The sequence below is a fragment of the Shewanella hanedai genome (genome assembly GCF_007197645.1).
GTDB classification, from domain to species: domain Bacteria; phylum Pseudomonadota; class Gammaproteobacteria; order Enterobacterales; family Shewanellaceae; genus Shewanella; species Shewanella hanedai.
On record NZ_VKGK01000001.1, the window covers coordinates 403,700 to 461,370 of the forward strand.

General features: G+C 42.0%; 50 protein-coding genes and 2 pseudogenes (2 of these 52 running past the window's edge). 32 read left to right on the plus strand and 20 right to left on the minus strand.

Translation table 11 applies throughout. The features are described from left to right. From FN961_RS01585 to FN961_RS01600, 4 genes are all read left to right on the plus strand, one after another. Window positions 1-1,336, plus strand: partial view of a di-heme oxidoredictase family protein gene (locus tag FN961_RS01585; protein WP_229814593.1) — the 3' portion only. It extends 314 nt beyond the left edge of the window; the window shows 1,336 of its 1,650 coding nt (coding positions 315-1,650); its start codon lies off the left edge, out of view; it ends in the stop codon at window positions 1,334-1,336. Window positions 1,337-1,527: 191 nt separating this feature from the next. After that, window positions 1,528-2,049 carry a menaquinone-dependent protoporphyrinogen IX dehydrogenase gene (hemG, locus tag FN961_RS01590; protein ID WP_143562788.1) on the plus strand — a complete coding sequence of 174 codons (522 nt, stop codon included), beginning with the start codon at window positions 1,528-1,530 and terminating at the stop codon, window positions 2,047-2,049. Window positions 2,050-2,073: 24 nt separating this feature from the next. Next, window positions 2,074-2,610 (plus strand): cytochrome b/b6 domain-containing protein, encoded by a 537-nt coding sequence (locus tag FN961_RS01595; RefSeq protein ID WP_143562789.1) that lies wholly within the window; start codon window positions 2,074-2,076, stop codon window positions 2,608-2,610. 98 nt (window positions 2,611-2,708) lie between these two features. Next, window positions 2,709-3,725, plus strand: a complete 1,017-nt coding sequence (locus FN961_RS01600) for a glycosyltransferase (protein WP_143562790.1) — start codon at window positions 2,709-2,711, stop codon at window positions 3,723-3,725. Between the two features lie 29 nt (window positions 3,726-3,754). Here the strand turns inward: FN961_RS01600 and FN961_RS01605 are convergent, their stop codons facing one another. Then, entirely contained in the window at window positions 3,755-4,417 is a 663-nt protein-coding gene (locus FN961_RS01605; protein WP_143562791.1) for a thiol:disulfide interchange protein DsbA/DsbL, read from the minus strand. A gap of 196 nt (window positions 4,418-4,613) precedes the next feature. Continuing rightward, window positions 4,614-5,270 carry a DNA-J related domain-containing protein gene (locus tag FN961_RS01610; RefSeq protein WP_143562792.1) on the minus strand — a complete coding sequence of 219 codons (657 nt, stop codon included), beginning with the start codon at window positions 5,268-5,270 and terminating at the stop codon, window positions 4,614-4,616. Window positions 5,271-5,587: 317 nt separating this feature from the next. Between FN961_RS01610 and FN961_RS01615 the strand changes: the two genes are divergently transcribed. The 3 genes from FN961_RS01615 to FN961_RS01625 all read left to right on the plus strand — a co-directional run bounded on the left by FN961_RS01615 (window position 5,588) and on the right by FN961_RS01625 (window position 9,885). Continuing rightward, a complete protein-coding gene (locus tag FN961_RS01615) occupies window positions 5,588-7,240 on the plus strand; it encodes a CHASE domain-containing protein (protein WP_143562793.1) in 1,653 nt (550 codons plus the stop codon). A 185-nt stretch (window positions 7,241-7,425) separates the two neighbouring features. Then, complete coding sequence (locus FN961_RS01620) at window positions 7,426-8,256, plus strand: hypothetical protein (RefSeq protein ID WP_143562794.1); 831 nt, start codon at window positions 7,426-7,428, stop codon at window positions 8,254-8,256. Between the two features lie 51 nt (window positions 8,257-8,307). Continuing rightward, the gene (locus FN961_RS01625; RefSeq protein ID WP_143562795.1) at window positions 8,308-9,885 is read left to right on the plus strand and encodes a diguanylate cyclase domain-containing protein; all 1,578 of its coding nucleotides are present in this window, start codon (window positions 8,308-8,310) and stop codon (window positions 9,883-9,885) included. 31 nt (window positions 9,886-9,916) lie between these two features. On the opposite strand, the gene FN961_RS01630 is transcribed toward FN961_RS01625, so the two are convergent. Beyond that, entirely contained in the window at window positions 9,917-11,194 is a 1,278-nt protein-coding gene (locus FN961_RS01630) for a lipopolysaccharide biosynthesis protein (RefSeq protein WP_143562796.1), read from the minus strand. A gap of 331 nt (window positions 11,195-11,525) precedes the next feature. Between FN961_RS01630 and FN961_RS01635 the strand changes: the two genes are divergently transcribed. The 4 genes from FN961_RS01635 (at window position 11,526) to FN961_RS01650 (ending at window position 16,373) form a co-directional block, all read left to right on the plus strand. Next, complete coding sequence (locus FN961_RS01635; protein ID WP_229814594.1) at window positions 11,526-12,593, plus strand: endonuclease/exonuclease/phosphatase family protein; 1,068 nt, start codon at window positions 11,526-11,528, stop codon at window positions 12,591-12,593. Window positions 12,594-12,624: 31 nt separating this feature from the next. Beyond that, window positions 12,625-13,536, plus strand: coding sequence for a hypothetical protein (locus FN961_RS01640; RefSeq protein ID WP_143562797.1), 912 nt, complete (start codon window positions 12,625-12,627; stop codon window positions 13,534-13,536). Between the two features lie 391 nt (window positions 13,537-13,927). Further along, the gene (locus FN961_RS01645; RefSeq protein WP_143562798.1) at window positions 13,928-14,416 is read left to right on the plus strand and encodes a hypothetical protein; all 489 of its coding nucleotides are present in this window, start codon (window positions 13,928-13,930) and stop codon (window positions 14,414-14,416) included. Window positions 14,417-14,747: 331 nt separating this feature from the next. Beyond that, complete coding sequence (locus tag FN961_RS01650; RefSeq protein ID WP_143562799.1) at window positions 14,748-16,373, plus strand: methyl-accepting chemotaxis protein; 1,626 nt, start codon at window positions 14,748-14,750, stop codon at window positions 16,371-16,373. A gap of 123 nt (window positions 16,374-16,496) precedes the next feature. Here FN961_RS01650 and FN961_RS01655 read toward each other — a convergent pair whose 3' ends face one another. Together FN961_RS01655 and FN961_RS01660 are read right to left on the minus strand one after the other, a co-directional pair. Continuing rightward, on the minus strand, window positions 16,497-17,210 hold the full coding sequence (locus FN961_RS01655) for a substrate-binding periplasmic protein (protein ID WP_143562800.1): 714 nt from the start codon (window positions 17,208-17,210) through the stop codon (window positions 16,497-16,499). Between the two features lie 103 nt (window positions 17,211-17,313). After that, complete coding sequence (locus tag FN961_RS01660) at window positions 17,314-18,183, minus strand: SDR family NAD(P)-dependent oxidoreductase (protein WP_143562801.1); 870 nt, start codon at window positions 18,181-18,183, stop codon at window positions 17,314-17,316. Between the two features lie 337 nt (window positions 18,184-18,520). Between FN961_RS01660 and FN961_RS01665 the strand changes: the two genes are divergently transcribed. Beyond that, window positions 18,521-19,405, plus strand: coding sequence for a glutathione S-transferase C-terminal domain-containing protein (locus FN961_RS01665; protein ID WP_143562802.1), 885 nt, complete (start codon window positions 18,521-18,523; stop codon window positions 19,403-19,405). Here FN961_RS01665 and FN961_RS01670 read toward each other — a convergent pair. Beyond that, window positions 19,400-20,290 carry a LysR family transcriptional regulator gene (locus FN961_RS01670; RefSeq protein WP_143562803.1) on the minus strand — a complete coding sequence of 297 codons (891 nt, stop codon included), beginning with the start codon at window positions 20,288-20,290 and terminating at the stop codon, window positions 19,400-19,402. The genes FN961_RS01665 and FN961_RS01670 overlap by 6 nt on opposite strands. Before the next feature lie 158 nt (window positions 20,291-20,448). Here FN961_RS01670 and FN961_RS01675 point away from each other — a divergent pair, with 158 nt between their 5' ends. The 7 genes from FN961_RS01675 to FN961_RS01705 all read left to right on the plus strand — a co-directional run bounded on the left by FN961_RS01675 (window position 20,449) and on the right by FN961_RS01705 (window position 28,859). Then, window positions 20,449-20,838, plus strand: coding sequence for a RidA family protein (locus FN961_RS01675; protein WP_143562804.1), 390 nt, complete (start codon window positions 20,449-20,451; stop codon window positions 20,836-20,838). A gap of 40 nt (window positions 20,839-20,878) precedes the next feature. After that, on the plus strand, window positions 20,879-22,327 hold the full coding sequence (locus FN961_RS01680; RefSeq protein WP_373293337.1) for an aldehyde dehydrogenase family protein: 1,449 nt from the start codon (window positions 20,879-20,881) through the stop codon (window positions 22,325-22,327). Window positions 22,328-22,336: 9 nt separating this feature from the next. Continuing rightward, entirely contained in the window at window positions 22,337-23,320 is a 984-nt protein-coding gene (locus FN961_RS01685; RefSeq protein WP_143562806.1) for a membrane dipeptidase, read from the plus strand. 132 nt (window positions 23,321-23,452) lie between these two features. Continuing rightward, on the plus strand, window positions 23,453-25,009 hold the full coding sequence (locus FN961_RS01690; RefSeq protein WP_143562807.1) for a BCCT family transporter: 1,557 nt from the start codon (window positions 23,453-23,455) through the stop codon (window positions 25,007-25,009). Window positions 25,010-25,068: 59 nt separating this feature from the next. Further along, entirely contained in the window at window positions 25,069-26,808 is a 1,740-nt protein-coding gene (locus FN961_RS01695; RefSeq protein WP_229814595.1) for a hypothetical protein, read from the plus strand. After that, window positions 26,805-27,524, plus strand: a complete 720-nt coding sequence (locus tag FN961_RS01700; RefSeq protein ID WP_185972684.1) for a DUF3726 domain-containing protein — start codon at window positions 26,805-26,807, stop codon at window positions 27,522-27,524. Before FN961_RS01695 ends, FN961_RS01700 begins: the two co-directional genes overlap by 4 nt. Before the next feature lie 264 nt (window positions 27,525-27,788). Beyond that, a complete protein-coding gene (locus tag FN961_RS01705) occupies window positions 27,789-28,859 on the plus strand; it encodes a porin (protein ID WP_143562809.1) in 1,071 nt (356 codons plus the stop codon). Between the two features lie 167 nt (window positions 28,860-29,026). Here FN961_RS01705 and FN961_RS01710 read toward each other — a convergent pair whose 3' ends face one another. Then, on the minus strand, window positions 29,027-30,280 hold the full coding sequence (locus FN961_RS01710) for an MFS transporter (protein ID WP_143562810.1): 1,254 nt from the start codon (window positions 30,278-30,280) through the stop codon (window positions 29,027-29,029). A 106-nt stretch (window positions 30,281-30,386) separates the two neighbouring features. Between FN961_RS01710 and FN961_RS01715 the strand changes: the two genes are divergently transcribed. Then, window positions 30,387-31,172, plus strand: coding sequence for an AraC family transcriptional regulator (locus FN961_RS01715; protein WP_143562811.1), 786 nt, complete (start codon window positions 30,387-30,389; stop codon window positions 31,170-31,172). A gap of 84 nt (window positions 31,173-31,256) precedes the next feature. On the opposite strand, the gene FN961_RS25720 is transcribed toward FN961_RS01715, so the two are convergent. Both FN961_RS25720 and FN961_RS01725 read right to left on the minus strand, forming a co-directional pair. Next, a complete protein-coding gene (locus FN961_RS25720; protein ID WP_185972685.1) occupies window positions 31,257-31,394 on the minus strand; it encodes a hypothetical protein in 138 nt (45 codons plus the stop codon). Between the two features lie 155 nt (window positions 31,395-31,549). Beyond that, the gene (locus FN961_RS01725) at window positions 31,550-33,160 is read right to left on the minus strand and encodes an EAL domain-containing protein (RefSeq protein ID WP_143562812.1); all 1,611 of its coding nucleotides are present in this window, start codon (window positions 33,158-33,160) and stop codon (window positions 31,550-31,552) included. A gap of 460 nt (window positions 33,161-33,620) precedes the next feature. On the opposite strand from FN961_RS01725, the gene msrA reads away from it, so the two are divergent. The 6 genes from msrA to FN961_RS01755 all read left to right on the plus strand — a co-directional run bounded on the left by msrA (window position 33,621) and on the right by FN961_RS01755 (window position 39,692). Then, the gene (gene msrA, locus FN961_RS01730; protein WP_143562813.1) at window positions 33,621-34,124 is read left to right on the plus strand and encodes a peptide-methionine (S)-S-oxide reductase MsrA; all 504 of its coding nucleotides are present in this window, start codon (window positions 33,621-33,623) and stop codon (window positions 34,122-34,124) included. 37 nt (window positions 34,125-34,161) lie between these two features. Next, window positions 34,162-35,643, plus strand: a complete 1,482-nt coding sequence (locus FN961_RS01735; RefSeq protein ID WP_185972686.1) for a protein adenylyltransferase SelO — start codon at window positions 34,162-34,164, stop codon at window positions 35,641-35,643. Between the two features lie 173 nt (window positions 35,644-35,816). Beyond that, on the plus strand, window positions 35,817-36,164 hold the full coding sequence (locus tag FN961_RS01740; RefSeq protein ID WP_143562814.1) for a YciI family protein: 348 nt from the start codon (window positions 35,817-35,819) through the stop codon (window positions 36,162-36,164). 29 nt (window positions 36,165-36,193) lie between these two features. Further along, on the plus strand, window positions 36,194-37,450 hold the full coding sequence (locus FN961_RS01745; RefSeq protein WP_143562815.1) for an RNA polymerase sigma factor: 1,257 nt from the start codon (window positions 36,194-36,196) through the stop codon (window positions 37,448-37,450). 39 nt (window positions 37,451-37,489) lie between these two features. After that, on the plus strand, window positions 37,490-37,798 hold the full coding sequence (locus FN961_RS01750) for a hypothetical protein (protein WP_143562816.1): 309 nt from the start codon (window positions 37,490-37,492) through the stop codon (window positions 37,796-37,798). 136 nt (window positions 37,799-37,934) lie between these two features. Next, window positions 37,935-39,692, plus strand: a complete 1,758-nt coding sequence (locus FN961_RS01755; protein ID WP_143562817.1) for a pyridoxal-dependent decarboxylase — start codon at window positions 37,935-37,937, stop codon at window positions 39,690-39,692. Window positions 39,693-40,044: 352 nt separating this feature from the next. Here the strand turns inward: FN961_RS01755 and FN961_RS01765 are convergent, their stop codons facing one another. The 9 genes and pseudogenes from FN961_RS01765 to FN961_RS01795 form a co-directional block, all read right to left on the minus strand. Further along, window positions 40,045-41,019: a GGDEF domain-containing response regulator gene (locus FN961_RS01765; protein WP_143562818.1), complete on the minus strand. Its 975-nt coding sequence runs from the start codon at window positions 41,017-41,019 to the stop codon at window positions 40,045-40,047. 13 nt (window positions 41,020-41,032) lie between these two features. Beyond that, window positions 41,033-41,572, minus strand: a complete 540-nt coding sequence (locus tag FN961_RS26120) for an Hpt domain-containing protein (RefSeq protein ID WP_268241146.1) — start codon at window positions 41,570-41,572, stop codon at window positions 41,033-41,035. A gap of 195 nt (window positions 41,573-41,767) precedes the next feature. After that, a pseudogene (locus FN961_RS26125) lies at window positions 41,768-42,049 on the minus strand (response regulator); the annotation flags it as partial. A gap of 15 nt (window positions 42,050-42,064) precedes the next feature. After that, window positions 42,065-44,740, minus strand: coding sequence for an ATP-binding protein (locus tag FN961_RS01770; RefSeq protein ID WP_229814597.1), 2,676 nt, complete (start codon window positions 44,738-44,740; stop codon window positions 42,065-42,067). Window positions 44,741-45,033: 293 nt separating this feature from the next. Then, window positions 45,034-45,414: a DUF2541 family protein gene (locus FN961_RS01775; protein ID WP_229814598.1), complete on the minus strand. Its 381-nt coding sequence runs from the start codon at window positions 45,412-45,414 to the stop codon at window positions 45,034-45,036. 408 nt (window positions 45,415-45,822) lie between these two features. Beyond that, window positions 45,823-46,686 (minus strand): delta-class carbonic anhydrase, encoded by an 864-nt coding sequence (locus FN961_RS01780; RefSeq protein WP_143562820.1) that lies wholly within the window; start codon window positions 46,684-46,686, stop codon window positions 45,823-45,825. Window positions 46,687-47,228: 542 nt separating this feature from the next. Beyond that, a complete protein-coding gene (kch, locus tag FN961_RS01785) occupies window positions 47,229-48,437 on the minus strand; it encodes a voltage-gated potassium channel protein (RefSeq protein ID WP_229814599.1) in 1,209 nt (402 codons plus the stop codon). A 244-nt stretch (window positions 48,438-48,681) separates the two neighbouring features. Then, window positions 48,682-49,848, minus strand: coding sequence for a membrane dipeptidase (locus FN961_RS01790; protein ID WP_143562821.1), 1,167 nt, complete (start codon window positions 49,846-49,848; stop codon window positions 48,682-48,684). 100 nt (window positions 49,849-49,948) lie between these two features. Further along, window positions 49,949-50,053: pseudogene (locus FN961_RS01795) on the minus strand (SufE family protein); the annotation flags it as partial. A gap of 287 nt (window positions 50,054-50,340) precedes the next feature. On the opposite strand from FN961_RS01795, the gene FN961_RS26130 reads away from it, so the two are divergent. After that, entirely contained in the window at window positions 50,341-50,790 is a 450-nt protein-coding gene (locus FN961_RS26130; protein ID WP_143562822.1) for a type II secretion system protein, read from the plus strand. Window positions 50,791-50,861: 71 nt separating this feature from the next. On the opposite strand, the gene FN961_RS01805 is transcribed toward FN961_RS26130, so the two are convergent. Beyond that, window positions 50,862-51,041, minus strand: coding sequence for a hypothetical protein (locus FN961_RS01805; RefSeq protein ID WP_143562823.1), 180 nt, complete (start codon window positions 51,039-51,041; stop codon window positions 50,862-50,864). Between FN961_RS01805 and trxC the strand changes: the two genes are divergently transcribed. Both trxC and FN961_RS01815 read left to right on the plus strand, forming a co-directional pair. Continuing rightward, on the plus strand, window positions 51,034-51,456 hold the full coding sequence (gene trxC, locus FN961_RS01810; protein ID WP_143562857.1) for a thioredoxin TrxC: 423 nt from the start codon (window positions 51,034-51,036) through the stop codon (window positions 51,454-51,456). The genes FN961_RS01805 and trxC overlap by 8 nt on opposite strands. Window positions 51,457-51,579: 123 nt before the next feature. After that, window positions 51,580-53,823 (plus strand): peptidase U32 family protein, encoded by a 2,244-nt coding sequence (locus FN961_RS01815; protein ID WP_143562824.1) that lies wholly within the window; start codon window positions 51,580-51,582, stop codon window positions 53,821-53,823. 146 nt (window positions 53,824-53,969) lie between these two features. Here the strand turns inward: FN961_RS01815 and FN961_RS01820 are convergent, their stop codons facing one another. After that, window positions 53,970-54,470, minus strand: a complete 501-nt coding sequence (locus tag FN961_RS01820; protein WP_143562825.1) for an HPP family protein — start codon at window positions 54,468-54,470, stop codon at window positions 53,970-53,972. Window positions 54,471-54,685: 215 nt separating this feature from the next. Between FN961_RS01820 and FN961_RS01825 the strand changes: the two genes are divergently transcribed. The 3 genes from FN961_RS01825 to FN961_RS01835 all read left to right on the plus strand — a co-directional run. Beyond that, the gene (locus FN961_RS01825) at window positions 54,686-54,967 is read left to right on the plus strand and encodes a SemiSWEET transporter (protein ID WP_143562826.1); all 282 of its coding nucleotides are present in this window, start codon (window positions 54,686-54,688) and stop codon (window positions 54,965-54,967) included. A gap of 72 nt (window positions 54,968-55,039) precedes the next feature. Then, complete coding sequence (locus FN961_RS01830; RefSeq protein ID WP_143562827.1) at window positions 55,040-55,567, plus strand: hypothetical protein; 528 nt, start codon at window positions 55,040-55,042, stop codon at window positions 55,565-55,567. Between the two features lie 231 nt (window positions 55,568-55,798). Beyond that, a protein-coding gene (locus FN961_RS01835) for a methyl-accepting chemotaxis protein (RefSeq protein WP_143562828.1) crosses the window boundary here: on the plus strand, window positions 55,799-57,671 show its 5' portion. The gene runs 224 nt beyond the window's last position; the window shows 1,873 of its 2,097 coding nt (coding positions 1-1,873); the start codon lies at window positions 55,799-55,801; its stop codon lies beyond the right edge, outside the window.

Consider the following 57,671-nt stretch of genomic DNA (forward strand, 5'->3'; position numbering starts at 1 on the left):
TGAACATCCAGATCTCGATGGCTTAGGGCCAGTATTTAATAATGCGGATTGTAACTCTTGTCATCAGCGCGACGGTCGTAACTCAACACCAATTGTACCAGCAGATAAGGAGCGCATTAAACTGGGTTCTGAAGCTGGGCTGTTTTTGCGGATAAGTAAAGCTGCTGCACAGGCATGTACTAGCGGTAATGCGGCTAATGACTATTGTGCCCCACCGGCAGTGCCTAATTTTGGTGGTCAGCTATTTCATCGTGGCGTGCTCAAGGCACGTCCTGATTGGGAAGATAATCTATTTGGCGGTCAAGCGGATGTTTATCTGTCCTATGAAACCAAACAAGTTACTTACTCAGATGGCAACGTCGTCACGTTAAAGAAGCCTTTATTTGCTGTTGAGAATCCTTATGACGCGCCCGGCGAGACCTTAAATAGTGCCAACCTAACATCAGATCTGCTTCAAGATGACGTGCTGATGGGGTGGCGTAATGGCATGCCTGTATTTGGTTTGGGCTTGCTGGAAGCGATACCTGAAAAGGATATTCTTGCCTTAGTTGATGCCTCCGACTCAAATGGCGATGGTATCTCAGGTAAAGCTAATTTTGTTTTTGACGCAGTAAAAGCACAAGCGGGAGATAACGATCCTGTGTCGCTTGGGCGATTTGGTTGGAAAGCCAATACACCGAGTGTTCGTGTGCAATCGCTTGGTGCTCTACGTGGTGATATTGGCATCACTAATCCCTTGTTTCCTGATGAGAGCATTACCGGAACAGCGCTTCATGATAGCTACCTAACCCGAACGGGATTTACCGATACAGGTGAAGATGAAAATGGTGCGCCTGAAGCCAGTGCCGAATTTAGCGATTCTGTGGTTTTTTATGCAGAAACCTTAGCGGTACCAGCAAGGAGAAATGTCGATTCGCCTGACGTACGTGAAGGTGCACGTCTGTTTGAACAGGTCAATTGTACCGGTTGTCACAAGGCGAGCTTTGTGACCAAATCATCGGGTGAAATAGGTGGTGTGGCTATGAGCGATGCGCTTAAAGGGCAAACTATCTACCCGTTTACCGATATGCTACTGCATGACATGGGTGAGGGGCTTGCTGATGGTCGTCCCGATTTTCTTGCTGATGGTAACGAATGGCGAACTCGTCCTCTATGGGGAATAGGTTTGACCCAAACAGTTAATCCACAAGCGGGTTTTTTACATGACGGGCGAGCGGCGACTGTCGAAGAAGCGATTCTCTGGCACGGCGGAGAAGCAACGACTAGCCGAGATGGTTTTATGGCGTTAAGCATCGATGAGCGTAAGCAAGTTATTGCATTCTTGATGTCTCTGTAGCGTTATTCAAGATGATAAGACGCAGCGATTCAGTGTAAGTTGAATCGCTAGGTTTATTTTATTAAAACAATTTGTGATGGAGGTAAAGCTAACACTGATTTTGACAATAGTTGCCGTGATCTGTTTCAAGTAAATTCAGTGATATATACCTTATTATAGGTAGGTGTAAATTTACCTTGAGGTACCAGTCGGTGAGCAAAATCTTAATTATATATTCGAGTGTGCATGGACAAACTCGTAAGATCTGTGAGTGTTTACAGAAGCAGTTTATTGCCTTGGGAAACGAAGTGGTTATTAGTTGCTTAGCTGAGTGTCCAGATCTTGCCGACTTTGACAAAATTGTTCTTGGCGCCAGTATTCGACACGGTAAACATAATCCCAGTGTTTATGATTTTGTTACTCAACATCGCGCTATTTTAGACACTAAAATCACCAGCTTTTTTTCGGTGAATTTAGTGGCTCGTAAACCCGCAAAAAATACCCCTAAGACTAACCCTTACATGCTGGCCTTTATTGAAAAGAGTGAGTGGCAACCCAACTTGCTTCAGGTATTTGCTGGTAAGCTAAATTATCAAGGTTATGGTTTTGTGGACCGTAATGCTATTCGATTTATTATGTGGCTAACCAAGGGACCTACGGATGCTCTGACTAATATAGAGTACACCGATTGGGATAAAGTCGATATCTTTTCCCGTGAGTTTAGTGGGCTTTAAATCCAGTTTAATGGAGCGATCGCCATGGTAAGCATTACAGCACAAATACGAAAAATGTATGCTCGGTATAGCGAGTATCAACATCTACTGATCATACTTTTATCTCTTTACCTTATTTTGACCAGTAGTTGGATATTGATGGGGCGTAGCTTAAGAGCAAACGCTTCATTGTGGGATATGACTCATGTTTATCTTGGGTTGCTCACCACTCTACTGGCTTGCCTATTTTTGTTGGCGAACTGCATTCGGGGTAAATGGCAGCAGTATTTTCCTTGGTTACTGGGAGATATCACTCAATTAGTGAGAGACTGTAAAGGTGTGTTTAAGGGCAATCTCCCTGTCAGTGGTGGTCGTGGGCTTTTTAGTTGTGTCGAAGGCCTTGGCATGCTGCTTTTAGTGGGAGTCGGCTTAACGGGGTCCTTGTGGTTTGTCTTACAGGGCAGTTCAGATGCACTATTCTGGCGTAACTATCACATCATTTTTGCGAAAGGCTTTATTGGCTTTATTGCTATACACATCTTATTTGCTTGCCTGCATCTATTAGATTTCATTAGAAATTGATCTACACTCAGCTATACGGATAAGGTTTCTTAGTTGAGGTAACTTTGCGGCCAAGAGTGATCCATCTTGTCGATGATAACAAACTGGGTGGAGTCAACTTGGCTCTAAAGAGTTTGTGCGAGTCAAAATTAGCCAAAGATTTTGATTTTTCTATCCTCCAAGTCAATCTCAAGTTTTGGCTTCCTCAACGGTATGAGGCCGATATTCTGGTTATTCATGCCGCGGCTTCTTGGCGTAAGTTGCCAGGATTTATTCTGCTAAAACTGTTAAATATCGGCACACCTATTTTTTACCAAGAACACCATTATTGCGAAGGGTTCATTTTTCATGAAAGCCGCAGTCACTGGCGTTTTTTCTTAATGCTAAAACTTAGCTACTTCTTGATGGATAAAGTGTTGGCTGTCTCCATCGCTCAAGGGTGTTGGCTACTTGAAAATCAATTATTGAAGGAGAGAACGCTGGTTGTTTTAAAGCAGGGAAGGTCGGTCAATGCCATGCTCTCTTTGCCTAAAAAGCCACTCTCTTTACCATTGCAGCTAGGTGCATATGGTCGATTTCATAAACAGAAAGGTTTTGATCTTCTTATTCAGGCAATGTCTAAGTTGCCCGCTGACAAAGTGGAGTTAAGACTGGCTGGAAGTGGAGAGATGTTGCCACGGTTGGAGTCTATGGCTGCAGGGCTTGAGAATGTAACCTTGATAGGGGAAATTGAGAATGTGCCTTTGTTCTTATCCTCATGTGATGCCGTGGTGATCCCTTCACGCTGGGAACCTTTTGGTTTGATCTGCCAGGAGTCTATTGCGGCTGGTAAGGTGATAGTGACAAGCTCTGTTGATGGTTTGCTGGAGCAGGTCCAGGTGTTAGCGAAGACGAGAGGAAATGACGGGCATCTGGCGGTTATGCTTACGGATCTAACTTCGGCGAGTTTAGTTCAGACACTAGAGAGTTTGATTGTTCAAGCTGAGCAGAAGCTTGAAAAGTGTGGGGCAGATGTTAGTTTTTCAGACTTGAGCGATGAAGAGCGGGCTTTAGCTGCTAGGCGCTGGCCTCAGTTGTTGAATGACTGGCAGTCATTGCTTATTTCTGAACTGGAGAAAGGCAAAAGGCCCCAATAGGAGCCTTTTTGACTAGTTTGCATAAATGCTTATTTGTGCTCTAGCGCTAGGTAATTAATTAGGTCAATCAGTTGACCTAAAGAGCGGATTTCACCCATGTTGACAGCATATTTATCATTGACGATAAAGGCTGGAACACTTTGAATGCGAAACTCGCGTTGTTGTGCGCGCCATAATGCTATCTTGTTGTCGACCTTTTTACTGTCAGCAATGCTGTCGTACTGCTTAGCATCGATACCGTTAGCAGCGAAAACCTTTTTGATGTCATCACGGTTATTAAGTTCAGGCTTTTTATGAGGCGTGGTCTCGTTAGCATGGTCATGCCCATGAGCTCCCTCTTCACCTTGAATTGCAGCAAACATGGCGTGAGTTAACTTATCACCAGCGTTAAGCTCTTGGATAACCGCTAGAGAACGCATCACTTCAGTGCCGATTTCGCTGTTCATAAAGTCAACGTGCTTGCTATCAAACTTCACGTTTTTATTTAGGTTAGCTTTAATGTCACCTAGGTACTGAGTTTCCATATTGAAACAGTTATGGCAGTAAAAAGAGTAGAACTCAGTTAGTTTAGGTTGGGTACTCGCAGCTTTGTCAGATACTTGGGTAAAGTGCTTACCTTCAATAAATTGTGCGGCGAAGCTGCTCAATGGTGCGACGGCTAATGTTAACGCTAATGCAATATGTTTAATCAATCTATTGTCCTCAAAAGTGGCAGGCTGAAGATGGTTTTACTCTCTAGCTGTATCTGTCATGTAGACAAAAAAGCCAGCAATATGCCATACGGTGCCTAATAAATTCAGCATAAAAGCTTAAGCTTAATTATGACTGAATTTCACTATGGAAACAGCGTGAGGAGTGTGACTTAGGTTGGAGTTAGCTACATTTCTATCATTTCACGCGTAAAGTTTGCCATGCTTCACAAACTTGGCGAAATTGAGCCGCGTTACCATCGGGCCGGTCTGGGTGCCATTTTAAGGCGAGTTTTCGCCAGCGACGACGCACTTCTCTATCTGTGGCGTCTAAGTTGAGGTCAAACACCTTCAGTGCCTTATCTTTATGCATTAGGTTTGGGTTGGTACCTATATAGTCTTCATATCGGCTCCAGAATGACTCCAACATCTCCTTGATGATATTGGGGCAAGTATCATAGTTTATCCAATTCAAATAATACTCACGTAACGCATCATCTTCTCTCAGGCTGGATTCAAGGTTGGTCGGAATTATTTTAAAGACTTGGATCTCCATGGCTTTAACTTGTAACCAATGCTCAGGTAGAAGAATGGACTGCAGCTGAAAAAGAGCATTCATCAATAGGAAGTTACGTTTGAAGAGGGCTTTGTCTTGATCCTCGTCAAGATCTTGCATCAAGCCCTTTTGTTGAAGCTCGGTCGCAAGCAGGTGAACTTTCCAACTGTGATTAGAATTTTGTAGCAGACTGAATACTGGCCAGATTAGCGGATTATCCCCTTTGATGTTTGAGATCCCATCTTGTGAGTCGCTCGTGATGAGCGGAGATGTTTGGGATATTTTTTTGGCAGATAGCATAAGTTATTCATCCTGAATTGACAATTGTTCTGAGTCGCAGAGCTAGGGAAGAAAGCTCTATTTGTTGTGACTATGACACAAGCGATCCGGAACGCAAGTGAGTAATGATTAAGAGATACTTGAACTCCTTGTCCTCTTAATTATGGCCTAATTTAGCTATAAGGGTGAATTTGATTTATAGCCGTTAAGAACTAGTCTCAATGGAGGTCTATTTGTTTTTATGTAAGCTCATATTTGTCTAAGCACAGTGTTGCACCTGTCTGAGAAGAATAGGGCCATCTTTATTAATATTTATAAAGTAAGCAGAGTGCCTACCTATGATGCCTAGCGATAAGGCTTTTTCGCATAAATGTCTTCTATTGTCAGTATTGATTGGTTTACTCGTGGCCGGATTAAGCGGTGCGATGTTTTATTATAAAGAGCTCGATGCGATTGGAGTTGATTTTAGACGAGGTGTTGAAGGTAAAACCACAGCCGTGGAGCGAGAGTTAATCGCAAACCTTGAGGTGCTGTTTTCGCTTGAAAGTTTATTTACCAGTTCTGAAGAGGTTAGCGCGACTGATTTTACCAATCTAGCTAATGGCTTTCTGGTCAGACACCATGCTATTCAGGCATTGGAGTGGGCGCCTAGAGTGACGGGAGCTGAAAGAGAGGAGTATGAGCGCGCGCGTAGACTGGACTTCCCTGATTTTGAATTTACCGAGCGAGAATCTCAAGGGAGTATGGTTAAAGCGGCCAAGCGTGACGTTTATTTTCCTGTCTACTTTGTTGCTCCAATTGAAGGCAATGAAGTGGCATTTGGTTTCGACTTGGCTTCAAACGCAAATCGATTAAGTATGATAGAAAAGTCTCGGGACTTAGATCTGACACTTGCCACTCAAAGCATTACCTTAGTTCAGGAGGTCTTCAATCAAAAAGGCTTTTTGATTTTAATGCCTGTGTATGCAGGTGATGCTAGAACGATAGCGAAACGTCAGGAAAAATTATTAGGGTTTGTTATAGGTGTCTACCGAATTGCCGATATTGTTGAGTCAGCGATAAAGCAAACAGGGGCTAAGGGTATTAACTTAAAGCTTATTGATAACACAGGTATTGATGCTGAACTTCTATATGCAAATTATCCGAGTGCTCAAGCGTTAGATCATTTGTTACTCTCTTTTGCTTACACTATCCCACTCAGACGAATTGGTGGGAGGCAATGGACGGTGATCGCGACCCCTAGTCAAGGCTATGTAGCTGAACGTCAGAGTTTATTCCCCTTTTTCGTCGGTGTGTTTGGCTGTATTTTTGTGCTTCTTGGTGGCGGTTATATCTATATTGCTATTGAGCATTCAGGGCGTATTAGGCAAGAATCTGAGAAGCGAAGTCGTGAGCTAGAAGAGGCAAAGATAGCACTTGAGGAGCAGTCATTAACTGATGATTTGACCCACATAGCAAACCGAAAGTGTTTCGATATTCGTTTTGAGGAGGAGTGGGCAAGGTCGGTACGTGATGGAAGTTCATTGTCACTAATCATGATCGATATCGATAGTTTTAGGCTGTTTAATGAGACTTATGGCTATGCAAGTGGCGATAAGTGCTTACTGGATTTGGCCTATAAATTGTCAAAGATGCCGAATCGGACCACAGACCTTGTGGCACGTTATGGCGGTGATCAATTCATTATTTTGTTGCCCAATACAGATGAACCGATTTTATTGGCTGATAAGTGTCGCATCAATATCGAGAAACTCCACATTGTGCATGAGGCTTCATCTGTTTCAGATTATGTGACCATTAGTCTTGGAGTTATCAGTGTCGTGCCTACGCAGAAAAATTATCCTGCAGATTCTATGCTTAGCGTTAAAGAACTATTGAACCAGTCTAAGAAACTGGGGAAAAACCGAGTGAGCATTGGCAGTGATGTTATCTCGGCTAAAAAAGGTGACATTCTTAAATTTAAACACTTCTCCAAGAATTCAGGAGAGTAATTATCTTTACACGATCTTGAAATTATTCCCATCTCTGCAGCAATAAATTCCACAGAACGTTCACATTATGATGTCAATAGGTATAGGATAGGATCGTACTGATATTCAGTTTTAGTATGATTGGCTTCTAGTAACATTGATGTCGCATCTGATGGCTTCTTTAGGATTAATAGGCTAGGTATAAAATGGAATTGAATAAAACCTTAACGCTTTCAACTGTCTCACTTGCTTCACTTATGAGTTTTAGTGTTAACGCCCTAGATTGGCGCATTGCATTTGGTGGGCACGATTTCATTGTTGAACAGGAGAGTTCACACACTTTTGGCGCTGACGTTCATTTTTCTTTAGCGCATCTGACACAGTCAAATATTTTGTTAACTGCCTCAATTGATGTCCTCGTTGATCATGATAAAGATAAGTTAGACCCTGACCATATTCCCATCTGGTTCATGTCAAATTACATGGCTAAAGGTGAACTGGTTTCTCTGTCAGCTAATAGTGCGCTTATGTGGGAAGTTGAGCTTGATGGCAAGCGAAATACCGTGAGCTCAGTAGAGAAACAGGTAAAGCTCTTTCCCGCGATTAGTTATGAATATAACACAGAGGCTTTTTTTGCTGCTGTTAAAGGTGCTGCAGGTTATTATTTCCTAGAAATTGATGACGATGTGCCGCGCTTACGTGGGTATGATCGAGAGGACTTTCAGAATAAAACAGGAGCTTACTCTTTTGCTGCGAATACCCGAATCGCTATGGGCAAATCGATGGACCTGTCTTTAACTGCTCAACATTGGAATGATGGTGATGAGTGGTTAGAAAATAAATACGGCGCCGCGCTAACCTATGACTCAAATTTTTGGATTGAAAATAGTCATTTAGCCCTGAGCGTTGAACACACTGAATATAATTTGGACCCCTATGCCAAGATCAACGTAAGTGATCCCGATTACCTTGCTATTTTGCCTTGGAATAATGACACATTAGTAAGGCTATATATCGATATGCCTTGGGAATTTTAACTATCTAAGGGTGATTAACTTGGCCTTTAGTAAGCGCTTTTGAGTATATCTATGAACCGCTTTTCAAAATATATATTATTTTTTTCAATCCTTGTTGGGGTAGGGTTTTCCGCTTACATAGGCAAAAGTATATATAATAAAGAGAGTAGCGCAATTGAGCTGGATTTTAGAAAAGATGTTGATGATAAAGCGGCGGCATTAGAGCGTGAGATCTTACTCAATATTGAAGTTCTACATGCCATTAAAGGCCTTTTCGATAGCTCAAGTAATGTAACTTCTAAAGAGTTTAGCCGCATAGCTCGTAGCTTTTTAGCTCGTCATCAGGATATTCAAGCATTGGAGTGGGTACCTCGGGTGCTTTCTAGCGAACGACTGGCCTTTGAAGAAAGTCTGCAAACCAAGATCCCTGAGTTTGAAATTATTGAGCAAAAAATAGATATCATGATCTCAGCTGTTGAGCGAGAGAGCCATTTTCCCATTTTTTATGTGGCGCCATATGCTGGAAATGAACGAGTGCTTGGCTATGACTTTGCTTCGAGGGAGGAGACGTTATCGGTGATGGAGCGTGCTCGAGATCTCGATAAACCATTGGCAACATCCAGTATAGATCTACTTTCCTACAGGTCTAAACAGCAAGGTATTATCATCTTTCTGCCGACCTATTCAGGAGAACCGAGCACGCTAGATAAACGAAAAGAACAGTTAAGAGGCTTTGTCGCGGGGGTTTATCGCATCGATGATATGTTCGGTAGCGCGATTAAACGTACTTCCGCTGAGGGGATCTTTTTTTCGCTAGAGGATAAGACCAATGAGTCTATCAACAATCTCTATTCTAACTTTCCTGTCGATCTTATTTTAGATTCATCCCAAACAGCGTTTACCTATGAAAAGAGGTTGAGTCCATTTAGTGGTCGACAATGGTCTATCGTTGCAACGCCTAGTGCAGGCTATATTACTGAGCGACGAGGTCGACTACCCTATATTATTGTCATTTTTGGTAGCTTATTAGTGTTACTTGCAGTCCTCTATATCTACGTTCTAATGAGACGATCAGATTGGATTGAGCGGGAGGTTAAGCAAAGGACACATGATCTGAATGAAGCTAAGCAGATGCTTGAAGCCTTATCACAGACCGATAGTTTAACGAAAATAGCCAACCGACGTTGCTTTGATGAGAGCCTACAAGCTTGTTGGCAGCATGCTATTCGCGAGAGGTCGAGTATAGGGTTGATCATGATAGATATTGATCACTTTAAATTGTATAACGACACTTATGGTCATCTTGCCGGAGATCAATGTTTGCGTGAGGTTGCTAGCGAACTGAACCAAACCATGAACCGAAAAACCGATCTTGTGGCCCGTTACGGCGGTGAAGAATTTGTGGTTTTGATGCCACACACTCGCGATTGCATCTCGCCAGCGATACGGTGCCAAACCAATATAGAACAACTTAGTCTGCCCCATGAAAGTTCGCCAACCAACGAGTTTGTTACTGTCAGTGTAGGGGTCACGAGTATCTTCCCGAATAAAGATTCAGATATGCTTAAGTTTACTGTGGAGGCAGATAAAGCCTTATATCAAGCGAAAAACTCAGGGCGTAATCGTGTCTGTGTTTATAGTGGTACCTGAGCAATCGCGAGTCGGTTAATTATTTCTAATGCTATACAACCACTTCGTGTGAGCGTTCTTTAGCTTTGTTAATAATTCGCTTTTCAATCAAGCTTGAAAGCAGAAACATCAGTAAATAGCCAGTCCCTAACGCTAATATTACCGCGACTACATTGTCTGTTATTCGACTGTAGAGGTAGTAACTGACTATCAAAGCCAAGATCCCACTCCCTCTAATCATTAAGCTTTGTGTAAATAAGCCGTGGGCTTTGATAAATGCCAGCTGATAAGCATTAAGCATCATAAAAATGAAGAACATTGAGAAATGCATTAATACAGGTGCTGATTTTGCGTACTGAGGTGGAAATATTAATGAAACGATTTCATGGCTAAAAAGGAGCATTAAGATAAAGAAACTACTGCTGACGATAATTGCCATCTTGTATACCCAATGTTTGATCTGCTTAATTTGTTGAGCGTCTTCATTACGAACACAAACGGCGAGTTCTGGGAGTACAAATCGATAAATTGGAAAAACAAATAGCAAGGTTAAATAGGCGATGATAGGCCTAACGACGACTTGGAAGTCTCCAAGTTCATCAATACTGAAATGGCCAATGGTGAGCAGTACTGTTATGTAAATCATTAAAATACTTGCTCCAGCCTCAAGGGAAGCTGTAAAGCTTTTTTTCATAAAATCACGAAGACTGGGATCCATATTAATCGGTGCAATAGGCGGTGTTGCAACTTGCTTACGGCGGTTAAAAAACATATAGGCTGCGATAGCAGTAGAGGAAAACATCAGACTGAAAAAGAGTGATGATATAGCCGTTTGTTTTAACGAATAGAAACAGACGAGGAAGGTAAATACTTGTCCTAACGGTTCTAGCCAAGTGACTTTGTTTGAGATGTCGTACATACGGTACATGGCAATTTGATTGGTAAAATAGACCTTAAATCCCATACCTAAGATAATGCCGACTAAATGGAAGTACTCAACATTAATGTGTAGTTGATGTTTTATGTAAGGCAGTACGACGCCCCAGGTGAGCAGTACCATGGCGATGAGGCTATAGCGGAAAAGATTGGTGATATCTTTGTCATTTTTTGTTTGTGAATAACTTACGACCATTGAGGATCGAAAGCCTGTCATCAAAATGAGAGAGAGGGAGATGATATCGACAACCGTATGGTAAAGCGCGAGATCGTCTTTAGGCATCCACTGAGCTAACCAAATTTTAAAGCCAAAGCCAAGGGTGATACTCACAAGCGTTGCCCATATTCCGGCAATAAAGGCTTGTTTTACACGTTGAATTGAAGTGGCTTGCATAATGTTCCAATAGCTGTAAAAAAGGGAATTAAAGAGGAGATGAATTTTATCCTGCAATACTGAGATTCTATAGGTTTGGCTGGTAAAGATGTGACTGATGTTCCTTCTTTACACTTTAACGGTTTAAGCCATGGCACTTTTATTAACATCAAGCTCAAAATACTGGCAACTTGTGCCTAATTCTACCTTAGGTATTCAATCATTCAGATACTAATACGCCTAGAATTAAACTCACGTAAAGCCTCTGAAACGAGCATTCTCAGGTAGTTTGGGTATATACTTAAACAACAACTTTCAGTTACTTAACTCTCACCTACATAAGGTTTCTAGCTTGCATAATCATTCGGTACAAGGCTCAGAAGCGTCTGAGTTGATTAAAATAGCTACTTTTAACCTGTTCAATTTTATTGAGCCGCCAGGTGCCTATTACGATTTTGAGAATATCTACAGTCAGGAGCAGTGGCAGAAGAAGCTGCAATGGATTGCTAAGTATCTCAATGAACATCAGCCGGATGTGATCGGTTTTCAAGAGGTGTTTAGCCCAAAGGCCTTAGCTGAGTTGACTAAATCTTGTGGCTTAGAATATTTTGCAGTACTAGATAGACCCGATGTGGTTGATGACTTTATCTATAGTAAGCCTGTGGTCGCCATTGCTTCCCGTTATCCTATTACTGAAATGTACTCTGTCGAAGCCGATGAACGGCTAGCAGGTATGATGGGGATGCAAGCTGGATTTAGTTTTAGTCGTAAACCGTTGAGGGCAACGATTGTTCTGCCTAAGCTTGGCCCTTGTGACTGCTATGTGGTGCACTTTAAATCTAAACGTCCCTTATTTGATGCCCAAACTGAGTATTGTTCATCTCAACCCGAGATTGAGATGAAAACGGGTCAGCTTCTGGCTGTGGAAGCATTAGCTCAATGGGGATCGAGTATTCAACGAGGCTCTGAAGCTGCGCTGCTTCGATGGGCGATGGTAGAGCGTCGTGCACAAACTCAATTTCCTATGCTATTGATGGGAGACTTTAATGACAGTCTACGCGACGGCGTGTTAGCTTCATTAACATCGGTCGATACTCGAATTAAACCCGACCCAACGTTGGGGGATATCAAGCAGCAATTGCAAGAATATCAACTTCAAGATGCCTATGATTTATATCAAAACAGTCAATACAGCCTCTCTTCACAAGTGCGGCCAGCGACTTATTATTATTTTGCTGAAGGTTCTGTGCTCGATTATATTTTGCTCTCCAGTGAGTTCGATGCTAAAAATAGCCGAAGTCTTGCAGAAGTTGGACGGTATGAAACCTATGACCGTCATCTAATCAATCCAAGTTTTGATCTTGATAGTCAGAGCACAGATCATGCACCTGTGATGATCACTCTCTCCATTCGTCGCTAGGTTATGCCTAAGCCAATTAAGAGCCGATATTATGCTTGATGCGATCTGTACTTTAGATAAATCTGAAGATGTGACCTACTCAGTATTTAAGTTTCAGAAGCTTAGTGATGATGAGATTGAGCAGTATCGACAATTTTTGTCCTGTCCTGTTTGCAATGGTAAAGCTTATTACCGTAAAGCGTCGAAAGATGGCAAGGCTGCCTGTTTTGGTTCCCGTTACCATAAAGCGGATTGTCGAGAGTTTAAGCCTTCTCTCGCGAAAGTGAAGGAGGAACAAGATGCCATTGAGGTCAATCAAGTCTTGGTTGATAGCGATGCTTTGGTTATCGACTTCTCTATCTCGCCGACAGTGGCTGGTGGTGTTAAGCCTAAAGCTAGGAAGGTTAACCAAGAACCGAAGGAAAATGAACAAGTCAGTGTAGATGCTTTGACTGACGATCCAGATAAGGTACTTTCAAATCAACAAGGCCCTGATGTTCCTCTAATTTCAGCCACTACGCCTGTTCCAGATAAGCGTGTTTCGGCCCAAGGGTTAGAAAAATTACTCAATAGCCTGCTAAGGGGCAGTGAACTTGCCGATTCAGATCTTTGGGTTTATACCGACGAGAAGTATCGATGGCGAGCCAAGAACCTGTTTGTTAATTTCGCCGATGCCGAGCCTACTGAAAATGGTTCTCCGAGAATGTATTGGGGCACAGTGTCTCACTGTGATAAGACGATGGGGTGGCTAAACCCTGCAGACAGCCAAGATGTCGGCATCCCGATCGATGAGTTTCAAACGGCGCTTTTTAAGCGGTTTGCTATTGATGATCGCCGAGACATTGAAGGTGCTGGGGTGATTATGTTCGGGAAATGTTTTTGGAATAAGGGCAAGACACGTAAAATTATTCAACTTTGGGGAAAAGACATTAGCCGCATGTTTATCTCTAAAGCCGAGGATTAATAAAAGTCGGATGCATTAGACTTAGGGCCTAGTAAAAAAATGGTGAGCAGTAATGAAGATGGGCTGATTTTATTGATGGTACTGAGTATTCCATAAGAGTGGTACCAAGTATGTGGATAGCAACTTTATGCTAAGTGTTTACCAGCATATTGTAAGGGTAAAACCTTCATTGCTAGTGTTATCTATCGAATTGCGTTTAAGGTTATACTTAACAATTGCTTACCACTATGTTTTTTGATTTTACCTTTCCTAATTCCTGCCATCCTATGATACTTTCTAATCTCAATGTTGTGGGCAAGCTAAGGCACTCCTGTCAGTTTACTTTTGGTTGACTAGCGCCCTATTCAATTACTTGTACCTTCTAATGATTAAGCCTGTATATGGAGAGTCGATGTCTGAAAATATAGTGAAATATATGTTATGGAGCTTTGTTTTCATGCTGCTTGTCGGTGTCATTGGGATTGTGATCTATCTGAACTCAACTCCTCGGGAGGATAATACACATTTACATGAATTAGTGATGGGAACTTGGGTCAAGCTGCCTGGTTTTTGTGAAGGAAAGGTCACTGATATTGAGCGAATGGAGATCATATCCCCTGAATCTATGATGGTTGACAGAAAGCCGGTGAGGATCTCTGGTTTTACACTGAGCGAGACCTCTCCTGTGGTTGTTAATTGCCAAACTATTGGGCAGGGAGAGTTATATGCTCAAACTTCATTTCTGGGGAATCGATTCACGCGTCTCTATATCGGAAGTGTCGGAGGTTATGTGGTATTAAAAGAAGTGAATCCTCGAGGTGAATTTTGGTTTAAATATGATCAGAAGTTACAAGAAAAACTTCAAGCGATGAAAAGTTTCCCCGATTTTAATCGAATCTAATTATTATCTCTTTTTAATTTAAGACAACCAGACTCATTATTTTTAATTTAACGTCATTTAAAAACTAATAGACTGTGTTCTATTCTGTGATCTTATCGTTCTATTTTTACTACCGTAACCCACTTTATTTAACCCTTGCTTTTTGTGTGTAAATAGTCTCTATGTTTGGCTGCTTTTAATTTAACAACCAAATATGTCGATTTACGGGTGTTAACCAGTTGTTTATCGTTTTTTAATCCTGTTATTATATTGTGTCAAGGCCGACCCAATTAAAGGATTACTGGTGTCGATATCATAGAGGCTAGTTTCCATATCGTGAAAGGCTTATTCAATGTTCAACTTTAAAATAAAACAGAAAATGACATTAGGCTTACTGATTCCGCTCATCCTTATGAGCTGTATCTGCTTTCTTGCTGTCAATATGATGGGCAAAATTGAGTCCGGCGTAGTAAGTATTTATAACGATAGAGTTGTGCCTTTAGAGGAGCTTAAAGTAATAGGCGATGATTATGCCGTCTATATTATCGATGCTATAAATAAGGCCAATGCCGGTGCGTTAAGTGCTGAAGAAGCGAGTAAAATTTTACGGCATGCTAGCCTGAGTATTAGTGAAAAGTGGCAGGCCTTTTTGAGCACCAATCTCACAGAGGAAGAAGCCCAATTAAGCCGAGAAGCGAATAGATTATTTTCTGCAGCGGATACTTCTGTAGCACAGATTATTCAAAAGCTTGATGGATTAGAAGGAGATATTACTGGAGAGTTGAGTCATGATATTTTACCCCTCTATGATGTTGTTGATCCTGTCAGTGCTAAAATTTCAGAGCTAGTGGCTCTACAGTTAAGAGTGGCGGGTGAAGAAAAACATAAAGTCAGTGAGATCTATTCTTCGTCCGTTGTTCTATTTATTACTCTGAACTTAATTGCTGTGATTGCGAGTATTCTCATTGGACTCTGGGTGACCAGAGCGGTAATGCTTCCGATAAATGATATTGTTAATAAGTTGAATACCATTCAGAAAGACTCCGATCTTACTGTGCAATTCAATACGTTTAATGATGATGAGTTAGGTCAAATATCTTCTAATCTAAGCTTAGTCATTAACCACTTGCGTGAGATTTTAGAATCGATCTTCCATGCCTCGAATACTGTTGGAGATTCGACGATCAAGCTACGTGAATTTACACTTAAAAACAGTGAACGCATGTATGAGCAACAATCGGAGACAGAGCAAACTGCTACGGCGATGAACCAGATGGTCGCAACAGTGGCTGAGGTTGCTCAAAATACGACGGTTGCTGCTGATTCAGCAAGAGATGCAGATACTAGTGCAGCTAATGGGGATCTGATTGTTCAGCAGTCAATTACGAGTATGTCCTCGCTTTCGGAGCAGATAAAACAAGCTGCTGAGGTCATTACTAAATTGTCTGATGAAAGCAGAAACATCGGCAGCATGCTGGACGTCATTAAGGGGATTGCTGAGCAAACAAACTTACTGGCGTTAAATGCTGCGATTGAAGCTGCTAGAGCAGGAGAGCAGGGCAGAGGTTTTGCCGTTGTTGCCGATGAAGTAAGAACATTAGCTCAACGTACTCAGAACTCGACTCAAGAGATTGAATCTATGATTGAGCGACTGCAAAAAGGGGTACAGCAAGCAGTGGTCTCTATGGAGTTGGGGATTAAGCAGGTTAATGATGCAAATGATAAGGCTAACATGGCAGGAGATGCACTCAATAAGATTGTAGGTTCAGTCGATAATATCAGCAATATGAATACTCAAATTGCAACCGCTGCGGAAGAGCAGAGCTGTGTGGCTGAAAGCATTAATCGAAGTATCATCACAATCAGTGATATTGCTTTGGCATCGACTGACTCCTCCCATGAACTGTCGAGTTCGGTAGAGGAACTGAGTTCTCTAGCGGAGAATATGCGTTCTCAAGTGGGTCAGTTTAAGTTATAAACTCTATCTTTACTTTGGGAAATAAGCCCTCGTTTACTGCTATTAAGAGGGCTTGATATTGATGTCTGTTTTCCGTTATAGCTAGAAAATATGCGTTAGCTAAGGAAAAAACAGATGTTGACTTTAATCTTGAGTAAAAACAGCTTTCTCTGCTTGTTTAATAATATTGGCGAGTTCACCGCTGGCGTTCATCTGTTTAATAACGTTATTTATTTCAACAACCAGTTGTGGATGATCTTGGTGAATATAGTGATATAAATAGAGTTCATCTAACGGCTCATTTAGATTGACGATATCGGTGTAACCTCGCGCTTTAATAGTTAAAAGGCCATCAATGGTATTCGTGAGCGCAATTTGGGCTCGACCTAATTCGAGAAAGTCCATCATGGCTTGAGTGGAGTCCATATCGTAAACAAAAGGCATGCCCTTGGTTATGTTATCGGTATGCTTTACTCCTCTGACTTTGACGATTTTATAGTGTTCAAGATCTTCCTTTCGATTGATCACAACTCCGCTGTCTTTTTTGTAAAAAGCCATCGTCTGCAGTGAATAATAGGGAGTAGGAACTCGTATTGCATGTGGGTATTCTATTCCGTAGGAAAAAATACGCATGATTTCACCATCTTTTTCGCCCGTAGAGAGCATGCTGGAGGCCCGTTTACCCGGCAGTGGCTTTATGGTGATGGTATGTCCCAGTTTCTGATAGAAATGCGGTAACACTTTACGGCCAACTTCTTGCTCTATTAAGTTTTCAATTGAGACAAACTGGTATTCTTTAGCAATGCATTCCATTGTGGTAAGCGTTAACAGCACGAATAAAATAATATTCCCTTTCATTTTAAGGCCCCGTAATTAACTTATAAAAATAATGGTTTTATTATAGTGTAGTGTTAAGTGCATTATTTTCTATTTGTCGGCTAATAAACATAGGTTGTTAATATTAGCGTTGACGGTATTTATCTTTATTTTTTTTGCCTATTTTATAAAGTAAGCCACGAGTTGCTCGTCTAAAGCGAGGAAATAGATAACCTAAAGTGGTGAGCTTACCACTGAACCATGGCATGGCTATTTCAGCATTTTGGCCTTGTGAGAGTTTGATGACGGCATTGGCGACCTGTTCTGGACTACTCATGGGTTGCGAATAGACAATATCTTCAACTTCATCGATTTCATCCATGATAAAGCTGGTATCAATTGGACCTGGTGAGACAACTGCGACATTAATCGCTCTGTCTTTAAGCTCATCATGCAGAGCATAGGTGAAGGCCCGTAATCCGGATTTAGTGCTGCTGTAAGTCGCAGCGCCCTGCAATGGAGCTCGCCCTGCTAAAGAGCCTACCATAATAATGGCATTGCGCTTACCAGTTGTAGGATCTGGCATGTGGGGTAATACAAGGGCGCTAAGATAGAGAGGAGACTTAAGATTCAAATCCACCATGGCAGCAATTTGAGCTGGTGTTCGCTCGCTAAAATTACCTCTATGGTGCAGACCCACATTATTGATTAACACGTTAATGCAGCCAAATTGCTCAACGGCTTTATCTACCAGAGTCTGGCATGCCTCTAGATCGGCAATATCAGCGGTTAGTGTCAGCACCTTTGCTTTAGGATACAGTACGAGTGTATTTTCGAGTGCTTGTAATCCAGCTAACCCTCGTGCTGCGAGTATTAAATTTACTCCTTGTGGAAAAGCTTTTGCAAATCCAATAGCGCACGCTGCGCCTACGCCTTTTGAGGCACCCGTAATTAATATTGTTGGTATAGAGCTTTCGGTTTTAACATTTATTTCATGACCAAGTTCATTGCTCATCTATCAGCCTTATTATTTTTATCGAGTCATTGAACACTATCGAAGGGGGAGTAGATTGTTTATTTTGTTGTTTCTAACAAAGTTTAAAAACTAGTTTAATTTATATAGCGAATACTTGGTATTGACAAGTCCTCATTGGAATATTAGAGTTAACTTACCTATCGGGTGGTAGGTTTGATTTGTAGGTTAGAGTGGTTTGAATCACGACAATGTGAGATGACAGCTCACAAAACGATTGTTAAGTGTCATATTCGGATAAGAAAATAGAAGCGTCAATCTTCTATTTCTAGAATCAATGTATGTGACTGTATTGGTATTAATATAAGTAGGGAAAATTATGCCTGTGTTAAATAAGGGGAAGTGGCAATCATTACAAGATGAGTCATCATTGGAACAAGTTGATGTTTTTAATAAAGACTTTATTCCGGAAACGGATCGGTTTCATCTTTATATCAGTAAGGCTTGTCCATTTGCTCATCGCCCCTATCTGGTAATGCGTTTACTCGGATTGGAGGAGCATGTATCGATATCTACGCTAGCCGCTAAACGCTTTGATTTAGGCTGGCAGTTTGACAGTGAGTATCCAGATACTCTTAACCAAGCATCAAGGCTATCCGAGCTTTATGTAAAATCCAAATCTGATTTTTCAGGCAAGGTGACAGTGCCTGTTCTGTGGGATAAAGAGCTGCAAACCATCGTTAATGATGATTCTGCCTATTTAGCGAAATGTTTTGCGACAGATTGGCTTTCACTCGCGACGACGCCAATGGATCTGTATCCCGTTGAGTTAAAAAAAGAAATAGATGAGTTATGCAAATGGCTTCATCACAACATCAATACGGGTGTTTACAGGGTTGGCTTTGCACATATTCAAGAGTCGTATGATATTCAGGTTGAGTCATTATTTAAGAGCTTAGCAATATTAGACAAAAGGTTAGCGAAGCAAACTTACCTAATAGGTGAGCAATTAACACTGGCTGATGTTTATCTGTGGCCGACGCTTATTAGATTCGAAGCTGTTTATCAATGCCTGTTTAAAGCGAATAAATATCAACTGGGTTCATACAAAAATCTATATCGATACATGTTGCATTTGCTAGACAATCCTCAATTTGCTTCGACACTGGATGTCGGCTACATAAAACAACATTATTTCTTTAGTTTTAAAGCACAAAATACCACAGGTATTGTCCCTGTAGGGCCTGTTCTTCCTTGGTTATAGTTGAGTGTTGCAGCTTTCAAATTGAGTCTGACAAAGTTGTAAAAACGCCTCAGCTTGGGGGGATAAATGCCTTTCTATAGAACGAAAAATGCCAATTTCTCGTTCTATAAAAGGTGTTTTGAGTGGTATCCAAACTAAGTTTTTGTTTTCTAGAGGAAAGGCTAGTTTAGGGAGGGTGGTGACGCCGACGCCTAATTCGAGCACTGAAAATAATGAAGTAATATTCTCGACATCATAGTTTGCTTGTTCTGCTAACGCAGCCGCAGGCGTCGCGGCGAGCAGTCTACAAGTGCCATTTTTGACGAAAGGAAATGGGCTTATATCCGTCCAATCAACCCCTTGTGTATGGATGGCAAGTGGGTGCTCTTTTTGACAAACAAGGCCTAGTGGGTCAGTGAAAAGCGGGAAAAACTCTATTCTATGATCATTAATATGCAGGCAATTCCCTAAGGCTAAATCAACCTCTCCGGCGAGTAATCTTTTCTCAATTCCTACCGCATTATCATCGATTAATGACACATGAACGTCAGGGTGATCATTGCAAAAAAAGGCCAATACTTTTGGCAGAAGTTTAGCGGCAACGGAAGGCACAGAAGCTATTTTTAAACAGCCTAACTGTCCTTTGGCCGCCGCCCTAAGATCATTATTCAATGATTGATAGAGGTCTAGAAACTGATTGACCATTGGTAAACATACTTCGCCATAAGGGGTGAGCTTTGCCTTATGACCAGTATCGAATAACGCTTGCTCTAAGATTTTCTCTAACTCTTTAACTGAAGTTGATAAGGCAGCTTGAGAGCGGTTTGCTGTATCAGATGCGGCTCTAAAACCGCCTTTTTCAGCGACGAGAGAGAAATACCTTAACTGCTGAAGTTTAATGTCCATAACGACCTGTTTGCCTTTTTTTAAACGGTTCAGATAGAACCATGGATATAACGATAAAAAAAACTTATCAATCGTAAAAAATAAAGCGTTCGATTGATTACTTATTCTTGCGCATAATTTAGACATTACGCAATAACAATTGTTAATAAAGGTAAAGAATGACTGCAAGCTTAATAAAACAACCCGTGAAAACAGAACTTTACGCATCTAAGGCACCATTAGAGTGGGCAGTTATTAATAATGGGACTTTATATACCGCCCAAATTCCTATCAATTCATCAGGCGACGTTGTTGCTGGTGGCATAGGCGCACAATCAAAGCAGGTTATGGAGAACTTAATGCATACGTTAGATGCAGCGGGTGTGGATTCAAATGCTGTGTTGCAAGTGCTTATTTATGTTACTGACCGTAGTTATTTAGCTGAATTTAATCAAGTATATAGTCAATATTTTACCACTCCATATCCAAACCGAGCAGCGATGGTGATTGCCGGACTGGCACGAGAAGAAATGTTAGTCGAACTCGTCGTTTATGCGGCAGTCAATTAATCAATAACCAATAAAATCAAATAAAAAAATGGGATTCAAAATGACATTTTCTGCAGAAAAATCGCTTTATATTAATGGTGAGTGGCACTCTGGTACTAGTACAAAAACCAACATTAACCCGTCTGATATTACCTCAAGCTTAGGCGAGTTCTCTCAGGCCAGCAAGCAGCAGGTTGTCGATGCGATTGAAGCAGCAAGACATGCTCAACCTCAATGGGAACATACTCCGTTAGAGCAAAAGCAGCGTGTTCTACAAGGGATTGGTGACGAGTTAATTGCACGTTGTGATGAGTTGGGCAAATTACTCTCATGTGAAGAGGGCAAACCTTTTGCAGAAGGCAGAGGTGAGATATACCGAGCTGGGCAATTCTTCCAGTATTTTGCCGGAGAAGTGTTAAGGCAGATGGGGGATATCGCAGAGTCGGTTCGCCCTGGTGTATCCGTTGAGGTGACACGTGAAGCATTAGGCGTTGTTGCTGTTATTTCTCCTTGGAACTTTCCAACAGCAACTGCGGCTTGGAAGATCGCTCCAGCACTGGCTTTTGGTAATAGCGTTATCTGGAAACCAGCAAATTTAACGCCTGCCAGCGCCGTAGCACTAACTGAAATTATTCATCGACAAGGCTTGCCAGCGGGGACTTTTAATCTAGTACTCGGTAGTGGTGCTGAAGTGGGGAATACCTTAATTAACTCTGCTGATATTGACGGTGTTAGCTTTACCGGTTCTGTGGATACAGGGCGAAAAGTTGCCACGGCTACTGCGGCTAATTTTGTTCGTTGCCAACTGGAAATGGGCAGTAAAAACGCGTTGGTGATTGCTGATGACGCTGATATCAACATCGCTGTCGAAGCGACCATCATGGGTTCGTTTTCAGGTGCAGGCCAAAAATGTACCGCTTCTTCAAGACTCGTCGTATTAGATAGTATTCATGATGAATATGTTGATGCCCTGATTAAACGTATGGCTGGCTTGAAAGTTGGCCACGCCCTGTCAGAAGGTGTCTTCATGGGGCCTATTGTCGATAAAACACAACTAGACGCTAACTTTGACTGGCTTGATAAAGCCAAAGCTCAAGGTGCATCAGTGGGCTTTGGTGGCGAAAGACTGACGTTAGAGCATGAAGGCTACTACATGTCACCGACGCTATTGTTAGAGACTGAAAACAGTTGGTCAGTGAACCAGGAGGAGGTGTTTGCTCCCATGGCTAGCATTATTAGGGTGAACAATCTGGATGAAGCAATCGCGACTGTTAACGATACGCGCTTTGGCTTAACCGGCGGGATCATCACTCAAAGCTTACGCAGTAGCGCCATGTTCAAACAGCAGGCTCAAACAGGCTGTGTCATGGTGAACTTGCCAACAGCGGGTACCGATTACCACGTTCCGTTTGGCGGCCGTAAAGAGTCAAGTTTTGGTCCTAGAGAGCAAGGCCAATACGCCAAAGAGTTCTATACCATCGTCAAAACCACTTACCTGCGTCCATATTAAGGGGATTCTATGTACCAGAATCAAATTATTATTGACGGTTTGCAGTATTGCAATTGGACCCGAGATTACTTTATCACCTTGAGGGACAGCGGTATTACAGCAGTGCATGTGACGCTTGCTTATCATGAAGATGCTCGTCAAACCTTGAGCCTTTTTGGCCAATGGAATCGATTATTTGAGCAAAACAGTGATGTGATCATTCCTGTTGATGGCGTGAGTGATATTGCGCTCGCCAAAGCATCGGGCCGAGTTGGGATCATATTTGGTGCGCAAAATTGTTCACCTATTGACGATGAGATTGATCTCGTTGAAGTGATGCGTAAGCAAGGCTTACTTATCATGCAGCTCACCTATAACAATCAAAGCTTACTGGCGACGGGTTGTTATGAAAGAGTTGATTCTGGTGTGACCCGCTTTGGTAAGCAGGTCATTAAGGAGATGAATCGCGTCGGCATGATTATCGACATGTCCCACAGCGCGGAACGCTCAACCTTAGACACAATTGAAATCTCAACCCGTCCAATTTGCATCAGTCATGCAAATCCGACTTTTGCTCACGATGCATTAAGAAATAAATCGAACGATGTGTTGAAGGCCTTAGGAGGAACAGGCGGGTTATTGGGATTTAGCTTGTACCCATTTCACCTGCCAAATGGAAGCCAATGTCAGCTAAGTGACTTCTGCGAGATGGTCGCTAGAACAGCAGATTTAATCGGTGTTGAACATTTAGCGATTGGCAGTGATTTATGTTTAAACCAGCCACAGTCAGTACTGGAATGGATGCGAAATGGTCGCTGGTCAAAGTCGATGGATTATGGCGAAGGATCGTCGTCAAACTCTGGGTGGCCTGACGCTTTACCTTGGTTTGATGCTAAAAATGGCATGAAAAATATCTATCAAGGCTTACTTGAACATGGTTTTGCCCAAGAGGAAGTTAATCAAATTATTGGTGGTAATTGGTTTAATTTCTTGGAATTAAGTTTAAAAAAATAACAAAAACCGAATGATGTAATCATCACTCATATTATTTAAGAGCGTGTTGTTATCAGTATTTCATAATTAGTAGAACAAAATAATGAAGCTGATATGTGCAAAAAAAAGCAGTTTAATGCTTGGAGACAATAAATGTCTAATATAACCGATAGCACAGCTATGGCGGATAAACCTGAATCCGTTATGGCAAAATTAGGAGTCGATAATCCAGCTTTGTGGATGAGCGGTGGTTTTATTACCTTGTTCGTCATCTTAGCGCTATTTGATAGTCAGCTCCTGTCTGAAATCGTTAATGTTGGCTTCGCTTGGTCTGTAAATTACTTTGGACCATTCTGGCAAATATTAATGTTACTGACCTTCTTTATCGCCATTGCTTTGGCTTCAGCCAAGACGGGTAATGTCCGTTTAGGCAACCTTGATGAACCTGAGTTAGATGGTTTTAAATGGATGGCGATAATTCTGTGTACTTTACTCGCTGGTGGTGGCGTATTTTGGGCTGCTGCTGAACCTATTGCTCACTTTGTTTCACCTCCACCTCTCTACGGTGCACAAGAAGATCAGATGCAAGGTGCCTTTAATGCACTATCACAATCTTTTATGCACTGGGGATTTTTAGCGTGGGCCATTTTAGGCAGTTTGACCTCAATCGTATTGATGCACCTTCACTACGACAAAGGTTTACCGCTTCAACCAAGAACCTTGCTCTATCCTATTTTAGGTGAGCGCGCCTTGAAAGGCATGACGGGTGCTACGATTGATGCTTGCTGCATTATTGCGGTTGCAGCGGGCACTATCGGCCCAATTGGCTTTCTTGGTTTGCAATTGAGTTTTGCCTTAAATGCACTGTTCGGTATTCCGGATGGCTTCACTACACAGTTAATCATTGTAATGTTAGCAATTGTTATTTATACAGTTTCAGCTCTCAGTGGCGTTAACCGTGGGATTCAGATCCTCAGTCGATATAACGTCATCTTAGCGGTAGGTCTGATCATCTATATCTTAATATTTGGTCCAACTAACTTTATCGTTAATAGCTACCTTCAAGGGGTGGGGACGATGATCGATAACTTTATCCCTATGGCGACTTACCGTGGTGATGAAGCGTGGTTAAGCTGGTGGACCGTGTTCTTCTGGGGTTGGTTTATTGGTTATGGTCCCATGATGGCGATCTTCCTTGCTAAGATCTCCAGAGGCTACACCATTAGAAGAATTGTTTTCTCTATCTGTATCATTGCTCCGTTGATCACATGTTTCTGGTTCACTGTCGTTGGTGGCTCAGGATTGGCATTCGAAATCGCTAATCCGGGTTCAATTAGTAAAGCCTTCGAAGGATTTAATTTGCCAGGTGCTTTATTAGCAGTGACTAATCAATTACCTTTCCCTATGGTTATCTCGATCCTATTCTTAATTTTAACCACCATATTCATTGTCACCACAGGTGATTCAATGACTTATACAATTAGCGTGGTTGTGAGTGGTAAGGCAGAACCTAATGCAGTTATTCGTGTTTTTTGGGGAATTATGATGGGGGTTACAGCCATTATCTTGATTTCCTTAGGTTCTGGAGGAGTGAGCGCATTGCAATCATTTATTGTAATAACCGCTGTTCCGGTGTCATTGATCCTACTGCCGTCCCTATGGAATGGACCACAAATAGCCATGAAGATGGCAAAAGAACAAGGTCTATAAACCGATAATGTGCAGCTAGCATGTGTAGCTGCACTGTTTTCTATTTGGTGGGGTGATTTATGCATCGTGAGAATGAACAGGAGATGATGTCAAGCATGTCAGACTCATACGAACATCAATCTGGAGTCTCAATGCGAGATCCAGCGATAGTAATGGATCCTAGAAGATTAGGGGCGATGCATCAAACTCGTCTTAGCTTTGTAAGAAGCTTATTAAGACGTATGTATCATAAAGAGTGGCAGCTTAATGTCGCTCAATGGGAGATCAGTTCTCAAGGCTTTGGTGTCGCTATATATAAGCTGACGACACCTAATCAAGATTATCATTTGGTGATTTTCTCCAATGAGATGAATGATGAAGACCGTATTGATCGCGTTATTGCTGAAAAGTGGGATATCACCTTTGCCTTAGTGATAGGCGAGATTGATGAAAACTTGCTTAAACAACTGCAAAATAATGTGCCTTTACAGGAAGCGGGAAGAAATTCAACTCAAGTGATTGTACTGGCTCGTGCTAATAAAAGTGTGCGGGTATTCGAACATTTAGTCAGTTCATTGGCAGCGGGTAAGCAACCAGATACGGCGGTGCTTGCTCAAGTTGGCTATATATTGAGAACGACCGCCGTTTACGGCAATGGTAAATTTGGTATCGCAGATTTTGAGATATTACAAAATAACCCAGATTTCGATCTCTCTTTTAGTGCCCAAATGTGTGCAGTGTATATTTTAAGGCAGTTTAGCCTCGATTGGGTTAATGACTTAGCTAAGCAGCTTGGAGGCGAGCAGGCAGTCGAGTTAGACATTGGGTTACAGCGTTATCTTGGGGTTGGTAATGCCACAGGGCTTGGTATGGCGCCATACTTGATTAATCACCCAAGAATCGTCGATCAGTGGCTGTCTCAGCGCGAAAAGGTGATTGGTTTAATTAGCCAGAAAGAAGCACAGGAAGCTGATAGCCGTTTACTACTGAATTTACTCCAGCGAGCACGTACACACTTAGAACAAGTGGTGACAATTGATGAGTATCAGCAGCAGTTGAATTATCAAGCCGTTTTGGATCTGTCTGAGATGATTAAGTTCATTGATTATACTAAAAATCAAAAACTTAAGTGGGAACGGCAGATTCAATATAATCAAAGGTTTAATCTTGAATCGCAAGAGGTATTTCTTGCTTGCCTGATTGAGTGTTATCCAGAGGTTGTCGATCCGTTTGAGGAATCAATGAATGCCGATGAATCCTTATCCATTCCTCGTGGGACATGTATTCGTCAAATGCTTGAAGTGCTTAAAAGTCGCTATTTATGGGCGATAGAAATTGATTTTAGCCAAGATGAAAATAAATATTGGTTCTGGTATCGATCTGAAGATAAAGAGGAGCCTCGTTTAGGCGTAAGGGGCATTGAAGCTGGAGAAGATAAAGAGTTACCACTTGATGTTGCTCGGCAAGTTAATCAGCTATATCAGGTACTAATTACTGAGCCAGATACCAGTACCCTTGCAGAGTTTTTATTAGCATCACCTCAGTATGCCGGTATTGTGAGAAGAGTTTGGACCTTAGGCCATTGTCATATGGGAGATATCCAGATGAATGTACTGGCCAAACAAGCACTACCGATGAATTTACTGCGCTGTAAGTTATCGATGTTCGGAGCCACAAAGTTTGATCCAAGATCTGATCGTTGGGTCAGGGTGACTCTGTTTCAAGGCGCCCCATTAATGAATGAAATCCATCCAAATGAATGGTTATTTCCGATACTGCCAGACTTCTCATCAAAAAGTCACGTGGAGAAGCATGCATGATTTTAGTATCTCATAACGAGTTGGTCGCAGTGACCAGTAAAGCATTTTCAGGTTTGAGATTGCCTTATGGAGAAGCCGATCTGATTGCTAATATGGTTGCCGATCTCGAGATGGTTGGTTTACATGGCATAAAACATTTTATTACTGCGCTTAACTATCTAAACCAGACAAATGTTAAGCCCTGTAATATTACGTTTGAATCAGATTCGGAGATTAATATAGATTTAAATAATGAGAGTATATTATGTCATCTACCAACCATACTTGGTTATATATCAGATAAGTTGCTCGAAAATAATAACGTTAAATTAAATATTGAAAATTGCTGTAACCGTTGGTTGGCATTTGGAGAGTTATGCAAGCTTTCTAAAGATGGAATATCAATTAAAACGTGTTGGGATGATTTTTTTGAACCCATTACAATTAAATATCTACTTAACTCAGGAAATAAACTACCTGAAATATATATTAATAATTTAATGAGTCGTGATAATGATGGATCATTCATTGCAAGTCGGAAACTCACGATAGAACTGAGCAACAGCACATTTTCGTTACCTAGTGCGGCTGATTACCAGCAACATATCTCATCTGCTGAGCTGAAAAGGTACCAAGAAGACTCATGGTCTAATGGTATTTCTATTCAGTTATCTGACTGGGAAAAATTAAAAGAGTCTTCACAAGCGATATTAGTTCCCAGTGGGAATGTCATTTAACTATAGTCTAACTACCTCACGGTTTAAATTTAATTGATAAGTTTTACTTATTGGTTAATAACTATTAACCGTTAGGTGATTAAATAATAAAGTGCGAATATAAACTGTATCAACTCGAATGATTTTCTTTGAATCTTAATTGTACGTTATCAAGCTGATGATTGATAACTATCTGGTTAGTTGTGACTTCGAATATTAAAAACATTCATAATGTTGGAATTTAAATCTATCAAAAATATATTAATATAAGGTTTAGAAACTACGATGAAATATAAAAAAATTATAAGTGCTATCGCGACTTCAATTGTTCTTTTGTCTCCAACTAGCCACGCTGGTGAGCTGTTTGATTGGTATGGCAGTATTAGAGCTCAAGTACAAGATACGAATAAAGGTGAGCTTGAATATAAGGATAATTATTCTCGATTAGGTGCTGCTGGAAGTGCAGAAATTTTGGATGGCATTAAAGCCAGTTATAACGTTGAGTTTAGACTATTTACTAGCGATGGTTCTTTTGCTGGAAGTGATACCCGCGCACGATTGGCCAATATTGGTCTAGAGAGTGAATATGGTTCACTGTTAATTGGTAAGCAGTATTCGCCACAATGGAACTACACCAATAACGCCATTGATATCTTTGCCGATGTTGACCAATCTGCTGGCTGTACCAATGAGTCTTCAGGGGTTATTTGTCACACTAGCCGTTATGGTTTATTTGGCTATGATGAGGCGGGTAATGGGCACTATGTTGAGGTGTTAAGGCCTGATAGAGCGGTCACGTATACCACCCCAGATCTCAATGGATTTCAAGCATCGGCCATGGCTATTTTAAATGATGGTGATGTTAAATCAAACGCAGCGGGAACCGATAATGAGAGCTTGGTTGGTTACAATATTGCTGCAAAATACACGTGGCAAGATCTGACTTTCTCTGCTGCCCGCTTTGCCGTTGATTCATTTGTTGAAGAAGCCAGTATCGATTCGGTTCAAGTGGTGTATAACCACGAGAACTTAAGCTTAGCTGCGCACTATCAAATATCTGAAGATCTAAGATTTTATGAAGGTTTACCAGCTGCTGGCGAGATGGTTGATGAGAAAGTCTATGAAATCTACGTAGGGTATAAGTTTACTGATGTGCAGGTACAAGCGGCATATTCAATCGTTGATATGACCTCAAAAAGCAATGTGAATGTCGACACCGATCACTTCCTAATTGATGTTATCTACCCGCATAAGTATGGCAAGTTTTATGCGGAATATAGCATGTGGGGAGATGAAGCTGAGGAGTTATTTATTGCGGCTGATACAGTGCTCGTCGGTGTACAATTTGATTTCTAAGGTCACTGTGCACTTATCTAAAGCAGTAGTGCTTTAGATAAGAGTTAAATTTAGAACACTGAATTTAGGACTCTTTTTTAGAAAACTGGTTTTAGAACCCAACCCTGGTAGTTCAAAGGCGCCCTATGATTTTTCAGGGCGCCTTTTCTTATTCTGAGAAGGAATAACTAGGTCGATAAAAAATTATCGCTTTTAGAATGAAAGCTTTTTTTCGGAGGAAGGATAATATCGCTCTTGGATGCAAGTAGGGCAAAGATGCTCCAGAGCACATTACTCAATGCACAGATTATTAGCGGTAAAGTCCAGCTTTGCATCTGTTCATGAATAGCTCCCATCATTATGGGACCCGTTGCCGCAAGCAAATAACCCAAAAATTGAGCCATGCCAGAGAGGGTTGCAGCTTGATGTGCATCAGATGTTCGCAGACTGATGAGGGCTAAAGCGACGATAAAACCACCGCCAGCACCAAATCCAAATAGCATGGCCCACAATATGGCGAGTGAAGGGGCGATGATTAACCCTGTAATACCGATAAAGGCCAGTAAGGTTAAACTCAAACTCAATAGTCGCTTATCTTGAATTCTGGACATAAGCGGGATCAATACAATCGCAGGTACGGCGGTGAAAAGTTGCAGTAATCCATGAATGACACCTGCTTGTTCATGGCTGTAACCTTTATCGACCAAAATGGTGGGCAGCCAGCTAATAAAGATGTACATCAAAAATGAATTAAAGGCCAAAAATAGCGTGATTTGCCATGCTTGAGCCGAGCGCCAAAGGTAACTGTGGCTATCGAGTTCGGTGATATCTGCTGTTGGAGGAGTATGGTTTCTCATCTGAGGTAACCAGACCAAGATAGCGATGATGGGGAAGATGACTATCCCACCCAAAGCGAAGGCCCAATTGGGAATAAAAGAGATGGCTAGAGTATCTGCTAAGTGTGTCATCGGAATAGCTAAACTGGCACTCAGCGCTGAACCCACTCCCATCATGAGCACATAGATAGAGGTGATGGTTGTGACCTTGTTTGGAAAATCTCGTTTCATTAAGCTAGGCAACAAAACGTTGGCAATGGCTATTCCTGCCCCTATGGTAACCGTGCCGATAAACAATGTCGTCGTCGACCCTAATGAGCGCATGGTGATCCCTGTAAGCACCAATATTAATGAGGTCATCAGCGCGTGTTCAAGACCATGCTTTCTCGCTAACTTTGAAGCAACAGGTGAGAAAATAGCAAAAGCCAGTAAAGGCAGTGTCGTTAACATGCCAGCTTGAGTGGCTGATAGATTAAGCTGGTCTCTGATTAGATCGAGTAACGGACCAACACCAGTGATAGGGCTTCGCAGAGAGATGGCAATTAATAAAATTCCGAAGAGTAAGAAAGCCGTATTGTTGATTCGAGAAGGTTGAACTTGTGTCACTGAAAATTCCTCATTTTAGACACTGCTGATATAGAGGTATATTACTCCTCATTTTTATTGCTGAATTAAGTTATAGTGACTTTATATATCTAAAAACGGTCAAGTCATGCACTCAAAACCGCCTGTGTTTACAGATTTTCATTCCGACAGTTATCCGCAGAAAGTGGTCTCATTAAGGGCGACCGGAGGAGACAGAGAAGCAGAAACCCCTTTTCATCAACATCATAAATGCCAGCTTGTTATGGCCTTGAGTGGGTTTGTAAAGTGCAAAATTGCTGATGCTATCTGGATGGTACCTCCCAACTGTGCAGTGTGGATCCCAAGTCAGGTTCCCCACAGTAATAAGATCTCCAGTAATGCAGAGGTGTGCATGTTGTTCATCGATCCTGATGTCGAAGGCATGCCAGATAAAAGTTGTACGTTATCCGTGTCGCCCTTAGTGCGTGAGTTAATCATCTATTTATGCGAACAAGAGCAACGCTACCTTGCTGACAGTCCTACAGCTAAGCTAGTGGATGTGTTAATTGAACAATTACAAAGCATGCCAACCGAGCACTTTGACTTCCCAATTCCAGCAGAGCCGAGGTTAAATGCCATAGCGTCACAACTGATGGCAACGCCAGCTGATAGGCGTGGTGTGGGAGAGTGGGCTAAGCAGCATGCCATGAGTGAGCGTACCTTAGCCAGACTGGTTAAACAGAAAACAGGGCTGACTTTTGGTCGCTGGCGAGGTCAATTGCATCTGGTGTTAGCCCTGCAAAAGTTAACGACTGGGGATTCAGTGCAACGTATTGCTGATGAACTCGGTTATGAGTCAGTGGGTGCGTTCATTACTTTTTTTAAGAAGACCTTAGGCCAACCGCCAAAACAGTATATGAAGCAAAAGGATTAACCTTATACCAATCAATATAAAGATTTGATCACTCAGCGAGAATTTATACCAATCAGTATAAAGATTTGATCGCTCAGCGAGAGTTTAGCGGTGCTGAGGCAAGGCAACGAGTGAAGAGCATAGTTGTTCTACGGTCAAGCTCGTTAACACAGTATCAGCACCGCTAAAACTCGCCAGTAAGGAGTGTTTTTGGCTTTCTACTTCTACGTTGAATGAACTCACAAGGGAACAACCATTCTATTATCCATTCGCCTTGAATTAGTTTGCCAAAAGACACTCTGAGTAGATCAACTTCTTATACTGATTGGTATTAGCGGTCCCGTTCTTGTTTGAACGGGCTCTTGAGTCAATGTCATACTCTGGTCGTTTGCGGATTTCTACCAAAGCTTTCTAGGGTGAGGTATGTACTTTTGTAATGGAAATTTAGGCGTGAAACTGTTGATACATTCAGCGTTGTTTCTACGTTGGTTGTAGCGGCCATAAATATTCTGCAGTTTATCTAAGGGCATAGGCTGAGAATATAGGTAGCCTTGGTGTAAGTAGACCCCCTTTTTGCTGAGGTAGTCAGCTTGGGCTTGAGTTTCAACGCCTTCAGCAATCATCTCCATTTTAGACTCGTGTCCAAATGCGATAATCGCGTTAAGTACGCCCGCCTTTAAATCGTCGGTGCCGATAGTGTCGATAAACATTTTATCGATTTTTATACAGTTAAGCCCAAGTCTTTGTAGGTAACTAAAGCCCCCAAATCCAGTGCCAAAATCATCCAACTTAAAACCTTTGCAGTGAGAAGTCAGTTGGTTGATCTCTATGATGGCTTTCTCAAAGTGGGCCATCGGTTTACGCTCGGTTAATTCAAAGCTGAGTCGCTGAGTGTCTTGGTTGGCGTGCTTTTCAAACCATTGGCTTAGCAGCCCTTTCTCAAGGTGTTCAGCAACAATGTTGACGCTGACCCAACCAATAAGCATAGGCATATCTTGTTTGACCTGTGCCAATGTTGACTCAGTGATCGGAATGACAAGCCCCGAGTCTTCTGCATAGGGAATGAACTGGTTTGGCGATACCAATTCACCATCACTTCTTTGCCAGCGAACCAGCATCTCTTGCCCCACAATTTCATTGGTGCGAGAGTCAATGACTATCTGATAGTAAGGGATAAATTCATTATTCTTCAAACCGTTTTCAAGCATGTTTTCCAAGGAGACTTGTTGGTGCAACCAATGCCAAAAATAGATGCCACATAAGGAGGATAAAATTAAACTTAGGGACAACAAATGAAGCCAGCTTTTTTCTTTATAATCTAGAAACATGGCATCGCCACTGATCAAGGTTTGGGTCAAGTCTAAAGAGGGAATATAACGGGTAATACTCCGACTGTTTTTTGTATTAGAGACAGTCTGCTTACCTCGTGAAACTAAAGGTAAATCATGATACTGAATATCGACTTGATAACAGTTAGGACAAAGCTCGTTCAAAAAACTATTGAATACAGTGCTATTGGCAACTCCAACCAAGCGGTGTTCACCGACAGGGATTTCAAAAATAAAGTTACGGAAAAACGGGTTTCGATTAATCGACGTACTTATTTTAACCGGCGTGTCTGGCAATATCTTAGTGTCATCAGCTTCATAGTAATATGGCACTGACAAGTTAGAGCACTTCTTGCCATTAGCGAGCTCCATTTGAACAAGCCGTACCATGTCAGGGCTGAATTCAGGACTTTTTAATAGGGCGATATCTGCTTCACTACAGGTCCAAGTGAGTTGGCCTAAGATACCTTCTGCTTCTGGAGTAGAGGAAGATAACATACGTTCTATCATAAGCTCTTCGAGCAGATCAAAATCCTGCTGAAGTTTGGTTACTAACTCATATTGTGCCACTTGCGGGTGAATTAATGCCACCAACAATAAAGGGATAATAAAAATAAGCAGGGTGCTAAACCATGGGAATTTTAAATAATGGTATAAGCGAGGTGGAAGCTTAGTTAGCAAGGTTGTAGTCTCTAAGAGGGCGTTGTCGCAAACGTGAAATATAGGTTTAGCTGATCTAGCTATTAAGTTAGCTGTACATTGCGTGTACGGTTAAGGAGGCGCATTATCCACCTAATTACATTTGCTTCTGTGAACTAAAGCACAGAATTTAAAAGGTTAATCTAAATAGTGATAAAGTATGATGTCACCATTATTCGATTGATTCTCTTGCCTTAATTGGTTTTTTACGTGTGATCGGCTGTATTTAAAGGTTTTGAGTAGACGAATTAATGCTGTTGTTGCACCCTAGAATCAAGGGGAGTGAGCACAAAGGCAAAGTTAAAAGGCACGTGGCTGCTGGAAATTTTTCTTGTGAAAGAATGGTCTTATATCCGTTAAATGTTATAAATTTGAGTAGTGCTAGATTCAAGTCATTAAATGTATATGCCCAAGTAATTTGAGTATGTTAGGAGATAGATTCATGGCAGTAGAAAAAGCGATTTTAGCGGGTGGATGTTTTTGGGGAATGCAGGATCTTATCCGTAAGCGTACTGGCGTAATATCCACGCGAGTAGGTTATACCGGTGGTGATGTTGTTAATGCCACCTATAGAGATCATGGTAATCATGCTGAAGGCATTGAGATTTTATTTGATAATACGCTGACAAGTTTCAATGAGATTTTAGCTTTCTTTTTTCAAATACATGATCCATCAACATCAGACAGACAAGGCAACGACAAAGGAGCGTCTTATCGCTCAGCTATCTTTTATGACTCTAATGAACAAAAAACGTTAGCCGAAAAGATGATCGCGCGGATCAATGCTTCAGGGATCTGGCCTGGGACTGTGGTGACTGAGCTTTCTCCAGCTGGTGACTTTTGGCAAGCAGAGCCTGAACATCAAGATTACCTTGAACTCAGACCTAACGGTTACACTTGTCATTTTCCTCGCCCTGATTGGGTTTTACCCCATGAAGACTCATAGGTTTACGACACACAGTTTTGATAAAATGGACATAAAGATGAGTGATGAAAAGATCGATCTGGGTTTAGCTTTTGATAACAGTTACGCCAAAGAACTGGAAGATTTTTATCTCACTTGCTCGGGAGCTAAAGCACCAGTCCCGGAACTGATTAAGCTCAACCGACCTTTGGCTGAGCGCATCGGGTTGAGTAACACTGACTCTGAGTCGCTAGCGCAAGTCTTCTCTGGTAGCGAGGTCTCAGTGGGTTCATTGCCGCTGGCACAAGCCTACGCCGGACATCAGTTTGGCGGCTTCAGCCCACAATTGGGGGACGGTCGGGCCTTGCTACTTGGCGAGGTGCTGGACCAAGAGGGTAAGCGACTGGACATCCAGCTTAAAGGCTCGGGTCGAACTCCATTTTCACGAGGCGGAGATGGTAAAGCGGTACTGGGTGCAGTACTGCGGGAATACATTTTGAGTGAGGCCATGTTTGCTCTGGATATTCCAACCACAAGAGCGCTTGCTGTCGTGACAACAGGTGAGCCTATCTACCGCACTCAATATCTGCCGGGGGCAGTGTTAACCCGTGTGGCATCGAGTCATTTACGCGTTGGAACCTTCCAATACTTTGCATCCCGCGGTGAGCAAGAGAAGGTCAAACAGTTAGCTGATTATGCGATAGCTCGTCATTATTCTGAGCTTAAAGGGAGTAAACAGGTTTATGTAGACTTCCTTTGTGCAGTGAGAGATAAGCAGGCTGAGCTGGTGGCGAAATGGCTATTGGTTGGTTTTATTCATGGCGTGATGAATACCGATAATATGACTATTAGTGGTGAAACTATCGACTATGGTCCTTGTGCTTTTATGGACAACTATGGCGCTGACACTGTGTTTAGCTCTATCGATAGAGATGGACGCTACTCCTACAGTAATCAGCCCGTTATGGCTCAATGGGATCTTGCTCGATTAGCTGAAACGTTATTGCCATTACTCCATGAAGATCAAGATGAAGCGATTGAAATAGCCACTAAAGCCGTGACTGATTTTTGGGATGTTTTTCAGCACCATTGGGTTACAGGTATGCGGGCTAAACTGGGACTCTCGACGGAAGAAGAGGACGACTTTGCCTTAGGTGAACAACTGCTTGAATCTATGTCTGGAGAGGAGGTGGACTTTACTCATCTGTTCCGTCAACTTGCCGACGATGTAGAAAAAGGGACTAATGAAAGCCAAACGCTATTTAACAATGCTGATAAGTTTTTGTTATGGCGAGAAAGCTGGTTAGCACGTTTGGCAAGAGATACGCTTTCAATGCCAGAACGCATCGCCATGATGAACTTGGCGAATCCTATTTATATCGCAAGGAATCATCAAGTTGAGCGAGCTATCGAAGCTGCAGAGCAGCGAGGTGATTATCAGCCTTTTGAGAAGTTAATCACCGTATTAGCCACCCCATATACACAGCAAGCAGATGCGCAGGAATATGCTGAAGCAGCGCCTTTGGAGTTCGGATCTTACACTACCTTCTGCGGAACATAATGGTATTGCAGTGAAGCAGTCATTTTATTTTTGACTCAATGTAGAAATGTCACTCCTTGGTTCGTCTTTAATGTATCTACGCTAATTAATAGGTTTGTTCAGATTAGCTTAGATACACCTATTGTTTAAATAAAAAAATGTAATACATATCTATTGATATCAAGGAGATATAAATGAAATTTTTAGCATTGCTCTATGCCCAGCCTCAGAACGAGCCGCAATACAATACGCCTGAGTGGGATGAGATGATCCAAGAGTTTATGACGCTCACTGAGCTGTATAAAAATAAAGGTGTGTTTATTGCGGGTGAAGGACTGCAGGATGCCAGTACAGCGACATCAATAAAAGTGCGCGCTAACCAGTCAGAGTTGCATGACGGTCCTTTTGCTGAAACCAAAGAGCAGTTGGGGGGCTTCTATTTACTTGATTGCAAGGATTTAGAAGAAGCCTTGATGTACGCCGCTAAGATCCCAGTGGCTAAATGGGGCACGGTTGAAGTCCGTCCGGTAGCGGAATATTAATATCAGCTTCCCTTTGACAGGTGATATCAGTGGTTAAGCTGATCTCTGAGCAGTTAGATAAACTGGTACGCCAAGACAAAGGCCGGATCATGGCGACGTTAATGGGTCAGTTTGGGGATTTAGCGCGCTGTGAGGAGGCGTTTCAGGATGCTCAGGCATTGGCACTGCGAGCTTGGTATAAGGGCATCCCAGATAATGCTAGAGCTTGGATATTAAAAACCGCTCGCCATCGTGCAATTGATACCATACGTCGTGAACATTGCTTTCAGGGCGTGGTGTCAGATCTCAGTGCTCAAATAGACTTCGATGCCTCAGTGGATAACATCGCAGACATTGAAGAGATTGAACTGCCTGATGAACGTTTAAAGTTGATGTTGATTTGTTGTCACCCCGCTCTGGAGGAGAAAACCTGTGTGGTTATGTCTCTGAGGTTTATTGCGGGGTTAACGACAACGGAGATAGGGCGTGGTTTTCTTGATAAGCCCGCAACAATAGGCCAGAGGCTGAGCAGAGCAAAAAACAAGATCCGTTTGAGTGGCATTCGTTATGGTTTACCTACACATGATCAGCTGGCAGGTCGTATCACGGTAGTCCTTAAGGTTATCTACCTTATTTTCAATGAGGGTTACGTCTGCCAAAAAGGAGACGAACAACTCAGGTTTGATCTGTGTGAAGAAGCACTGTATCTGGCAGATTTGGTGTCACAATTGCAGCCTAACCATGCTGAGGCGCAAGGATTACTGGCATTAATGCAGTTATGCCACGCAAGGAGTGCAGCGAGGCAAACCGGTGATGGGATGTTTATTCCATTAGAACATCAAATTCGTGAGCTGTGGGATAGGAAAGTCATCACTGAGGCGAGTCGGCGTTTAGAGCTAGCGCTAACATTGGGTGAAATGGGGCCATACCAACTACAAGCGGCCATTGCTGCTATTCATTGCCAAGCACCCAACTACGCATCTACAGATTGGCCGCAAATAGTGATGATGTATCGCTTATTGTTTAAATGCCAAGCAAATGATGTGGTGCTATTGAACTTGTCTGTTGCTGAGTCATATATCTACGGTATGGAGTATGCGTTACAAAAAATCGAGCCATTAGCTGAATCCTTGTCTGCATACCAACCTTTTCATGCCACTCGTGCCGATTTTCTATCAAAATTAGACCGTTTTGATGAGTCGATAAAGGCCTATGAGCATGCTTTAGCACTCACCTCAGTGGTGAGCGAGAGGCGATATCTACAACAGCAAAAAAAAGGTGTGCTGGAGAGAAAACCTAAACAGTGATCATATTCAGAATGCCGATTGAGATCAGAGGAGGTTGAGATGACAAGTACGCTTCAGCGGCTTGGGTTAAGTGGGACTTGTTATTGGTGTACCGAGGCGATTTTCTTATCATTAAAGGGGGTGACTCATGTCGAGCAAGGCTGGATATCCTCGTTTGATGAGACATTAATGACTCAAGCCTATCTGTTTAACCAGTTCAAGTTATCGGCGGAAAAAATGCAAAACTATTACTACACCGATAGTGACCGTCCTTTTTGTAAAAATATCATCGCCCCAAAATTAAATAAGCTACTCGAAAGTCATGGGGAGTTTATGAATAAAGATAAACTTCCCTTTACTGCTAAATAGAATTCTCAGCTCTTGGTCCCCAGTTGCTAAATCAAAGGTCGTTAACTACTCTTTTTAAGTGGTTTAAGCCGATGGAAATTAGGTTTAATAAATAATGAGTTAGACGAAATACTATAAAAACAAGGAACGTTTGAGCATGTTTATTGATAAGAAGACAAAGTTAACACTTCCCTTTGGTATTGATGGAGAACCTTGGATTAGTCAAATACCTGAAATGGCTTTCTCTCTGCATGGTGAATTGATGATCACGCCTCCTTCAGCAGATCCAGCGCTTGTGTATCAGATGCAGAATAAAGAGTTTTCGGGGCAACAAGAGCAGATAAAAGAGTGTCATGTACAACTTCCTCCTCGCGGTCAGCAAGAGAACCAACAATCAAATCAACAGCTATTGCAAGATTATCTATGCCAGCAAAAAGAGAACTTCTTAGGCTACCAACTAGTGGTTAACACCGAATATAGCGATTTATTTCCCGTCATGAATACCATGGTTAACAATTTAGGTGATCCGTTCACTAATGGCTATTACACCGTGAATAGTAAGCCTGCAGAGCGTGCAGTTTTAGATTTTTATGCGTCAGTATGGCGCGCTAATTGGCCTTCACAGAGCACTGGTGATCCCGATAGTTACTGGGGTTATGTGCTGAGTATGGGAAGCACAGAAGGTAATTTATACGCCATGTTGAATGCACGTGACTACCTCTCTGGTCGTCGATTGGTTGTCGATCAAAATAGTCACCATTTGGTTAAACCCAAGCGACGAACGAACAATCGCAACTATTATCAACCCATCGCTTTTTTCTCAGAAGATACCCACTACTCATTAACCAAAGCCATTCATGCAATGAGTATCCCTTCCTTTTACGAGATAGGGAGCGAGTTTTATCCGCACGAATGCCCATTGGGGGGAGAGTGGCCTAAACAAGTTCCATCAGAGCGGCCCAGTGAGGAAGAGGAAAAGCTAGGGAAAATAGGCTCCGGCTGCATTGATATTAGTAAGTTGCGCTTGTTGGTTGAGTTTTTTGCGAAGAAAGGCCACCCAATTTTAATCGTGTTAAATTATGGCACCGCATTCAAGGGCGCTTACGATGATATTCCAGGGGTTTATCGGGCACTCAAAGATATCTTCATTAAATACAATCTTGTGAACCGAGAAGTGAGTTTTGGCGACAACCATGATGATGTGGACGTCAGGCAAGGATATTGGTTTCATGTTGATGGCGCTTTAGGGGCTTCGTTTATGCCATTTATTAATATGGCGATGAAAACGGGTCAGCTTAACGCTGATAACTGCAGTGAATGTTCACTTAAATTTCCAGAGTTTGATTTTAGTCTGCCTTATATCAACTCTATCGTGACCAGTGGGCATAAGTTTTTAGGTGCTCCTACACCTTGTGGGATTTATATGAGTAAGCATAAGTATTTAGCGACGACCAGTAACCCAAGTTATGTTGGCGCTGTCGACTCGACTCTGGCTGGTTCAAGGAATGGTTTAGCGTCACTCACCTTATGGTCTTTATTGGGGAAAACCGGTTATGAGGAGCTACAAAATAGGGCGATTAAGTCTTTGTCGATGGCGTTAACATTGCACGCTAGATTAGCATCGCTCGCCGAGATGATATTGGCACGCGATGGCTTAGATATTTGGTTACATAGGTCTCCTTTTTCTTTGTGCATTTTATTACGAAAGACCAATAAAGAGATAACGTTTAAATATTCGTTGTGTGAGGCACAAGAAGTGGTCAATAAAGGAGAGGACAGATATAACCGCAAATATATTCATCTTTATTGTTTATGGGACCGACAACAATCTGCACTTGATAATTTAATTGAAGATTTGTCACAACCAGGCGCTTTCGATGTAGAAGCTGAAAGCCTATTATACCAATCAGTATAAGAAGTTGATCTGCTCAGAGTGTTTTTTGGCAAACTAATTCAAGGCGAATGGATGACATAATGGTTATTCCCTTATGAGTTCATTCAACGCAGAAGTAGGCAGCCAAAAATACTCCTTACAGGCGAGTTTTAGCGGTTCTGATACTGTGTTAACGAGCTTAACCGTAGAATAACTATGCTCTTCACTCGTTGCCTTGCCTCAGAACCGCTAAACTCTCGCTGAGCGATCAAATCTTTATACTGATTGGTATTAGCTGATATCGATGAGCAGCAAAGACTATCTCAAGTCTCTAATTTCAGTTAGTAGCTGAAGTGATGGGTGGAATGACTTAGATAAAGTCCACCCACAACCATTAAGCAGTTGCACTTCTCCAGCATACTTTGTTTCGTCCTTGGGCTTTAGCTTGATATAGGTGTTCATCTACAATCTTTAAAAAGGATTCATGATCCATATCTCGTGTCGGTATTGTCGATGCACCTCCAACGCTGATAGTGAGGTAATGGGATATTGATGATGAATCATGGGCGATTTGTAAGTCTTCAACAGAGGTGCAGACTTCAGACAGTAGGCGTTGGGCGCTTTCTGCATCAGTATGAGGCAAAATAACAGCAAACTCTTCTCCGCCATAACGGGCGATAATGTCATGTGGTCGTTTTAACTGCTTCTTGATGTGATTTGCGACAACACGTAGGGCATTATCACCATTTAAATGGCCATACTCATCATTGTAACTTTTGAAAAAATCTATATCTATCATGGCAATAGATAGTTGGGTTTCATTCCGATTACATGCGCTCCAGACCTTTTTGATATCTAATTCATAGAATCGACGATTGTATATTTCAGTTAAACTGTCGATTAAGGCAAGCTGCTCCAGCAAGTTTTTATGTCGTTGACCGCGTAAGTGGTTGCGAACTCTTGCTTGCACTATGGGCGGGTGGAATGGCTTGGTGATGTAATCAACAGCACCGAGATCTAATCCTATTTTTTCATCTTCAGGGGATATTTTTGATGAGACGAATATGACGGGGATATTGAACGTCGATTCATCGCTTTTAAGGGATTTGATGACCTGGTGGCCATTCATACCCGGCATGACCACGTCTAATAGTATTAAATCAGGGGTATGTTTGCAGGCAAGGCTTAGTCCTTGAGCTCCATCTTTGGCCAGAAAAACTTTATGGTTCGGCATGAGGAGTTCAGATAAAAGAGTGCGATTGTCCATTGCGTCATCAATAATTAAAACTTTATCGATATCATTATTAAGGATCAAAAATGGATCATTGATATCCTCAATAATTAACCCTGTGTTTATGTATTCATCCATGCTTTAAATCCCTTTACTCGTCAATTTGTTGTGCCAATATGGTTAACTGTTTACTGGCATTAGAATAATTAACATCTTGAATTTCCATTAAGATAGATTCAAGTGCATCATTGTGTCGGTCCATTACACTGGTCGTTCTTAGTTTGTTGATGATACTTTCAGCCGCTGCATTATCGTCGTCTAATAATTGATTAAGTTGAGAGATGAGTTTCTTTATTAACTGGCTATCATCAATTTTAGAGGTTGAATGCGTCTTTTTTTGCTCTTTTTTGAGTACTGATAATGACGTTAATGAGCTGTTTAGCTGTGCTATAAATAGTGGTATTTGTTGCTCAAGCATTTCACTGTTTTCTTTATCAATATGGTTGAGTAATTCATTGGTTAACTTTTCGAGTTGCTCAGCTAAACGGGATAATGTTATCTCGCCTAAGCTTGCCGCTGAAGATTTGATTGTGTGGAATAGTCTATGTAAATGATCAAAGTCTCTTTGTTTTTTACTCTGCAAAATATCTTGTTCGACATTTAAATATTCATCATAAAATAAGTTAAGCATTCTGATGTATAAGTCTGTTTTGTGATTGTGCTGTTTCAATCCGATAGCAGTATCGAAGCCTGAAAGTGCTATTGGGAAATCATCAGATTGCTCAGTTTTCGCCTGCTCATTGCTGATGGAATATTCATCTGGCTCATCTGGATCAAACGAGTTTATTGTTGCACTTGCATCAATCCAGCGAGTGATGGTGCGGTATAAGAGTTGATGATCAATCGGTTTGTTGAGGTGATCATTCATGCCGTTATCTAGGCTTCGTTTATAGTCATCTGGTGAAGCGTGTGCCGTCATGGCGATGATGGGTAATTGTTTATATTTAATCTCTTTGCGAATGATTTGAGTGGCTGTGAGTCCATCCATTATCGGCATTTGAACATCCATCAGAACAAGATCGTAGCTATGCTGCTTTATCATGTTGACGGCTTCCTCTCCATTGGAGGCTGTAGATACTTTGATGCCAACATCCACCAGAAACTCTTTTGCGACTTCCCGATTTTAGGCGCTGTCATCCACGACCAGTACCCGACTTCCACGCAATGCATTGAGATCCAAGTTCCCTAGCAGGTTGAGTTCCCGGTTTGCGGTGACAGGGCGTGATATTTTTTCTTGGAAGAATATCTCCACCAGACTGTCATGAATGCCAGAGGCATCGACGGGTTTAGAGATGATTTTTTTAATGTTGGCTTGATGAGCATCAGACTCGACTCTATCCACATCATAAGCTGTTACCATTAGCATGGCGACAGGGGCTTTTATTCTGCTATTGCCTTCTATTTTTTTAGCGGTTTCAACACCATTGATGGCGGGAATATTCCAATCAAGGAAGACAACATCAAAAGGGTTGTCTTTACTTGTGGCTGATTCAAGCTCATCAATGGCGGCATAACCATCGGCGACGGTGGTGACTTCTATGCCTAGAGATATGAGAATATCTGCTAAGACCTCTCTGGCCATTGCATTGTCATCAACAACTAGGGCTTGCATCCCTTTCAACTTATTGTATGAAGGCCAGCGTTGGGTGTTATTTCCGGTATTGGGTTGTATTTTGCAGGTGAAATGAAACTGGCTACCTTTATCTATTTCACTGTCAACCCAAATACGGCCGCTCATTAACTCTGTCAGCTGTCGACAAATTGCGAGTCCTAGTCCCGTGCCGCCATATTTTCGGGTAATACTGGAGTCAATTTGGGTAAAGGGTGAGAATAATTGATCGATCCTTTGGTGATCAATGCCGATCCCTGTGTCGATAATGCTAAAGCGTAAAGTGCTGAGTTGATCTTGTTGCTCTAGGAGTTTTACGCGAATGATGACTTCGCCTTTTTCTGTAAATTTTACCGCGTTACTGGCTAAGTTTATCAGGATTTGGCCAAGGCGAGTCGGATCACCTATCCAGTGAAAAGGGACCCTTTTATCCACATCTAATAGCAGTTCAACTCCCTTGCTTTGGGCTTTATAGGCACTGATATTTGTGACTCTGCGTAATACATCCCTTAAATCAAATTGGAACTCATCGAGGGTGAGTTTATTGGCTTCAATTTTGGAGTAATCCAACACATCATTGATGGTATTTAATAATACATCTGAAGAGGAGAGCACTTTTTCCATAAAGTCACGCTGACGCTTATCTAAGCTAGTTTTGAGCATTAACTGGCTTAGGCCAATAATTGCGTTCATCGGGGTTCTGACTTCGTGGCTCATATGTGCGAGGAAGTTTGACTTTGCTTTACTGGCTATTTCTGCTCTTTTATGTGATTCCACTAATTCAGAGGTACGCTCGGATACTTTCTGTTCTAGTGTGGTGCTGTATTCAAAGATTCTGGCCGCCATGGATTTAAAGACATTGGCTAAAATCCCCATCTCATCTTTTCGATGGCTCGGTAATTCTAAGTCTCCCCCTGCGACGAGTTGGTAGTTGGCTTGGCCAATTTCAGCAGATGCGCGCCCAAACATCTTTAATGGTATTACGACTTTATTGAGGGTCACCACATAAAGCATCAGCATCTCAACGACAAGTGAGAACAAGCCGATTATGAGTACAAAATGGGCCGTAGAACGAGCTGCTGCGATAACGAGTTTTTGCGGATATACAGTAACGAGTAACCAGTCAGGCCCCTTAATTCGTGCAATCGCCATCCAAGCTTGTTCTGCTTCATCAAAGTTAATGATGACGTTTTCATCCGCAGCTTGATTGGCGGTGATGATCTTATTGACCATGGTTTTTAGCTTGGGATCGTTTTGGGCACTGGTAGGCAGTTCGTCGATGCCGCTTTTCATGATCTTTTCATCATTTGGGTGAACAATTATCTGTCCATCCAAACTAACCAGAAAGTTGTAGGTACCTTCGAGCTTGTCATGGATGATTCGGTCGATAACATCGACCAATAAAATATCATGTCCTATCGTTATTAAATGCTGTGATTCAAGATCGACTGGCGTCTCTAAAGAGACCATCCAATCTTTGGCAGTTTTGTCAAAATACAAACCAGTCCAAACAGGTTTGCGTTGAGGGTTATTGGCTTCAGTGGCGATGGTGTACCACTGCTCTTGGGTGATGTCGAGCTCAGGATCGGCGTCTAAGCCCCAAGGCAAACCAGGCCAATAGAGCATGGCAACATTTTCTGGCATAGAGACGTAGAGGCTTTCAAAACGGTTGGTCCATGCAGGACCATATTGCGCTAATAGATGGTAGGAGATATTAACTTTGTTGCGAAAGGTTTGATCTTCTACTGGCGCGCCACGACCAATATAAGCGGTTAAGTTTTTCAGTTGGTCACCTTGGGCTGTTCTTAACCCATAATAGGTTTCTGCTTGTAACCGAGTAGTGCCATCTTCTTGAGTGATAAAACGTTGAATAAATTCATTTTCAGAAACGTCGATATCGCTGTTAAAGGCTTCAACAAAATGGTTCTTAAACACTTGATGATTTTCTGCTGCCAGTTCAAATATCAGACTCTCTTTGTCACTTCGTTCTTTTATATACTTCTTAAGTGTCTCTACGACTTGAGATTCATATATGGTTGTTATATGCCAGTAGGTTGCTCCAGCAACTAATACGACGATAAAAGTAAGGCGGATAGCCATCTGTAATAGCATGGAGGTGGTGAGTCGATCTTTTAATTTTATAGCGTCAAAATCTGAAGCTGACTCCGTTGTTTTCATGCGTCCGTGCATAACCAATCCTTAATAATCTAAGCAACCCCAAAATAAAGTAAAATCAATTTGTTGTTCATTTTTTATGTAAAGAAAGTCTAGTTTAAAAAGTCGCTAATTCAAGTGCATATAGTGAATTTAATCACTACAGCGGACTTTGTGACAAGTACAGTTGTTAATAATGAAAATACTTTTCAACTACCTTTTTAGGCGGGATTTAATGAATGGGGACTCATGAAAGGGAATAAAGGGAAGCCGTTACTCATCAGTAGCGGCTCTAAACACCTAGCGAAAGATAAAGCTAATTACGCTGATTAGTCTTTACGGCCAAAAACTTTCACACCAGATCTGGAGCCATCAGAGCTACCGAAGACTTCTAATTTCTTAACGCAACGTTTGTAACCAAAACTACGCCATTGAGTTTCTTCATCTTTATTAAGCTCTTTGTTGAAACGCACGGTTTTGGTGTTGCCATTATTAAAGGTGACGATGACCTTTTCAAGATCAAGCTTACGCTCAGCTTTTACCTTAAAGGCATTGGCTTTACGACAGATTAGCAGTGGAATGACAGCGCCTTTACCACTGACACCTAGCACGATGGTTCTGCCAAGTGTAATTTGTTCATCTGCTTTAGCGACAGATGTTACTGTCAGTATGCTAGTTGCAAATAATATGTGAGCCATCAGTTTTTTCATGTTCATGAACTTCTAATATAGAGAGTGAGCAGGGCGGCTAAATTAGCCGTTTAGGTCAATTTACTCCATAAGAGAATGAACAAAATATGATCTAGATATCAATTATTCCCATGGAATAATGGGCTCATGTTTTACTGTCTCACATCAGATACATTGTTTATGGTTAAGCTTCACCAGAGTCATACAGACGCAACAAATACATTGCATCGGTTGAACTACCAAATAGCCGAATAAGGTATATAACATCAAAAATGATTTAAAAGAGTGAGTATCGATAGGAAATGGAAGCACTTGATTTAAGAAGGTGTATCAACGCTAGTTTTGTTCAGCTAAATCTGGCTGGGGTTGCCTTAGATTATCAAGATGGCTGGTAGTTGCAGCCATCTTGATTCTTGTTACAGAGCTTAATTACTTTGCGTTGGATAATAGATCTGGGTTCACAACCAGATTTCTGACTCCATGGGCATGATCTTCATCAAAAGCATTAGATTCTAACCACTTGCCAACACTGTCAATATTGAGTTTTATGACTTCTGGACGTACGCTCCAGCTTACCTGCAGTGGAGACGCTTTTTCGTTATAACCAGGACCTGTGGTTGAGCCAGTGTACTGTACTGGTTTTCCAGAATCGCTAGGAATGTTCACTGCTTGGTTAAGGCCATTGACCATGCCTAGTTTAGTTAAATCGGTAAAGTCTTCAGCTTCAGAATCATTAACTAGCACAAACACTTGAGTTTCTACACGTAACTGAGGGTTCATATTGGCCTCGCTTAGGCATGCTCCTAGCGTCGCGCCCGGTGTGACTTTTGCCGTTGAATGGACATAATGTACTTCAATCGTATCGCCAGGGTATAAACTTCCGTACTTGCTGGCACCAATTTCTTGCTCGATCGGGGCTAATTCTGTCTCTGATAACTCACCAGAGTATTGATAACCACCCCGGTAACCGTAACCATCACCATTACCGGCATGTTGAGTAAACTCACCGCCTTTATGTTCCGCATTTTTATGAAAATGGATATTACAAAGATTCATTTTTGTATATGCGGGAGCTTGCGCAAATGTGCGTTCGTTGTTGCCTTGTATATTGTCGATATCTCTTGGTGACTGAGGGCCGTAGCCTTTACCGAAGGTATTTTTAGCCAGTGCGGCACGTTGATCTTTTATCACCTGATCAGACACTGTGTAACCTGTATCCTGGCTCGAAGCAGCATTAGCCAAAAATGGTAAAAAGAGTGCAGTTGCACATAATATTCGTGTCTTATTACTCATTTATTTTGTCCTTTTTAGTAAGCAGAACCAGTCTGCAAGGTATAGGGTTGAGTGAGAAGGGATTACAGGCTTGGGATAAACTATTGATAATTTGCTCTGTTTGCAACCAATTTGGCTTGGAAAAGTAAAAAGAACAGGATTAAATGTCATTAGTTTTATCACTCTAAACTAGGTTAATAGCGCATATTGTACAGCTTGAGTTTAGATGAAAAATTTAGGTTTCACCCTGTAGTTTAGCTGGAGAGGGTTTCTGTACGTTGAAGGTGATGAAATGTTCGCGCTTAGGTATGGAGCAGTTTGCTCAATTGATAAAGCAGACTGAAAAGTGAAATCACGTTAGTCATTGAGCGAAAGTGAATCTCCATCTGAGATTCAACTTTCTCTACTTAAGCAATATTAGATTAGACCCTCAATCAAAGCATTCTACTTACATTAATTGCAGGCAGTGCAGGAGTACAATCTTATCCGTGACTATATATGTCACGGTTCAATCATCAATGGGTATGAAGTAAGCCTCTAAATGAGTTCGCTTACAATCTACATCAAGTTTTATCGAACAGACCGTGGCCAGAGTTGAGCAGCATAGAGATAAGCTTGTCGTTATCAAGCGGTTCTCCGCTGAGAACACTGGCGAGAATTTCACTGCCAAACAGCTGTGGTGATAATACGATGTCAGCTTTTACTTGTTTAACTCTATTCATGTTTTTACTGTCGTTGACGGCGAGAACTGTCTTGGCTTCAGCGCTTAACTCTTTCGCTGACAGCACGATAAAGGCGTTGGTCGCATCATCATCGCTTAGGGCAAGTAGAGCACGACAGTTATCGAGCCCAGCTTTGCTTAGGACTGCGTTGTCAGTGCTGTCGCCGGATATGATGTCGCACTTGCTGCCTAGGCGCTGTTCTATTAGTGGAAACTCCTCTTCAGGCCGACCGATAATCATAGTGACTTCCAGTCCTCGCTGCTTTAATTGGGCAACGGTGCTGATGGCCAAAATCGACATTCCACAAACAATAAAGTGATCATTTCTGTTCATATTTTGTTGACTACCTTTAACGAGTTTATTCAGACCACCACGGATAATAGGGCCAAATACTGTGGTGAGTGAGGTGGCAAAAACGGTGATGCCGGCGAAGATAATAGAGACGGTGAATAGACGAGCAGGCTCGGTCATGGGAATTATATCGCCATAGCCAACTGTGGTCATGGTGACGATAGAAAAGTAAAACGCAGTCATCAAGTTATCAATGGCTGGGTGGAAACCATCGCCAAAGTAGAGTGCGCCGTAGGTGGAATAAAATAGCAACATGGTGAAGCTGATAAAAGCAAAGATACCGCCGGCTGTGGCACTAGAGCGGTTAAAATCTTTGCCCAGCAGTAAAAGCCCTATTAGGGTGGCAAGGCATAAACTGATGCTGAAGCTGAGGTTGGGGTAAAAATGCATTGTGTACACTAAGGTGATCAATAGCAAAACAATGCTGACTGCCCAAGCTGTTCTGGCGCGATACAGGAGGCCAAAAGCGTTGATCATCAGGAATATTCCCAGAATAAACCAAGGACCATTAGCAATATTGGCCCAGTTGATGCCTGAAAAACTTTGAATATGGAACAACTCAACGAGATTGATGGACATGCCCCAGACGGTTTTAAATATCAGCAGGCCATTAAGAAACACCGCTAAAGCGACCAGAGAATGACGCACTTCGAGCCAGAGATTAATACTCTTTTGCCACAGATGGGAGTAACGATTCACGACAATAATCCATGCGGTGAAAACAGGTCAACATTCTAGCGCAAACGACATAGTGCAGCCATATGTTTTGTTATTTGTGCAAAGAGGGAAATTTCATATATTGAAGGGTAACGGCTGCAAGAACAAGAGATGCCCATAGTCATGGGCATTTTGATGGTTCGTTTGTTTTTAACCATTTTCACTGCACGTAGTGGAAGGCTGCAGGAATGAGCATAGGCCGCTTGGTTGAGAGCAAATACGTTTCTTACACTAATACGTGCTTAAGCACTCTCTGCCAGTTGCCACCGAGAAAACGGTCTCTGTCAGTGGATTTGTAACGTGCTTTAGCTAGCGCATCATCAAGACGGCTCATGCGATCGATATCGTTAAGTTCTGGGATGACAACATGAGTCGGGTCTTCTTCAAATCCCAATACATTTTTCGCCGCTAAACTCTGCCACCAAGGTAAATACTCTTTGACCCCTTCTGCATTATTATTGCCCATAGCCAGTAAGTTTTCTTGCCCACGTAGAGGATAGTCGTTGGCGATGGCCGCACAATCTACACCACCAATACGGGCGACGCGATCGAGTTGTTTTACGAAATCTTCAATGGTCGGTACCGTATTATTGGTCAACCAAAAACTCATCATAAACACCCCAAATACACCGCCGCTATCACCAATGGCGCGGATCACTTCGTCAGGTGAGCAGCGAGCATTGTTAACAATGGAGCGAACTGCACCGTGGCTTTGTATTATTGGGCTTTTGCTGGCTTTTACAGTATCGAGTGCAGTCTGAGGGCTAGAATGGCTGACATCGATAAGCATGTTGCGTTGGTTAAGAGCAGCGACTAATTGGTGGCCATCTGCGGTTAACGGCTTGTCGAGTCCTTGGAGACCGTCATTATCTAATGCGCCGCCAGCAAAGCGATTACCGTAGTGATGTGTCAGTTGCAATACTCGCAAACCCTGCTGATGAAACTGACTCAGATGTTGCCATGAGTTGTCGTCGCTATCGGCTTCAACGCAATCTGCGCCCTGGATTTGAAAATAGACAGCGGTGCGATCTTGTTCAACAGCCAGTGCAATATCTTGTCCAGTTAGACCTGGCATTAGTATGCTTGGGTTAGCACTAACGATGTTGTTCGCTTGTTTAATGCTAGTCATACAAGCATCAAAGGTACGCTTATAGTTAGTCGTTCCGTCGGCTTGTTCAATGGTTTCAATGGCTGACACATCGCAAATGTAGGCATTAAGCTTGGATGCGCGAACATCGTCTAGGTTGTCAGGAAGAAATGAGAGACCATCGATATAAAGACGTTTCTTAGTCGCAGCAAATGCAGATGAAATTCCCAGTGGACTTAATAATGAGGCGGCAGCTAACCCTTTGAGCATATTTCGACGGGTTTGATTGCAAGCGTTGTTGGTCATGGTGTTTCCCTTAGAGCTTGCAATCAAGGTTTAAGCTTGACTAGCGAGCGGCAAATTGTATTGAAGCAGTGGCCTGTGCGGTCGCTGCTAATAATCATGTGATGAGACCTTTAACAATATGCGCATCGCTATCGGCGAAAAAATAGTGTTTACCATCAATTAGTTCATGGTACAGCCATGCTAGGCTTTGGCAACCTTTTACTTGAATATCGACTTGTTAAAAACACCTCGCTAATAAGCAACAATGGGCGCAATACCTTAGGTGAAAGCTCAATGCCGTTAATTCCATCCTAAGTTCTGAGATATCGATCACAAATTTTTTTAATTATGAGTGTAGTCAAGTGACTACATGGTATCCTTTTTAAGGCGATTGCATAGCGCTAAATCATTCTAACCTTAGTGTTTTTTAGCAAGGTTAGTGGCTTTATAGTTGGTGTTACAACTAAGAAGTCTATTTTATTAAGTCAATATCGTGATGTTGTAGAGGTATTTATGAAGAAAGGTTCAGCAGGTTTCACTCTCATAGAGTTGGTTGTCGTTATCATTATTTTGGGGATTTTAGCTGTGACAGCTGCGCCAAAATTTATTAATTTAAATGACGATGCTGAAAGCTCAGCTATCGCAGGGATGGCAAGCTCATTAAGTGGCGGAATTACGCTTGCGCGTGCTCAGCACTCTATTGAAGGTGAAACTGGTGAGATCACATTGGCTGATGGCAAAACAGTTTCTTTTGAAGATAGTAACTTCGGTGTGACTCAGTTTCCACAGGCTCGTGGAGCAATCGAATGCATGTCGTTATGGAATAATTTAACCGATGGAGAGCGCTCTGGTCTTACTCCGGCAACGAAGCTAGTTGCTAGTCATAACAATGTTTGTATTTATACTATTTCTGAAAAACAGTTCTCATATGATTCAATGGATGGCGAAGTCATTATCTTGTAAGAGTTGTAACTCTATTTAAAGAGTACTTCAGTTTAAGGCGGTAGTTTAATTTTACCGCCTATATCAACCCCTCATAAATACTCTGAATCAAGCCGCATAATAACGAACGTAAATTCGCCTGAACGATCGTTTTCTTGAGTGATGGACTGGGTTTTATCTTGAGTGATGCGCTGGTTATTCTTCTTGGTTATGCTTAAATAGGCGAAATACTGGATCTGATTAGAGAGCGATATCCAAATGACCATGATCATTGCCTGTCCCCATTGCAGCACCTTAAATCGTGTACCCAAAGAACGTCTAGAACAACAACCCGCCTGCGGTAAGTGTAAGAAAAGTGTTTTTGTTGGCGAGCCGATTGAGCTCACTGCGACCAATTTTGCTCATCACGCTAACAAGTCTGAACTGCCGTTAGTCGTCGATTTTTGGGCGAGTTGGTGTGGACCTTGTAAAAACTTTGCCCCAGTCTTTAATCAAGCGGCCAAAACTTGGGAACCCAAATACCGTTTTGGAAAAATCAACACCGAGGAACAACAGGCATTAGCTGCCCAATTCAACATTCGCTCTATCCCCACGTTAATGGTGTTCAAACAGGGCAAGATTATTGCTCAACAGGCAGGAGCAATGAGTGCATCATCATTCAATCAATGGCTTGAGTCGTTGAAATAACATCTTGCATAACATTACTGTTTATAACTGTCATTCCAATAGGCATTAGATCTAACTAATGTTGAAGCTTGTGGTAGGATCCTCGCCGAAATTTAACTAAGTAATAAAATGGGTAATGTCGCGATGAGTAGAAAAATTGAATTATTGGCACCGGGTGGGGATGTCGATGCGATCAAAGCTGCGATAGTTGCTGGTGCAAATGCCGTTTACTGTGGCCTTGATACATTCAATGCTCGCAACCGAGCGACGAACCTTTCATTCGATGATTTAATGGGGGTTATCGGACTTGCACATCAATACGAGTGTGAAGTCTTCCTCACAATGAATATAGTGATCTTAGAGCAAGAGATCCCAAGCTTAGTTAAGTTGCTCAATCAAATTGTTAATATCGGCATCGACGGCATTATCGTTCAAGATTTGGGGATATTTAATTTAGTTAAGAAGCATTTCCCCACACTCGCAGTACATGCATCAACCCAGCTCACGACCCACAATCCGGGCCAAATACGCTTTCTGGCTAAAATTGGCGCAACTCGAGTCAATTTATCGCGCGAGTTAAATCTCGGTGAAATTAAAAGTCTGACCACGCTTGCCCATGAGCATGATGTGCTTACCGAAGTTTTTGTCCATGGCGCACTTTGTATTGCCTTCTCGGGACAGTGTTATTCGAGCTCAGTCAGTGTCGGTAATTCGGGTAACCGTGGTCGATGTAGCCAAGCGTGTCGAGATGAATATGAGATCACTGCCGCGGGCAACAAGTTCCCGTTGAACTTGAAAGATAACTCTGCTTATTTTGACCTGCCTGAATTGGTTGACGCTGGAGTCGATTCGTTAAAGATTGAAGGGCGCATAAAGGGCGCACAATATGTTCATACTGTGGTCGATAGCTGGCGCCAACAGATAGATAAGTTTATTGAAACGGGCAAGTTGTTATCTGATAACACCAGTCTTTATAAGGTGTTTAACCGTGACTTTACCAACTCCTTTTTAAAGGGGAATCTCACCAAAGACATGTTTATCGATAACCCGCGTGACAATAGCTTTCAGCATGCCAACGATAAACATAACGCCATCTCTGTGGTGCAGATCCAAGCCGTACAGAAAGATCTTTCTGAAGAGAAAAATGCCATTGGCGCACAAGTGGTTGAGAGAATTAAACACCTAAGCATTGCCAAGCAAGCATTACACATCAGCTTTAGCGGGCAAGCGGGCAAGCCACTCAAGGTGAATGTCACCACCGACAAACATGAGTTTTGCGTGCAGTCGGAGATGCCGCTTATTGCATCAGAGCAAGCATCAGTCGATCAAAGTGCCATCGAAAAACGCTTTAAGAGCTTGCAGCATGGCAAATACGCATTACAAGCATTTGATTTCAATGGTCTAGAAACCGGGCTTAACATACCGTTTAAAGAGCTGACTCGAATTAAAAATCAGATAGCATTTTTATTGAATGACTCAGTTGATGTGATCCCGGCTGTGACTTTGCCTAAGCTGACAAAGCATAGTAAGCCGACTAGCACTCCAACATTATCGCTATTGATTAGTGATGAAAAAGACCTGCATTTGTGCGATGTCACCGACGCCGACATCTATTTTAAATTGCCGGAAAGTTTTAAGAAAAACTGCACCAAGTACATCGATATCTTGTTAAGAAACCCAAGATTGATCCCTTGGTTTCCAGCCGTATTAATCGGTAAAGACTACATTGAGGCGGTTAAAATCCTTGAGCAAGTCAAGCCTATGCGAATCGTCACTAACAATACTGGCGTGGCATACAAGGCATTTGAGATGGACATTGAATGGATTGCTGGGCCTTTCATGAATACGACCAACTCCTACGCACTCTTAACCCTGCAGGAAGAGTTGAATTGTGCAGGCGCGTTTATCTCCAATGAGATCAACCAAAACCAAATCAAGAATATCTCACGCCCAGACAACTTTAAGTTGTTATATAGCATCTATCACCCCATTTTGATGATGACCAGTAGACAGTGCTTTTTCCAACAAACTGTTGGCTGCAATAAGCCCAGCATTGAAGATGGTTGTATGCTCAAGTGTGAAAAAGCCACCACCATCACCAATGTGAAAGGGATCTCTTTTGCTGTCGATAAGCAAAAAGGCGGTTATCCAAGCATCTATAATCACGAGCAGTTTTTGAATATGGATATCATCGATGATTTCTCGCACTTGTTCGATGAGTTCTTTATTGATCTAACCAATATTGGTTCTGGCTCTAAGGCTGAGCTGGATAAAACTCAGTTAATCTACCACTTTGAAAGCCTAATTAAGGGCGGCACAGATGCCAAAACTCAACTTGATGCCATGGTGACAGTGTCGACCCACGCACAGTACAGCCAAGGGTTATAACATTCTTAATGGGGCGTTAATTGTCTTAGTAGAAGTGAGTTTGGAACAATGGACGAAGAAAACGCCTCCATTGTTCCTAGTCGAAAGGGCTAAATATCAAGTTTAGGCTTCAGTGTCTTAGCCATGACCCGCTTTATCTTCCTGCTTTATTTCGATACTCGAGTAGGATATTGATGCCCTGGAATAAATCGGTGAAAAATGATAGCCAAAATGACAATTGAAACTGTTCCAAGCAGTATGGGGTGTAATAAAAAGCTCCATGCCGTATGACCGCCAAGCATGATCATGAGTGGGTTACCTCCAGCAGGAGGGTGGGTAACGTCGAACAATAGCATCAGAAATAAGCCAGCTCCCACAGCTAAACCTAAGGTTAATGGCGTAACGGCAAGGTAGTTGCTAAACAGCAGGCCAACACTTGCAGTGAGTAAGTGACCGATAATGACATTTTTGGGTTGTGCTAACGGACTTTGATGCACGCCAAAAATTAGCACCATGGTGGCACCAAAGGGAGCAATCAATAACCAGTCGAATTTAAATAAACCATCAAATGCGGCTAGGGCCCAGATACAAAGGGCTGCACCAATAGCTGATATCGTCGCAGTTAGTAGTCTATTATCTTTGAATAGTTGGACGGTGTGTTCTTTCATAGTGAATTACAACGTTTGAATAACGCCCGTAAATTATGAGGGAATAAACTCTATCAGCTAGGTCACTTCTGTCAAGATAAGCGCCTCGTGAAAGAGATAAAATAATTCGTATATGCTGACAAGGTAGGGTATAAAATATTGATGAAGTTATTTGTACGTAACGAATATACTTTTTTTCGCTGTTATTTCAGCATCAACCTTATAGGAAGAACGATATGTCACTTCTTGCACGTATCGGCAAAAGATTAGAGCCTCTCATGCTTGTAATGGGCTTGATTAGCCCTATCGCAACGCTCCCACAGCTCTACAAACTTTACTTTTCTCACAGTGAGCACGCTGCTGGTTTATCGCTTATAACTTGGGGGCTATATGCCTTTATTGCTCTGTTGTGGACAACATATGGTTTGTACCATAAAAATCCAACCATTTGGGTAGGTAACAGCCTTGGTTTTATTATGTACATGCTAATGGTTATCGGCATCAATATCATGACTTGAGAATATTATTACTTTAGTTATTACGAATACTTGTTTACTTTGTTCAATAGATAAAAATTAAAGGATTAATTGATGAAATTAAATTCATTATCACTGCTGTTGTTAGCGTCGCTCAGTTTCACTTCGTCTGCTAATGAAGTGGATAAAATGGTTGAGTTTTCCGTTTCTCAAATGAAACAAATGGGAGAATTTAAAGGCATGTCTGAGGCGACGGGGGTTTCAGAGTCTCGTTTAGAAAAAGGATTCAAAACGGCATTGACCCGCTGTTTAAAAAATCATGATATGAAGGATGGTAAATTACTTGAAGCCTGTATGAGCAAAGAGGTTCCAGCAGCCACAGGCTTAACAGCGGAGCAATTGGATACTTGGGAGGGATCTGGGGAAGCGCAGCTCCCGTCTGAGAAACTCTTTGAAGAGATGGATCAAATAACTGAAATGATATTTGATCTGGAAGATAAAGGTGAATTAACCGCGTCAGAAGAGGCACAGTTAACTAAACTGGAGAGTAAGCTCATACAACTCTCTAAGAAGCAGCGTGAAATGCAGCGTATAGAGATGAAGAATACAGCCTCTGATTTTGAAAATTACCATAAGCAGTAGTGCAACTTGATCAGCATGTATTTTTGAGGAATAAATGACTAGATTCAGAACTGCTCTCTAGCTGTATCGAGAGCTTGGTTCATGATGTTGATGATTGCAAAACCCAGTTGTTGCAGGTGAGTCAGAGGGTAATGACTCATTATATTTTATGTTACATAACCTAGGTACAGCTTTTCTTGTTTTAAAGAGATCTTCTACCCAGTCATGATACTAATCAAAGAAGGATTTTTTGTGTTTAAAACTATCAGAACTCGAATAGCCGTAAGTGCCGGAGTAGCAATGACGTTTACGTTACTCATTGCTATGGGCATGACAACGAACGCATATACGACAGTGAGTCAACAGGTGACCGATAAGGTTAAGATTCAGTTGAATGATGCGATTAATTTCCATTTAAAATCTACTGCTTCGGAGCAGGGGAAAATAATAGAAACTCAATTGTTTCCGGTTCTTGCTAATTTAAATCAAGTGAGATCAATCATAGAGTTGAGCGGTACAAATGCGGTCGGTGCCGATACCATCGTTAACCAGTTTATTGCTGCGCTAGAGGTTCAGGATAAAGCTGTATTTGCAGGTTATATGGTATGGGAGCAAAAAACTTGGCCCACAGAAACGGAAGTTCAAGTTCTAGAGGCAATTAATAGTAAGGGCTATTTAGCCCCTTTCTTTTCTCCTAATTCCAATAACAGCTTCGATTCCGTTGCGATGGAGAGTTTCAATAACACCACGCTCAATAGTAATGGTGAACGGACGGATGATTGGCACTTAATGCCGTTTGAAACTGGCCATACCTTTGTGATGGAGCCCTACATTTATCCGGTTCGTGGCAGAGATGAATTGATCACCACTATTAGCCAACCCATAAAAGTGAACGGCAGTATTGTTGGTTCCTTAGGTTTCGATTTATCCCTGTCAGAGCTTCAAGGACAGAGTGAAAAGCTGGCGGATAAATTATTTGATGGTGAAAGTAATATTATTATTTCATCTTGGAAAGGAGCAATACTGGCCAACAGTGGCGCACCATTAGAAGTTGGTAAAAAAGTTTCCAGCCAATTGTTTTCTCAATGGTCCGCTATTCAAACATTAGCCCGTCAAGCGGGGAGTGGCTTGATGTCTATTGGTTCGGAAGAATATGCGATTACCTCAGTTAATACCTCTGATTCTCATTGGATTGTGATGGTATCAGTTCCCAGAAGTAAACTGATACAAGGGATAACAGAGTTTGAAACCTGGAGCGACGTGCAGAATGAGAGTGCCATTAGACAAGGGGTTTTCGCAGGCCTTTTCGCAGTCGTACTTGGTATCATCGCCATGACTATGATAGGCAACTCTCTAGGGAGGATACTCACTAATCTTGTTGAACGTTTTAAAGATGTTGCCGAGGGAGATGGTGATCTAACCTATCGCATTGAAAAAAATGGTAAGGATGAAACTGCACAGTTAGCACATTGGTTTAATGCTTTTTTAATCCGCTTACAGGAGACTTTAGGTACTGTGATGCAGACGGCTGAACAGGTTGAACTGAGCTCGGCGAAGGGTAAATTACAAGCAGAAGGTTCAAAGCAGAAATTACTCAGCCAAGTTAACGAAGTTAACTCTCTCGCAACGGCCATCAATGAGATGAGTGCGACGGCGCAGGAGATAGCAAGTTCGGCAGTTCAAGCGGCTGCGGCTGCAAGTCAGGTACAATCCAATAGCGTTAGTGGCATGAAGCAGATGAACAATACGGTATTGGCTGTGAGTGATTTAGCATTGAAGATTAATAATGCTCAAGGACAAACTAAAAATCTGGCAAAATCCAGTGCAGCAATTCAAGGGATCTTATCAGAGATTGGTGGGATTGCAGATCAAACTAATTTACTCGCTCTTAATGCTGCGATTGAGGCAGCAAGAGCTGGTGAGGCTGGGCGGGGTTTTGCTGTTGTTGCCGATGAAGTGCGTAATCTGGCAACCCGGACTCAGAGTTCGACCGAAGAGATCCGCAAAATGTTAGCTCGCTTAGAAACAGAAACCCAGTCTATTGTTGATTTGATGCAAGAAAGTCAACAGCAAGCCATGGGGACAAAAGAGGAAACACAAGCTGCTCAGCAAGCGCTTGCGGAGA

Excerpts from the sequence above, each read along its gene's own strand:
- FN961_RS01595 (WP_143562789.1), top strand. The coding sequence starts at position 2,074 with ATGGTAAGCATTACAGCACAAATACGAAAAATGTATGCTCGGTATAGC.
- FN961_RS01610 (WP_143562792.1), bottom strand. The coding sequence starts at position 5,270 with ATGCTATCTGCCAAAAAAATATCCCAAACATCTCCGCTCATCACGAGC.
- FN961_RS01615 (WP_143562793.1), top strand. The coding sequence starts at position 5,588 with ATGATGCCTAGCGATAAGGCTTTTTCGCATAAATGTCTTCTATTGTCA.
- FN961_RS01620 (WP_143562794.1), top strand. The coding sequence starts at position 7,426 with ATGGAATTGAATAAAACCTTAACGCTTTCAACTGTCTCACTTGCTTCA.
- FN961_RS01625 (WP_143562795.1), top strand. The coding sequence starts at position 8,308 with ATGAACCGCTTTTCAAAATATATATTATTTTTTTCAATCCTTGTTGGG.
- FN961_RS01630 (WP_143562796.1), bottom strand. The coding sequence starts at position 11,194 with ATGCAAGCCACTTCAATTCAACGTGTAAAACAAGCCTTTATTGCCGGA.
- FN961_RS01640 (WP_143562797.1), top strand. The coding sequence starts at position 12,625 with ATGCTTGATGCGATCTGTACTTTAGATAAATCTGAAGATGTGACCTAC.
- FN961_RS01645 (WP_143562798.1), top strand. The coding sequence starts at position 13,928 with ATGTCTGAAAATATAGTGAAATATATGTTATGGAGCTTTGTTTTCATG.
- FN961_RS01650 (WP_143562799.1), top strand. The coding sequence starts at position 14,748 with ATGTTCAACTTTAAAATAAAACAGAAAATGACATTAGGCTTACTGATT.
- FN961_RS01655 (WP_143562800.1), bottom strand. The coding sequence starts at position 17,210 with ATGAAAGGGAATATTATTTTATTCGTGCTGTTAACGCTTACCACAATG.
- FN961_RS01660 (WP_143562801.1), bottom strand. The coding sequence starts at position 18,183 with ATGAGCAATGAACTTGGTCATGAAATAAATGTTAAAACCGAAAGCTCT.
- FN961_RS01665 (WP_143562802.1), top strand. The coding sequence starts at position 18,521 with ATGCCTGTGTTAAATAAGGGGAAGTGGCAATCATTACAAGATGAGTCA.
- FN961_RS01670 (WP_143562803.1), bottom strand. The coding sequence starts at position 20,290 with ATGGACATTAAACTTCAGCAGTTAAGGTATTTCTCTCTCGTCGCTGAA.
- FN961_RS01675 (WP_143562804.1), top strand. The coding sequence starts at position 20,449 with ATGACTGCAAGCTTAATAAAACAACCCGTGAAAACAGAACTTTACGCA.
- FN961_RS01680 (WP_373293337.1), top strand. The coding sequence starts at position 20,879 with ATGACATTTTCTGCAGAAAAATCGCTTTATATTAATGGTGAGTGGCAC.
- FN961_RS01685 (WP_143562806.1), top strand. The coding sequence starts at position 22,337 with ATGTACCAGAATCAAATTATTATTGACGGTTTGCAGTATTGCAATTGG.
- FN961_RS01690 (WP_143562807.1), top strand. The coding sequence starts at position 23,453 with ATGTCTAATATAACCGATAGCACAGCTATGGCGGATAAACCTGAATCC.
- FN961_RS01695 (WP_229814595.1), top strand. The coding sequence starts at position 25,069 with ATGCATCGTGAGAATGAACAGGAGATGATGTCAAGCATGTCAGACTCA.
- FN961_RS01700 (WP_185972684.1), top strand. The coding sequence starts at position 26,805 with ATGATTTTAGTATCTCATAACGAGTTGGTCGCAGTGACCAGTAAAGCA.
- FN961_RS01705 (WP_143562809.1), top strand. The coding sequence starts at position 27,789 with ATGAAATATAAAAAAATTATAAGTGCTATCGCGACTTCAATTGTTCTT.
- FN961_RS01715 (WP_143562811.1), top strand. The coding sequence starts at position 30,387 with ATGCACTCAAAACCGCCTGTGTTTACAGATTTTCATTCCGACAGTTAT.
- msrA (WP_143562813.1), top strand. The coding sequence starts at position 33,621 with ATGGCAGTAGAAAAAGCGATTTTAGCGGGTGGATGTTTTTGGGGAATG.
- FN961_RS01735 (WP_185972686.1), top strand. The coding sequence starts at position 34,162 with ATGAGTGATGAAAAGATCGATCTGGGTTTAGCTTTTGATAACAGTTAC.
- FN961_RS01740 (WP_143562814.1), top strand. The coding sequence starts at position 35,817 with ATGAAATTTTTAGCATTGCTCTATGCCCAGCCTCAGAACGAGCCGCAA.
- FN961_RS01750 (WP_143562816.1), top strand. The coding sequence starts at position 37,490 with ATGACAAGTACGCTTCAGCGGCTTGGGTTAAGTGGGACTTGTTATTGG.
- FN961_RS01755 (WP_143562817.1), top strand. The coding sequence starts at position 37,935 with ATGTTTATTGATAAGAAGACAAAGTTAACACTTCCCTTTGGTATTGAT.
- FN961_RS01765 (WP_143562818.1), bottom strand. The coding sequence starts at position 41,019 with ATGGATGAATACATAAACACAGGGTTAATTATTGAGGATATCAATGAT.
- FN961_RS26120 (WP_268241146.1), bottom strand. The coding sequence starts at position 41,572 with ATGCTTAACTTATTTTATGATGAATATTTAAATGTCGAACAAGATATT.
- FN961_RS01770 (WP_229814597.1), bottom strand. The coding sequence starts at position 44,740 with ATGCACGGACGCATGAAAACAACGGAGTCAGCTTCAGATTTTGACGCT.
- FN961_RS01775 (WP_229814598.1), bottom strand. The coding sequence starts at position 45,414 with ATGAAAAAACTGATGGCTCACATATTATTTGCAACTAGCATACTGACA.
- FN961_RS01780 (WP_143562820.1), bottom strand. The coding sequence starts at position 46,686 with ATGAGTAATAAGACACGAATATTATGTGCAACTGCACTCTTTTTACCA.
- FN961_RS01790 (WP_143562821.1), bottom strand. The coding sequence starts at position 49,848 with ATGACCAACAACGCTTGCAATCAAACCCGTCGAAATATGCTCAAAGGG.
- FN961_RS26130 (WP_143562822.1), top strand. The coding sequence starts at position 50,341 with ATGAAGAAAGGTTCAGCAGGTTTCACTCTCATAGAGTTGGTTGTCGTT.
- trxC (WP_143562857.1), top strand. The coding sequence starts at position 51,034 with ATGATCATTGCCTGTCCCCATTGCAGCACCTTAAATCGTGTACCCAAA.
- FN961_RS01805 (WP_143562823.1), bottom strand. The coding sequence starts at position 51,041 with ATGATCATGGTCATTTGGATATCGCTCTCTAATCAGATCCAGTATTTC.
- FN961_RS01815 (WP_143562824.1), top strand. The coding sequence starts at position 51,580 with ATGAGTAGAAAAATTGAATTATTGGCACCGGGTGGGGATGTCGATGCG.
- FN961_RS01820 (WP_143562825.1), bottom strand. The coding sequence starts at position 54,470 with ATGAAAGAACACACCGTCCAACTATTCAAAGATAATAGACTACTAACT.
- FN961_RS01825 (WP_143562826.1), top strand. The coding sequence starts at position 54,686 with ATGTCACTTCTTGCACGTATCGGCAAAAGATTAGAGCCTCTCATGCTT.
- FN961_RS01830 (WP_143562827.1), top strand. The coding sequence starts at position 55,040 with ATGAAATTAAATTCATTATCACTGCTGTTGTTAGCGTCGCTCAGTTTC.